Genomic DNA, 55,375 nt, shown 5'->3' on the forward strand with positions numbered 1-55,375 from the left:
CGCCTCGTACGCCACCCCTGCGAACTTGTCGGCCCCGCTCACCGCGAAGCTCCGGCACAGCGCACCCTGGTCCGCGCCCAGGATGTTGACGCAGAAGGCCCCGGCACGGGCGATGCGCGGCCAGGTAGTCGACGTACGGGCGACCATGAAGGTGACCAGCGGCGGGTCGAGCGAGAGCGACGCGAACGACTGGCAGGCGAAGCCCGCCGGACCCTCCGCGTCGTCCGGATCGTGCGCGGTGACGACGGTGACCCCGCTCGCGAAGTGCCCCAGTACGCGGCGGAATTCGGCCGGGTCGACCGGCAGCCGCTCGCCGTCGGCGACGGCCCGAAGATCCGGGCGCGGCAGTGGGTCGACCGGCGCCGTCCCTGCGGTGGTGGCGGCGCCGACGGACCTGAGGTACCGGACGGCGGTGGCGGCCATGCCTGCGTGTCCCATCACGCTCCCCATTGAAACTGACGACACGTCAGATAGGAAGGGCGAGGGAAGAGGGTTCCGGGCGCCAAAGGCCGCGAGTCCCGCCGCTGAGCCGGGCTGAGGCGCACCCCGAACCCGCCCGGGCCGGGGCCGGGGCGAGTCTTCAGGGTCAGCTACCGGCGGCGTACGTCACGAAGTGCGCCCACGCGGCGGGGGCTACGGCGAACCGGGGGCCCTGCGCGTTCTTCGAGTCGCGGACGTGGACGGTGCTGGGGGTGGTGGCGACCTCGACGCAGTCGTTGGGGTTGCTGCTGTCGCTGTAGCTGCTCTTGAACCACGCCAACTCGGAGCCGTCCCCAGCGGAGGTCTTCCGGATCATGTCTCTCCCAGCGCTCGCTCGATGAAGGCCAGCGACTCCCGTGCGCTGAGAGCCTCCGCCCGGATGATGCCATAGCGGAGTTCAAGGATCCGTAGCTGCTTCGGGCTGGAGACGGGACGACCGCCGAACTCGTCATCAGAGCGCCCGACTGCCGTGCCGTCCTCGAACTTCAGCATCTGGATCCGCCCACCTGTCCCAGGATGATCCCAATAGGCGGTCGGCATCACCTGAATTTCGACGTTGCGCAACTGTCCTACCTCCAGGAGGTGTTCCAGCTGCCTGCGCAGCACCATCTTGCCTCCAGTGGGGCGGCTGAGCGTCGCCTCTTCCTGGACGAAGCTCAGCTCGGGGGCCGGCGAGCGGTCGAAGATGGAGCGCCGGGCCATGCGGGCTGCGACACCACGCTCCACTTCGTCGTCCGACAGGGCTGGACGTCTCGTCCTCAGCAACGCCCGAGCGTGCTCCTCCGTCTGTAGGAGACCGTGCAGGTTGTGTTCGCCGTACGACAGCAGCTCGACCGCCCGCGCCTCCATCCGCGCCAGATCCCGAATCTTCTTCGGGTACCGGACCTCCGCCACGTCCTTCTTCATTGCGGCGATCAGCCCACCCGCTCCCAGCACCTCGTCCGCCCTGTCCAGATACTCCTGGCGCGGAATCCGTTTCCCGGCCTCGACCTTGTAGACCTGGTCCTCCCCGTACCCGATCGCCACACCGAACTCGGCGGCCCGCATCCCGGCCATCTCCCGGCGCAGCCTCAACTGCCGCCCCACCGTGGCGACGACGGCCGCACCCGACTCGTCGTCGGGGTCGACCTCCCAACCGGGCTCGTCCGCCTCGCCCCCGGACTGCTCCGTACCGTTCGCATCCACCCGCATCCGCGCCACCTCCGACGTGCCGTCACACCTCGACGCCCTCTACCCGCACGCCCCCTCCGGACAGCCCGGACAGCTCCGGACAACCACCGGACAGTCACCGTACGCATCCAGTCGATCACTGGTCAGCGTATGCGTGCCCGACCACGCTGAGTGACGTGAAACAAGAAATCACCCTCCCTCAACCCCCCGCCCACAGCCGCACGTTCACCGTGTTGCTCTCGCCCACCCGCCGGGGGGCCAGGTTGGCCCGGCTGCTCACCGTCGCGTATCTGGGCGAGTGGGGGATCCCGTCGGAGTCGGCCGCGCAGATCGTCGCCGAACTGGCCGCCAATGCCATGGTGCACGGCCGCGTACCGGGCAGGGACTTCCGGCTCGACCTCACGATCCACGACGGCGGCGCGCTCCTGCGGATCGAGGTGAGTGACGCCCGTGGCGAGCGACTTCCACCCGGTCCGGGCGGCACGGCCGTCCCGGACGGCGACAGCGAATCCGGGCGCGGTCTGCTCATCGTCGAGGCGCTCGCCGACCGTTGGGGTGTCAGTCCAGGGCCCTTCCCCCGTAAGGCCATCTGGGTCGAACTCGACCTCGTACCGTGACCGCCGCCACCGGGTCGCGGATATCCACGATCCGGTGGTCCGCGACGCGGCGCCGTGGGACATCAAAAGCCTTGAATACCTTGGGCAATGAACCTTCCCGAACCCACCCCACCTGCCGTCACCCACACGGGTGAGATTGTCCAACTGATCTGGATTCCGGGCTGGGTTGCTGACATATGCTCGCCGCGACAATCAACCCCAGACATGCGACGGCCCTCGGCCGGGACGGGCATCCCGATCGAGGGCCTGACCAACGAGGAAGAGATCGCTTCCCGATGGATACCCAGCAGATTAGCGTGCCCTCGCACGCCTCGTCCGGTGTCGTGCACGACAACTCCCGGCACAGCAGCCGTTTTACGGTCGTGGGCAACCACCTCACCCAGCACCGCGAGCTCTCCCTCACCGCGATCGGGCTCGCCGCGCACATCCAGTCCTTGCCTGCCGGGGCGGGGATCGGCATCAAGGATCTCGTCGGCCGCTTCCCGGAGAGCGAGGCCCGGATCGCCGCAGCGTTACGCGAACTCGAAGCCCACGGCTATCTGCGACGCACCCGGACGCGCCTGTCCAACGGCCGGATCGTCACCCGCACGGTCTCCTGCAACCAGCCTTCGGACCAGCGGCGCACGGACGCTTTGCCGGGCCGCGACTGCCCGCAGCGGACGATCCGTCCGCCCGCGCCCGTCCGGCCCTGTAGCGAGCCCGAGGCCGGCGACGCGCATCCGGCCAGGTCCCGGACCCACGCCAAGCCTGCGCCCCGTCGTGAGCCCGCGCCCTTGCTCGTACCGAAGCCGGCCTTCCCCGCCGTGTCCCTCCTCCGGACCGCCACCGACCTGCTCGCCGGGCTGCACCATCAGGACCCGCGCCTGCTGCTCTCCGCGCAGGACGTGGACGCCCTGGCCCCGGGGGTTGCCGCATGGCTGGAGCGCGAGGCCGGTCCCGCCGCCGTACAGCACGCCCTGACCACCGACCTTCCACCCGAGGGGATGCGCCGCCCCGCCGGTCTCCTCGCTCACCGGCTCACCGCCCGGCTTCCGTCACCGCCGCCATTCCGGGCCCCGGCCGATACCCCGCCCCGGCCGATCCCGCTGCAGAACTGCGAGGGCTGCGACCGGGCATTCCGTGCGGCGGAGCCAGGAGAGTGCTCCGACTGCCAGACCGACAACTCCCCTCCGACCGCTCAACAACTCTAGGAAACCCACATGGTCAGCTCGTCCCACGAGGCGATGCACCGCATCTTCCAGGAGTACCCGGGCCTGTTCTCCCGCGTCTCCGAGGTGCTGGGGGTCGAGATCGGCCCACCCGCCTCAGCCACCGTCATGCCCACCGACCTCACCGAGAACCGGCCTCTCGAACGCCGTGTCGACACCCTGCTGCGCATCGACATGGAGGACGACCGGTCCTACCTCCTGGCGATCGAGGCGCAGGGCAAGAAGGACCCGGATAAACCGGCGAGCTGGATGTACTACCTGTCCTACCTACAGGCGAAGTACAAACTGCCGCCCATGCTGCTGGTCGTCTGCCAGGACCGAGCCACCGCCGAATGGGCGACGCGCCCGTTCACCGTCGGCCACCCGCAATTACCCGTGCTCACCCTGCAAGCCCTCGTTGCGGGCCCGCACAACATGCCGGTGATCACGGATGTGGCCGAGGCCCGCAAGGACCTGGCGCTGGCCACGCTGGCCGCGATCACACACGCAGGCGATCCGGACATCGGTGCCATACTGAAAACGCTGTCGACCGCTCTGCGCGACGTACCGGAAACCATCGCCGACCCCATCGTCGAACTCACCGCACAGGGCCTGGGCAATCGCCCGGCCGCACAACAGTGGAGGAACCTGGTGGCCGTGGACCTTTCTTTCTACAAGTCATCCCTCTCGGAGGAGATCCGGGACGAGGGACGCGCGGATGGCATCGCGAGGAGCATCCTGCTCCTCCTCGCACAGGCCGGTATCGACGTACCCGACGAGGCGCGCGAACGCATCACAGGCTGCACGGACCTTGACGCTCTGAGCCGCTGGCTCCTGCGTGCTCCCACTGCCACATCGGTCGAGGACGTCTTCTCCGAGAAGTAGGTGGACTGCGGCCGGGACCCGCCGACCAGCGGGTCCCGGCCGCACAGATTGCAGGAGCCTCTCCGTAGCGGTGGGGGATGACGTGAACGCCCCCGGAGTCCTCAAAGCCCCCGGTACTTCGGCGTACGCCGTTCCACGAAGCTTGTTATGCCCTCGTTGGCGTCCTGTGTCGTCATATTGATCTCCTGGGCCATTGCTTCCGCCGCGAACGCCGTCGCGCGGTCGGAGTCCAGGGAGGCGTTCACCAACTGCTTGGTGAGGGCGATCGCGCGAGTCGGGCCGGCGGCCAGGCGCTGGGCCCACGCGTGGGCCGTCGCCGTCAGTTCCTCGTCCGGGACCACCCGGTTGACCAGACCCAGACGCTCCGCCTCCCGCGCCGGGAGCGAGTCGCCGAAGAACATCAGCTCCTTGGCGCGCTGCGGGCCGATCAGGCGCGGCAGCAGATACGCGCCGCCGCCGTCCGGTACGAGCCCGCGGCGCACGAACACCTCGATGAACTTCGCCGACTCGGCGGCCAGCACCAGATCGCAGGCGAACGCGAGGTGGGCGCCGATGCCCGCCGCCGTGCCGTTGACGGCCGCAACGACCGGCTTCTCGCAGTCCAGGACCGCGGCGATCAGCCGCTGCGCGCCGAGCCGGATCGTACGGGCCACATCCCCCGGCACCCGGTCGCCGGTCACGGGGGCCCCGCGCAGGTCGGCGCCCGCGCAGAAACCGCGGCCGGTGGCGGTGAGGACGACGGCCCGGACCGCCGGGTCGGCGGAGGCCTCGGAGAGCAGGCCGATGACGCGTTCGCGCTGGTCCCAGGTGAGGGCGTTCATCGCTTCGGGGCGGTTCAGCGTGATCCGGGAGACGCCGTTGTCAGTGGTGTGGAGTATCAATGATTCAGGCGACCCGGACGGGTCGGCGGTGTCTTCGGGGGAGGACGGCATGAGGCAACTCCTGGGTGGGTGGCCGGGGAAACGGCGGGACAGGTCAGCGGCAGACGGCGAGCGCGTCCAGCGCCACCGCGCCCTGCCCCCGCCCGAGCACCATCAGCGGGTTGATGTCGAGTTCGGCGAGGTCGTCGCCCAGTTCCAGGGCCATCCGCTGCACCCGCAGCACGACCTCGACGAGCGCGTCCACGTCCACCGGCGGACCGCCGCGTACGCCCTCCAGCAGGGCCCGGCCGCGCAGTTCGCCGAGCATCGAGCGCGCCTGGTCCTCGCCGAACGGCGGCACCCGTACCGCCGCGTCGTGCAGCACCTCGACCAGTACGCCACCGAGCCCGACCGTCACCGTCGGTCCGAACAACGCGTCCTGCGTGACACCGACCATCATCTCGACGCCCCGCTCGACCATCTGGCAGACCAGGATCCCGTCCAGCTCGACACCCTCGTACCGCGCGATGTCGGTCAGTTCGCGGTACGTGTCCCGCACCTGGCTGGCGGAGGTGAGCCCGACCTTGACCAGGCCGAGCTCGGTCTTGTGGGCGAGCCGGGCGCCCGAGGCCTTCATGACGACCGGGTAGCCGACCTGCCCCGCGGCCCGGACGGCCGCCGCCGCGCTGGTCACCAACTGCTCGCGCGGAACGCGGATTCCGTACGCCCGCAGCAGCTGCTTCGCCGCGTGCTCACTCAGCTGTCGGCCCGGGCGCATCAGTGCCTGCGCCTTGCGGAACGAGGGCGACGGCGTGCGCGGCGCCTCGTCGAAGGGCGAGCGGTACGAGGCGGCGAACCGGTGGTGGTCCAGATAGGCCTTCACGGCGGTGATGCAGTTGCCGAAGGTACGGAAGGTGGCGACGCGCGACGAGCCGAGCAGCGTCGTGCGGTACGCGTCCTCCGTACCGACGGGCGAGCCCCACACCACGCACACCAGCTTGTCCGTGGTCTCCGCCGCGTCCACCAGGTCCTGCGCGAGCTTGTCGCTCATCGGGGGGAAGGGGCCGGTGATCGGGCAGATCAGCACGCCGACGGCGGGGTCGGCGAGGATCGCGTCGATGATCTTCCGGCCGCGCCAGTCGCCGACCGGATGGCCGCCGTTGTCGACCGGGTTCGCCACGTTCAGATAGCCGGGAATCCACTCGTGCAGCTCGCGCTGCTTCTCCTGGGACAGAGTGGGAAGCCTCAGCCCCGCGCCGGTCGCCAGGTCCGAGAAGTGCGCGCCCGTGCCGCCCGAGATCGAATACACGACGACGCCGTCGGCCTGCGGCTTTCGGGCCCGGGCCAGCAGGGCCGCGGTGTCCTGGAGTTCGTCGAGCCCGTCCACCCGGATCACGCCGAACTGCCGCATCGCCGCGTCCACCACCTGGTCGGCGCCGGTCAGCTTGCCGGTGTGTGACGCGGCCGTCCTGGCGCCCGCCTCCGTACGCCCCACCTTGACCGCCACCACCGGAACGCCGGCCCGCGCCGCCCGGTCGGCGGCCAGCAGAAAGGAACGCCCGTCCTTGAGCCCCTCCACGTAACAGGCGATGGCCCCGACCTCGGGACGCTGCGAGAAGTACGAGATGAAGTCGGCGGTCTCCAGATCCGCCTCGTTGCCCGTGGGCGCCCAGTGCGAGAGCCGCACGCCCAGCTCCTGAAGGGCGTAGACGGGGCGACCCTGGTGACCGGACTGGGTGATCAGCGCGATCGCCGGCCCGTCCAGATCGTCGCGGAACTTCTCGAAGGCGTTGAGGTTGGTGTTCGGCCCGAGCAGCCGCAGCCCGGACCGCTCCACCGCCGCGGCCAGCCGCTCCTGGGCGGCAGCGCCCTCCTCGCCGGTCTCGGCGAACCCGGAGGCGAAGGCGACGGCGAACTTCACCTTGGCCTGAGCGAGTTCCTCGACCACCGGGAGCGGATCGCCGACCAGCAGCACCGCCAGATCGACCTGCTCCGGCAGGTCCGCGACAGAAGGAGAACAGGCCCGCCCGAACACGGACTTCCGGCTGGGATGCACCGGATGCAGCCGCGCCCCGACCCGCTCGGCCCAGCCGATCAGCTGCCGGGTGATCCCGGTATTGGGCCGCCCCTCGGTGTCGGAGGCGCCGATGACAGCCACGGACTCGGGCCGGAAGAACCGGTCCAGATCCGGCACGGACGCGTGCAGCGGGCGGCCGCTGACATCGAGATCGCCCTCCGCGGCGGCGGCCGCCATGCTGTGGACGATGGCATACGGCTCCTCGCCGCAGGCCACCACCCTGGCGCGGAAGTCGGTGGTGAGGGTGCCGTGAGTCGATCCAAGCATCGTTCCGCCCACTCCTGCTCGGGGTCCGTCGGGTGATCGTGCCCGGCCAGCCTGAAGCTGACACTCTGTCAGGTTACTGAACTGACGGCCCGTCAGGAATGGGTGTGCAGGCAAAGCCTGAACCGGACGCACTGATGTCCCGGGTGCTCGGGTGTTTCGGCATCTGGGTGCCTGGGCGCCTGGGTGCCTGGGCGCCTGGACGCCTGGGTGCCTGGACGCCCGGGTGTCCAGAGGTCCGGGTGTCCGGATACCCACTCCGGATTCCGGGCATGGCCCGGGCGCTCCTCTCCGCGCGGCAATGGCCCCTGCTCCTTCGCCCCCTGCGCGCGGACGTGACATCGCAGGGGGTGTCTGTCACGTTTGCACGCGAGGGGTGCCGGGCGCGGCGACCGCAGCGAGGGCTTCAGCATCGGCGAGTGGGCGATCTCGGCCGGCGCCCGCCCGGAATGCGCCACCTGGAACGCGCCACCCGGAATGCGCCACCCGGAATGCGCCACCCGGAAATGGGCCTGACGACCGTGCGGAGGTCCGATCCCGGAGTGGCCGGTCAGCGGATGCGTGAAAGTCTCTTGGCGATCTTCCGTGCGTCCAGGGCCAGTTCGCGGAGCATGCCGCTGATCGGGTTGGTGAACCCGGTGAAGTACAGGCCGGGGGCCTGCTTGGGCGTGCGGGCGCCGTGCGCCACCGGCCGGCCCCGGGTGTCCAGGACGCCGAGGTGGCCGACCAGGCTCTCCAGGGCCCGGTGGTAGCCCGTCGCCGCGATGACCGCGTCCGGGGTGATCCGGTCCCCGTCGGCCAGCACCACCGCGTCCCCGTCGAACGACTCGACGGCTGCCACCGGTACCACCCGGCCACCCTTCACCGCGTCGATCAGTCCCACGTCCTGCACCGGGATGGCACCGTCCCGGACCCGTGAGTACAGGCCGGTGTCGGGGCGCGGGAGCCCCTGTGCGGCGAGGTCGGGCACGGCGATCCGGGCCATCAGGCGCCCGGCCCGGTCGACGAGAGGGACCGGCAGCCTGCGTACCAGGATGCCGGTCGCCTGGGCGGGCCAGCCCGCGGTCGAGCGGCGCACGATGTGCGGCACGGTGCGCACGGCGATCCGAACCCGGGACGCCCCGCCCTTCACCAGGTCGGCGGCGATCTCGGCGCCCGTGTTGCCGATGCCGACGACGAGGACGTCCCGGCCCGTGTACGGGGCCGGATCGCGGTAGTCGGAGGCGTGCAGGAGGTCGCCGGTGAAGGTGTCGCGCCCGGGCCAGTCGGGGATGCGCGGGGTGTGGTTGTAGCCGGTGGCGACGACGACGGCCCGGCCGGTCAGCATCCGGCCACCGCTCGCGGTCAGCTGCCAGCCGGCTCCGTCCGGGGCCCGGTCGATTCGGGACACCTCGACGCCCGTCACCACTTCCAGCTCGTGGTGCTCGACGTACTTCTCCAGATAGCGCACCACGTCGTCCCTGGCCACCCAGCGACCGAACCGGCGCGGCATCGCCAGCCCCGGCAGCGCGGACCGGCGCCGGGTCGTGTGGAGGTGGAGCCGGTCGTAATGGCGGCGCCAGGACGCGCCCACGTTCCCGGACTTCTCCAGCACCACCGCCCGTACACCCTGCTCGCGCAGGGCCGCCGCGGCGGCGAGACCGCCCGGGCCGCCGCCGATGACGTACACGGGCCGGTCCTCGGTGAGGTCGGTCGGGGCAGGGGCGGGGCTACCGGCGGTAGGTGCTCTGTCGGGCATGGTTCGGAGCGTAATCGCGCAGTTACTTGATGGGTCTCGGTCAAGAGGGGAATCGATTGCGAATTGATCACGCGTGCGCGTTCCTGAACGCTTCCGTGGGCCGGTTGATTGTGCACGCCTCTTGCGGCAGGCCTCGCCATCAGGTGAACTGACGTACCGTCAGATTCTGGTTCCAGTGAGCGGGAGACCCATGCAGACGATCTGGCTCGGTGGCGCCGAGTGGCTCGCCGTCCTCCGGATAGGCCTCGGCCTGTGGTGGCTGGAGAGCTGGCGGCACAAGGACAAGAAGGGGTGGTTCGAGCGCGGTACGGGCATTGCCTGGGCCGCCGACGTCGCGGGCAAGCACCGGTGGGCGGCCGTACGCACGGGCTTCCGGCAGGTCGTTGCCCCGCGCCCCAAGGCCATGGCCTACCTCGTCGTGTACGCCGAACTCGCCCTGGGCCTCGGCCTGATCACCGGATTCCTCACACCCGTCGCGCTCGTCGCCGGCCTCCTGCTCAACCTCCTCTACCTGGTGCTGATGATCCACGACTGGGCCGAGCAGGGGCAGAACGCGATGATGGCGCTCATCTCGCTCGTCGCGCTGTTCGCGATGTCCTGGCAGACCTGGTCCCTCGACGACGCGATCGGACTTTTCCTGTGACCCCGGCAGCCGTACGTTTCGACCTTCCCGAGCCTGACGCCTTCACCCGCCCTTACTGGGACGCCGCCGCCCAGGGGCAGTTGCTGCTGCGCCGCTGCCGCGCCTGCGGGCGCGCCCACCACTACCCCCGCGAGTTCTGCCCGCACTGCTGGAGCGAGGACGTCGGCTGGGAACGGGCGACCGGGGGCGCGACGCTCTACACCTGGTCCGTCGTCCACCGCAACGACCTGCCGCCGTTCGGCGCCCGCGTGCCGTACACCGCCGCCGTCGTCGACCTGGCCGAGGGCCCGCGGATGATGACGGAGATCGTGGAGTGCGAGGAGCCGGACCTGGCGATCGGCATGGCGCTGCGGGTGGCCTTCCGGCGGGACGAGGGGCGCGAGACGGTGCCGGTCTTCCGGCCTCTGCGCTGACCCGTCACAGCCCCGGCGCCCCCCACACCGGGAACCACCGGGCCAGATCCTTCTCCATGCGGAGGTCGTCCCCCAGTACCGCCCTCGCCTGCAACTCCAGCTGGTTGTCGCGCTTCTCGACACTGCCGGGCAAGGGCGCGAACGGGTAGAACGTGCCGCGCTTGTAGAGATAGACCAGCGCCAGCGGACAGTCCCGCGTGTCCCGGAAGGCGATCAGTGAGCAGAGCAGCTGGGGCCCGAAGCCGCCGTCCTGGAGCAGGGTGTTGACCGCGTGCAGGTCGTTGACCAGAGAGGCCACGTCGTCGGGGGACTGGCGGGCGAGCAGCCAGGTGTACCCGTAGCTGTCCTGACTGAACTCCACCGGGATGCCGCCCTTGTCGGTGTCGGCGTCCAAGAGCTCCTGTACGTCCTGCTGGATACGGGCGAAGGTGCCGCCCTCGACGCCCGCGAAGCAGACCGAGCCGAGGCCGGTGGGGGTGAAGCCGGCGCCCGCCTGGAGGGTGAGGGCGGCGGAGGGCACGGCGAAGAGCTGGTCGAGGTCGGGGCGGACCGGTTTGCTGCGGCCCAGGATGGTGTCGAGAAGACCCATGGACGCTCCTTACGGGCGGGCGAGGTCGGCGGAGATGCGGGCCAGCTGGTCGAGGCGCTGTTCGAGAGTCGGGTGGGAGGAGAGCAGCCGGCTCAGGCTCTCCTTGGAGGAGAACGCGGGGACGAAGTAGAAGGCGTTGTACGGCTCCGCCTTGCGCAGGTCCTCGGTCGGGATGCGGGACATCTGACCGGTCACCTTCGTGAGGGCGGAGGCGAGCGCCGAGGGACGGCCGGTGAGCAGGGCGGCGGCGCGGTCGGCGGACAGCTCGCGGTAGCGCGAGAGCAGCCGGGTGAGCAGGAAGCTCAGGGCGTACACGACCGCGCTGATCAGCGGGATCAGCATGACCACGATGCCGACGGGGTCATTGCTCCGGCTGCTGCGGGAGAGGCCGCCCCACAGGGCTACGCGGGTGATGATCCCGGCGAGCACGCCGAGGAACGAGGCGATCGTCATGACGGCCACGTCCCGGTGCGCGACGTGCGACATCTCGTGCGCGAGCACGCCTTCCAGCTCCGGGGGGTCCAGTCTGCGCAGGAGCCCCGTGGTGGCGCAGACGAGAGAGGACTTCTCGTTGCGGCCGGTCGCGAAGGCGTTCGGTACGTCGCTCTGGGCGATGGCCACGCGCGGTTTCGGCATGTCGGCCAGGGCACAGATCCGGTCGATGGTGCCGTGCAGCTCGGGAGCCTCCTCCGGAGTGACCTCGCGGGCTCCCATGCTGAATGCCGCGATGCGGTCACTGAACCAGAACTGCGCGATGAACATGCCGCCGACGAGGATCAGAATGATCGGCCAGGCGCCGCGCAGCACCGCGAGCAGCACGCCGACCAGGACCACGTACAGCAAGCCGATCAGGAACATGGTGCTCACCATGCGTGTGGTCAGCCCGCGGTCCGGGGCGTAGCGGGAACGGATTCGGCTCATCGTTGCCTCCCAGTCGCCCTAGTGCTTTCCATCTTGCCCCTTTCCCGTGGAATGCGGAGATATGAGAGGCGAGGAGGGTAAGGAAGGTGAGGAGACTGGAGAGACCTGAGTGGGTTTGGAGCGGCGCAGTCGAGCAGCCCCGCGTTTGCTGACGGCGACCTGGGAACGACCCTTGCGACGGCCTGGGGACGCACCCGCTAGGGCCAGAGCAGCTCCCGCTCCCAGACGGCGGCCTGCCGGCGGTATCGCAGCCGGAGGTGCCGGCGCCTCGCGTCACCCTGGAAGAATTCGACCTCGTGCGGATCGACCACGTACCGCGTCCAGCTCGTTACATCCGCCTCCGGTTCCGTCCGCGCCCGCTCCCAGGCCGCGTCGGAGGCGCGGTTCAGTTCCTCGCACGAGCCGAGTACCTCGCTCTGCCGTCCGACCAGCGCCGACGCGAGCGCGCCGGTCGAGCGGGCGTGCAGATCGGCTCGGCTCTCGGCGGGCGTGCAAGCGGTGACCGGGCCTCGTACCCGTACCTGCCGTCCCTGGGCCGGCCAGTAGAAGCCGAGCGCCGCGTACGGGTGGGCGGCGAGCTGGCGGCCCTTCGCGCTGGTGCGGTGCGTGGCGAAGTGCCAGCCGCGCTCGTCCGCGTCGTGCAGCATCAGTGTCCGTACGTCGGGGTGACCCTCGGCGTCGACGGTGGCCAGCGTCATGGTGTGCGGCTCCACCTGCCCCGCGTCCACGGCTTCGGTGAACCACAGGTGGAAGAGGGGGAGCGGGGCGGGCGGCGCGGTGGCCGGGACGAAGACCGGCAGGTCGACATCCCAGACGCGCTGGGCGTGAAGGACGTCACGGAAGGTCTTCTGCGCATCACTCATGGCCCTATTGGACACGACCTCTTGGGCACGACCTCTCTTGGGCACGACGTCCCGGGCACGACGTCTCGGACAGGACGTCCGAAGGATCGCCCCCGCGCATGCCGGGGTCCCTCACCCCCGTCCCAGCACCACCGTCCCCGACGAGCAGAACCAGCCGCCCGTCCCCGACGCCACGGCCAGCTCCGGCAGTCGGCCGCCGGCCCTGCGCACCTGGCGATCGCCCGCCTCGCCGCGCAGCTGCCGTACCGCCTCCACCAGCAGGAACAGCCCGCGCATCCCGGGATGGCAGGCGGACAGCCCGCCGCCGTCCGTGTTGACCGGCAGCTCGCCCGTCAGGCCGGTCCGGCCCTTCTCCACGAACGCGCCGCCCTCGCCCTTCGCGCAGAAACCGAGGTCCTCCAGCGTCACCAGCGTCATATAGGTGAACGCGTCGTAGATTTCGGCGAGGTCGATGTCGCCCGGCCGTACCCCGGCTCGTTCGAACGCCAGCCGGCCGGAGACCGCCGCGGGAGAGACCGTGAAGTCGTCCCACTCGGACATCGTGGAGTGCGAGACGTGCTCGCCGGCACCGAGGATCCACACCGGTTCCTTCGCCGTGTCCGGTACGTACTCCTCGGCGGCCAGCAGCACCGCGCAGCCACCGTCGCTGCGGATGCAGCAGTGCAGCTTGGTGAACGGGTCCGCGATCACCGGCCCCGACAGCACATCGTCCACGGTGATCGGGTCACGGAACATCGCGTCCGGGTTGGCCGCGGCGTTCGTCCGTGCCTGGACCGCCACCTCGGCGAGCTGCTCCAAGGTCGTCCCGTACTCGTGCATATGGCGGCGGGCGGCCATCGCGTACTTGGCGATCAGCGAGTGCCCGTACGGCACCTCGAACTGGAGCGGGCCGCGCGCCCCGAAGGAGAGGTTCGAAGTCCGACGGCCCGCCTTGATGTCCGCCCGGGCCGTCGACCCGTACACCAGCAGTACGGCATTGGCGTGCCCGGCGGCGACGGCGTCCGCCGCATGGGCCGCCATCACCTCCCAGGTCGAGCCGCCGACCGCGGTGGAATCCACCCAGGTGGGTTTCAGCCCCAGATACTCGGCGACCTCGACCGGGGCGAGCGTACCGAGCCCGGCGGAGGCGAAACCGTCGACGACGGACCGGTCAAGCCCCGAATCGGCCAGGGCCCGGCGGGCGGCCTGGGCGTGCAGGGCGTACGGCGTGGCCTCGTCGACGCGTCCGCAGTCGGCGAGGGATATGCCGACGACAGCGACCTTGCGGTGGGAAGAAGGCATGAATCTGACGGTACATCAGATGCGCGCTCGGTGGGCCGTCGAGTGGGTGACGGAGTGAGGTGCGGGGCCGGGCGGTGAGGTGCCGGGCGGGGCGCCGGGTGGGCTGCCGGTGTGCGCGGCTCTGGGCATCTCGAAGATTCACCCCTAGCATGACGGGCCGTCAGATCAGAGGCCGAACGCCCTGATGAGAAGGAGCCCGACGATGGATGCCGCCTTCACCGCGGAACAGGACGAGATCCGCCGCGCCCTGCGCGAACTGCTCGCCGAACACGACGGACCCGACGACGTCCGGAGCGCCGTGCGGACCGCCGACGGGTACGACGCGGCCCTGTGGCGGCAGCTCGCCCAGGACCTCGGGCTGCCCGGACTCGCCCTCCCGGAGGAGTACGGAGGCGTAGGCCGCGGCCTCGCCGACCTCGCAGTCGCCTGCGAGGAGACCGGCCACGGACTGCTGCCGTCACCCCTGATCGCCACCGCCGCACTCGCCGCGCCCCTGATCGCCGCACTCGGCACCGGGGCCCAGCGCGCCGCCCTGCTGCCGCGCATCGCCGCCGGGGAACTGACCGCGACGCCGGCCGTCCCCGGCGGCTCGCTCGGCACCGCGCTCGGCCTCACCGGTGACCCGACCGGCGGCGCCTGGGCGGGTGGCGGCCGGGCGGGCGGCGTCCAGGCGAGGCCGGTCGGCGGCGGGGCGGGCTGGCGGCTGTACGGGGAGGCGGACCAGGTCCTCGACGGACACAGCGCGGCGCTCCTCCTGGTCGCGGCCCATGCCGGCGGCTTCCCGCGCAGCCGTACGCTCCTCTTCCTGGTCCGCCCGGACGCGGCGGCCGGAGTCGTCCGCACCCGCCGGACCTCGTTGGACGAGACCCGCCCGCTGGCCCGTGTGGAACTCCGCGACACGGAGGCCGAACTACTCGGCGCGGACGACACCGCGGACGTGACCGGCGCCCTCGCCGCGGTCGGACAGGGGGCCGCCGCCGTGCTCGCGGCGGAGGCGGTGGGGACGGCGGCGGGTGCACTGGAGCGGGCCGTCGCACACGTCGAGGCGCGCGAGCGGTTCGGCCGGGCGGTCGGCTCCTTCCAGGCCGTGAAGCACCGCCTCGCGGATCTGTACGTACGGGTGCAGGCGGCCCGTTCCGCCGCGTACTACGCGGCCTGGGATCCGGCCACGGCCGGGGGGCTCGCTCTCGCCCAGGCCCTGGAGGCGCTGCGGATCACCACCGCCGAGGCCGTCCAGCTGCACGGCGGGAACGGCTTCACCTGGGAACACGAGGCGCATCTCTACTTCAAGCGGGCCGCCGCCGACGAACTGCTCTTCGGCCCCGTCCACCGGCTCCGCGACCATGCGGCCCAGCGGGCCGGGCTCTTCACCGCACCCGAACCGGCCGCCCCGAAACCGTTCACCCCGGGCTCGGCCGGGCAGGTGGCGGTCTGATGGCGCCCGGCGTCCGGCTGATCCAGAAGGTCTCCTCGACCCGCACGTTCGCGAGGATCGCCCCGTATGTCGTGCCCGCCATGGACCGTACGGTGCACCGGCTCACGCGCGGCAAGGTGCTGCTCAGCGCCCGGATGCTGCCGGGGCTGATCCTGACGGTGCCGGGCGCGCGGAGCGGGCAGCTCAGGACCACTCCGCTGGCCTGCATGCCGGAGCGAGGACCGGGGCCCGGAAAGGGCAACGCGGCGGAGCAGAGCTGGATCCTGGTCGGCAGCAACTTCGGCCGTACGGGGCACCCGGCCTGGACCGCGAATCTGCTGGCCGGTCCCGACGCGGCCGTCGTCAACTGGAAGGGCCGGGAGATTCCGGTGCGCGCCACGCTGCTGAAGGGTGCGGAACGGGACGCGGTGTGGCAGACGGCGCTGAAGTTCTGGCCGCCGTACGCGGCATACCAGGCACGGATCGAGCGGGAGATCCGGCTCTTCCGGCTGGAACGGCGGGACGACGACACGACCTGAGACGGCCGGAGGCAGCGGCCCGGGGCGGCCGGAGGCGGAATCGGTGCGTCGGATTCGCAGCTCGGAAACGGCGCACGAACACCGCGTGCACGAACACCGCGTGCACGAACACCGTGTGCGTCAACGCAGCGTGCGCGAACACCGTGTGGAGGAAAGGCTGTTGGGGCGATCGCCGGAAAGGTCCGGGCGCGCCGACGGCGGACCACCTGCGTGGTCCGCCGTCGGTGAGACAGGACCTGGGGCGCCCGGAATCACCGCGCGGTGCCCAGTACGGGAAGGGCCCGGCGCGGCGCTACTTCGTCGGCTTCTTGCCGGTGATGCCCAGATGCACCAACAGTGCGAGATTCGGCTTGAGTTCGGCCTGCTTGACGCCCCAGGTCGTGAAGCCCTTCTGGTGCGAGGCGACCGCGGCCAGCATTGCGACCAGCGCACCCGCCATCGCGGCGGCGCTCACGTCCTTGTCGACCTTGCCCCTGGCCTGGAGCTCCTTCACCGAATCCGTGAGGGAGTTGGTGACCGAGTTCAGAATCTTCATGCGGATCTTGTAGAAACGCTTGTCGCCCTCGGCCGCCCCGAGGTCGACCACGCGCAGGATCGCGTCGTGATGTCGCCAGAAGTCGAGGAATCCCTCGACGAGTTCTTCGGCGGTCTGCCAGCCGGCCTTGCCGACCCAGGAGCGGCCTGCGACCAGTTCGGTCAACCCGGCTCCCTCCTTGGCCATTTCTTCGGCGATTTCGAGGACGGCGCCCTCGACGTCGGGGAAGTACTGGTAGAACGTCGCGGGTGAAGTCCCCGCCTTCCGGGCCACGTCGATGACTTTGACGTCCCGGTACGGCGAGGAACTGAGCATCTCGCTGAGGCAGTCGAGCAGCTTCTGCCGCGTCGCCTGTCCGCGTCGACCGGCCACGCGGCCGTCGACGGTGCGTACTTGTCCTGTCATGCCGTCAGCTTACCGAGGGGGGATCGGAGCGCGATTCGGCCGACTGCAAATGGGGAGCGCCGCAGGCGGGGTGGGGGGAGTGGCCGGATATCGACGGATGCGACCCGCGGGGTAGGTAAGTCTTATCAACACCCTGTGGATAACTTCCGTGGATAACTTTCGGTGACGCCGTGAGCAAGGAAGTCCTCTGTCGAAAATTAGTTCGATGTGAACGGGTTGGGGCGCGGTGCGTGCCGCCGCCGGTTACGTTTGCTGTGACGAGCGTCACTCGCCGCGTACGACTGTGACGGAAGGACCCGGGCCCATGGCCGCATTCGCGCGATCCGCGCCGTGCTGGGTGGATGTGCAGCTCCCCGACCTCGAAGCGGGCAAACGCTTCTACGGTGAGCTGTTCGGCTGGACCTTCCGGGCCGGCGACGGCCCGTACGCGGACGCCTTCAGCGACGGGAGGCTCGTCGCCGCGCTCGCCGCCAAGCAGGACGGCCGGATGCCCACCGCGTGGGGCGTCTACTTCGCCACCGACGACATCGTCGCGACCGTCGCCCGGATCAGGGAGGCCGGCGGGCAGGTGATCACCGACCCCGTGCGGGCCGGCCGGGCCGGAGCGCTCGCCCAGGCGGCCGACCCCGGCGGAGCGGTCTTCGGGCTCTGGCAGGCCGGTGAACGCGAAGGCTTCCAGAAGCAGAACGAACCGGTTTCCTTCTGCTGGACCGAGGTCTACACCCGCGAGAAGGACCGCGTCGACGCCTTCTACGAGGAGGTCTTCGGCTTCCAGGGCACCGACCTCGACGCCGCGGGTGCCGCCGAGCCCGGCGCCCCCGAACCCGGCGTCGATTTCCGCATGTGGTCCCCGGCGGGCACCGAACCGGGACCGGACACCGCGATCGGAGGGCGCAGCGTCATCACCGATGCCTTCCCGGCCGAGATGCCCAGCTACTTCCTGAGCTACTTCGCCGTGCAGGACTGCAACGCCACCGCCGGACACGCCGTACGCCTCGGCGGCCGCATCTCCGCGCCGCCCTTCGACATCCCGTACGGACGGACGGCGGTCCTCCAGGACGACCAGGGTGCCGTATTCGCCGTACTTCAGCCCCCTGTGTCCGGGAACAGGGCAGAGTGAGCTAGGACACCCCGGTCGGCCCCCGGGTTCGCAACCAGGGACTCAGCCAGGAACAATCGGGGTGCGCACCGCCGGGTGGTGCCCAGTGGTGAGACGCCGTACAGGGCGGGTTTTCGCGGGCTTCTGTTCCTGAGGCCCGTACGGGGAGGTGGCAGGGCAAGTGGTGGAGCAGCTGACGCAGCACGACCCGAGACGGATCGGCCCGTTCGAGGTGCTGGGACGGCTCGGGGCCGGTGGCATGGGGCTGGTCTATCTAGCCCGCTCGGCTTCGGGCCGACGGGTGGCGATCAAGACGGTACGTACGGAGCTCGCCGAGGACCAGCTGTTCCGGGTCCGCTTCACGCGTGAGGTGGAGGCCGCCCGGGCCGTCAGCGGCTTCTACACGGCCGCGGTGGTGGACGCCGATCCGCGGGCCGCCGTGCCGTGGCTTGCCACCGCCTATGTGCCCGCACCGTCGCTCGAAGAGATAGCGCATGAGTGCGGGCCCATGCCGGTCCAGGCGGTGCGCTGGCTGGCCGCCGGTATCGCCGAGGCGCTCCAGTCGATCCACGGTGCGGGTCTAGTCCACCGCGACATGAAGCCGTCGAACGTGCTCGTCGTCGAGGACGGCCCGCGGGTGATCGACTTCGGGATCGCGTCCGGGGTCTCCAACACCCGGCTGACCATGACGAACGTCGCCGTCGGCACGCCCGCGTACATGTCGCCCGAGCAGGCGCGGGACTCGCGCAGCGTCACCGGCGCCAGCGATGTCTTCTCGCTCGGGTCGACGCTGGTCTTCGCCGCCACCGGCCATGCGCCCTTCCACGGCGCCAATCCCGTCGAGACGGTCTTCATGCTGCTGCGCGAGGGCCCCGACCTGGAGGGTCTGCCCGACGAACTGCGGCCGCTGATCGATTCCTGCATGCAGATGGACGCCGGGCTGCGGCCCACCCCCGCCGACCTGCAGGCCCAGCTCGCCCCGCATCTCTTCGCCTCCGGCGGCGACGACAGCGGTACGGCCTCGGCCTGGCTGCCCACCTCCGCGACCGCGATGATCGAGCTGCGCCGCGGCGGCGGCCGCAGAGCCGCGGCTCCGGCTCCCCCGCCCGCGCCCGCTCAGGCACCCGCTCCCGCCCCGGCTCCCATGCCGCCGCCCCAGCAGCCGCCCGGCGCCGACCGGCACACCGCCTGGCGCAGCGGCGCCGACCTGCGCTCCCCGGCCGCCGCCGCGGCCCGGCTGCCCGAGGGGGCGGTCCGGTGCGGCTGCCCGGGGCGAAGGTGCCGATCGGCCCCGGCCCGCGCGCCCAGGACGTCCGGGCCGCCGCCACGGCCGCCGCGGACGCCGGCCCCGCGACCGGCTGGGTGCGCCCGCCCGCCGGGGTGAACGGCGCGGCCCCCGCGGCCCCCGCCGCCCCGCCCGCCCCCCTGCCCGGGCCCGCGCACGCCCCCGAGTCCGCACCCCCGGGCCCCGACCGCTGGCGGCCCTGGCGGTTCCGGATGTCCAACGACGTCTGGGGGACCCCCGTCGTCGCCGGGGACCTCCTCTACGTCACGTCGTTCGAGGTGCACGCCCTGGACGTCGGCAACGGAAGGCGCCAGTTCAAGACCCGGGACGTGGCCTGGGTGATGGCCGTCGAGGGCGGCCGTATCCACGCCTCCGACGGGCCGTCGCTGTACGCCCTGGACGCGGCGACCGGCGCCGAACGGTGGCGGTTGCAGACCGACGCCTGGGTGTACTCCCTCAAGGCCGACCGCGGCACCGTCGTCACCGGCACCCGGGGCGGTGGCGTCCAGGCGTGGGAGGCGTCCACGGGCGAGAAGCTGTGGGAGAACGGCGGCGTACAGACCGACTTCGAGACGCCGGAGGCCGGGCCCGTGATCCACGACGGCACGGTCTACCTCTGGCAGGACGCCCGGCTGCGCGCCGTCGACGCCCGTACCGGCATCGAGCGCTGGTCGTACCCCATCGGCGACGCCGCCTCCTGCGGTGGAGTGCCGGTCCGGGTGACCTCGGCGGCGGACGGCTTCGTGTACGTCAGCGCCGGGGCCCGGGTCCTGGCCGTGGACACGGTGTCCGGTCATGTCCGCTGGCACTTCGAGTCGCCCGCGGTCTTCCTCTCCCCGCCCGCGTTCGCGCCGGGGCCCGCCGTCACCGGCGGCGGCGTGTACCTGGCCGACTACCTCGGCACGGTGTACGCGCTCGACGCCGCGACCGGCAAGGACCGCTGGCGCATCGCCACGGAGGCCCGGCAGTCGATCGAACCGGTCCTGGTGGTGGCCGGGAACGTCCACGTCGGCAGTGGCAGCGCCCTGTACACGCTCGACGCGGTCACCGGCACCCCGAAGTGGCGGTTCGCGGCGGGCGGCGAGGTGGTGGGGGCCCCGGTGGTCGCCGACGGCCGGGTCCACTTCGGCTCCGCCGACCACGTCCTGTACACCCTGGACGCGGCGGGCGGCCAGCTCCGCTGGAAGCTCGCGACGGGCGGCGAGATCACCGGCTCGCCGGTCGCCCGGGGCGGTGTCGTGTACGCGTGCAGCAAGGACCGCTGCGTGTACGCGCTGGACGCGCTGAAGGGCACGGGCACGGGCAACCGGGCCCGGGCGTAGCGCGTCGGGGCGTCGTACGCCTCAGGGGCGCGGGGGCCGGTGGGTGTCAGGGCCCTCGTCCGGCACGGAGGGGTACTCAGCCGTGTCCTGGTCCTCCGGACCAGGGCGGCGGTCCTCCGGAGGCGGCCCCGTGTACAGGTCCGGCTCGGGCTCCGGCAACGGACTCGTCTGTACGGAAGGCCCCGGCTCCTGTGTCGGCGGCCAGGTGTCCGGGTTCTTGGAATCGGGGGCGGAGTACGGCTGGTCATGGCTCCCGCGGGCAGGCCGCCGCCCGCCACCGCGCCGTCCCGGCATCACCCATGCGCCCAGCAGCATCAGCACCGCGCCCACCGTCGCCTCGGCCGCCCCCCACCGCAGCCCGGAACCGTCGCCCGAGACCGTCAGGCCGCCCACCGCCTCCCCCTGGCGCACCATCCACAGCACGGTGAACCCGAGCGTCACCACACCCGCGGCCGCCACCAGCAGCCGCGACCGCAGCACCACGCCGACCACCGTCAGCAGAGCGGCGAAGAGGAAGACGACCAGGATCGAACTCAGTGGTCCGGGCCGACTGCCGGTGATACCGGTGAACAGCTCGTCGACCCGGTAGTGACGCCCGAGACGGCCGGCGTACCACTGACGGAAGGGGCTCAGCACGGCGGCCGCCGCTCCCAGGAGAGCGAGGAAGGAGCCGAGGACGTTGCGGATCATCATCGGCCTCCTGCGTGTGCGCGGACCGGCGTCACGAGTCTGTACCGCTACCGCCCCCGACGCTACGCCTGGCCTCTGACGCCCGCATCCTTGCGCTACGGTGTCGCGCGGTCGTTCGACATACGGTGTCGCGCGGTCGTTCGACAGCAGCAGAGACGGACAACAACTCAAGGGGGGCTGCATCGATGATGCGGCAGCACATAAGGCTTTCCGCGGTACTGGTCGTGGTGGTACTCGCGCTCACCGGCTTCTCGACCTCCAGTCACGGCGGCCGAAGCGGCAAGAGCAAGGGATCGAGCGGCAGCGGCGGCGGCTGCTCCAACTCCAAGAAGAGCAACGGCGGCTACCACCGCAGCGACTACGACAACGACGACAGCTACGACTCGTCGAGCGGCTCCTCCGGCAACGCCGGCTACGAGACACCGGCCCCGAGCGCCTCGGACGCGCCCCAGGCGTACGTCGTCCGCTGCGCCCAGCCCCGCAAGGGCAAGCGCAAGGCCGTCACGGCCTCCACCGTCAAACTCACGGCGGAGGCCCTCGGCTCACACGTGTACGACGTCGACGTGGCCTTCCTCGACGCGCGGGGCAACACCATCGACCGCGGTGAGGCGAGCGTGGAGGCCGAGGGCGGCGAGACGAAGACCGTCTCCGTACGGATGGACAGCCCGGGCAAGGTCTCCAAGGTGAAGACGTGCCGGGTGGAGGCCGAGCTCAGTTACTGACCTGCTGAGTTACTGGCCTCAGCGCAGCCGGAAGCCGTTGCCGCCCCGCCCCCGGAACAGCTCGGCCTGCCGCTCCGGCGCCAGGTTCCCGAGCGCGATCAGGTGCGGGGCGTGCGCCATGGCCTGCGCCCTGGCTGCCTCCCTCGCGGACCACACCGCCCGGACCGTCCCCTGCACACCCTCCGTCGGATACGAGGCGATCACCGCCGCCGCCCGCAGCGCCGCCGCCACGGCGCCGCCGGGCGCCGTCACCTCACTGACCAGCCCGGTCTCGTACGCCCGCCGGGCCGTGACCCGTTCGGCTGTACCCATCAGGGACATCCGGGCCACCTCGCCGAACGGCATCCGCTGGGCCATGGAGATCGCCTCGTACGCGCTGACCATGCCGTACGTGGTGTGCGGGTCGAAGAACGTCGCCTCCTCGGACGCGATGACGAACTCCGCCTCGCCCAGCAGATAGAACGCCCCGCCGCAGGCCATCCCCTCCACAGCCGCGATCACCGGCTTCCACAGGTCGTTCGCCTTCGGCCCGATCGCGATCAGCGGATCGTCGATCGTGTACGGGGACGAGGGCTGCGGCACGGCCACGCCCCGGTCGATCCCCGTACAGAAGGCCCGGCCGCCCGCACCGGTGACGACGACGGCCCGCACCCCGTCGTCGAATCGGAACGCCCGCCAGGCGGCGGTCAGTTCGGCGGCCGTCGCCAGGTCGATCGCGTTGTGCCTATCGGGCCGGTCCAGGGTGACGAGCGCGACCCCGGTCTCCTTGTCCGTCTCCGTCCGCAGTGTCATCGCGGGTCACCGCTCCAGCAGCCAGCGCACCAGCGTCACCCCGGACCCGGACGGGCAGAACACCGCCCGTACCGGCGCCCCGATCCGCAGCCGCCCCGGATCGACCGAGTCCAGCGGGGTGTTCGGACCGCTCACCACGTTCCCGACCAGCCGGATCCCCGGGGCGTCGGCCAGCTCGACCACGACGGCGTTGTACGGGGCCTGCGCGGCGTACGCGGGCAGCAGCGGCGGATGCGGCAGCACGTACGACCAGATACGGCCGCGTCCGCTCATCGGCCGCCACTCGCTCGCGAAGGACTGGCAGTGCGGACAGCACGGCCGCGGCGGGAAGCGGAGCCGTCCGCACTCCGGGGCGGCGCACGCCTGGACGCGGAGTTCGCCGCGGGCCGCGTACTCCCAGAAGGGGGCGCCGTCCTCGTCCACGACGGGCATCAGCAGAGCATCCATGTCGGCTCCTCAACTCCTCAGCAGTACGGCGGAGGTGGGCACACCCTCCCCGGCGGTGACCAGGCACGTACCGGCGTCCGGGACCTGGGCGGTGGAGACGCCGCGCAACTGCTTCACGCCCTCGTTGATGAGGTTGAAGCCGTGCACGTACCCCTCGCTGAGCCCGCCGCCCCCGGTGTTGATGGGCAGCCGGCCGCCGCTCTCCAGCGCCCCGCCCTCGGTGAACGCGGCGCCCTCGCCACGCCCGCAGAAGCCGTAACCCTCCAGCGAGAGCGGAATGAGCGGGGTGAACGCGTCATAGATCTGCGCGACATCCACGTCGTCGGGGCCGAAGTCGGCCTGCTTCCACAGCTGCCGGGCGGCCGTCCAGGCCGGTCCGGTGAGCGGGTCGTCGTTCCAGTAATTGACCATGCCGTGGTGCTGGGCGGGCAGCCCCTGGGCGACGGAGTGGATGTAGACGGGCTTCTGCCGGCAGTCGCGGGCCCGCTCCGCCGAGACGATGACACAGGCCAGCGCGCCGTCCGTCTCCAGGCAGTTGTCGAAGAGGCAGAGCGGCTCGCTGATCCAGCGCGAGGTCATATACATGTCGCGGGTCAGCGGCCGTTCGTACATCACCGCGTCCGGGTTCTGGTTGGCACGGTTGCGGCAGGCGAGGGCGACGTTGAAGAGATGGTCGCGGGTCGCCCCGTACTCGTGCATGTACCGCCGAGCCAGCATCCCGATCTCGTCGGCCGGCCGCAGCAGTCCATACGGCCGGGTCCACTGGGCGGGGGTGGGCAGTTGCACGGCGGTGTTCTTCCAGGGCCGCGGCCCCGATCCCCGCTTCCGCGAGCGCCAGGCGACACCGACACTCGCCTGCCCGGTCGCCACGGCCGCGGCGAGATGCGCGATCGTCGCGCACGAACCGCCGCCCCCGTACCCCACCTTGCTGAAGAAGGTGACGTCGCCCGCACCGATGGACTTGGCGATCTCGACCTCGTCGGTCTCCTCCATCGTGTACGAGGCGAAGGCGTCCACCTCCGAGGCGTCGATGCCCGCGTCGTCGAGCGCCGCGACGATGGCCCGGCAGGCCAAGGTCTTCTCCGATTCCGGAAGTTGTTTCGCGAAGGCCGTCTGCCCTATGCCGGCTATCGCTGTCACGTCCTTGAGTGCCGCCACCGCCACCTCCGAGACCGTCATGACTGCTGACAGCGGCTGAGGCTACAGCTAATCTGACGGATAGTCAGCTACTGGGTCGGCTACTGCGTCAGAGAGGGCGAACGATGCGCGGCGACGAGGAGTGGGGCAGCATCCCGGAGCTGGTACGGGCGGCGGCGCGACGGTACGGGGACCGGGAGGCGGTCGTCGAGGGCCGGACCCGGATCTCGTACGCCGAACTCGGCGATCGCGTCGATCGGGCCGCCGCCGCCTGTATCGCCTCGGGCGTCGAGCCGGGGGACCGGGTCGCGGTCTGGGCCCCGAACACCCTGGACTGGATCGTCTCCGCGCTCGGTGCCGTCACGGCCGGGGCCGTCCTGGTCCCCCTCAACACCCGCTTCAAGGGCGCGGAGGCGGCGTACATCCTGCAGCGCAGCCGGGCGAAACTGCTGTTCGTCACGGGCACCTTCCTCGGCACGTCGTACGTGGCGTCCCTGCGCCGGGCCGACGTACCGCTCCCGCACCTGGAACGGGTGGTGGTACTGGCGGACAGCGCCCCGGACGACTACGTCACCTGGAAGGATTTCCTGGCCGCGGGGGAGGGGGTGGCGCCGGAGGCGGTACGGGCCCGGGCTGCCGCCATCGCCCCCTCGGCCCCCTCCGACATCATCTACACCTCGGGCACCACCGGCCGGCCCAAGGGCGCGGTCATCACCCATGCCCAGACCCTGCGCTGCTACGCGATCTGGAGCGAGCTGGCGGATCTGCGCGAGGGGGACCGCTATCTGATCGTGAACCCCTTCTTCCACACCTTCGGCTACAAGGCGGGCATCATCGCGTGCCTGATGCGGGGCGCGACGATGGTCCCGCAACCGGTGTTCAACGTCGACACGGTCCTGGCCAACATCGCCGCCGAACGCATCTCGGTCCTGCCAGGCCCGCCCACCCTCCACCAGTCCCTCCTGGACCACCCGGCCCGGGACGCCCACGACCTCTCCGCCCTCCGCCTGGTCGTGACGGGCGCGGCGGTCGTTCCGCTCCAACTGGTGGAACGCCTGCGCGCGGAACTCGGCATAGCGACGGTCCTCACCGCGTACGGCCTCTCCGAGGCGAGCGGCATCGTCACGATGTGCCGCCGCGGCGACCCGGCGCGGACGATCGCCTCGACGTCGGGCCGGGCGATCCCCGGCACGGAGATCCGCGTCCTGGCCGACGCCCCCGGCACCCCCGGCGAGGTCCTGGTCCGCGGCTTCAACGTGATGCGCGGTTACTTCGAGGCCCCGGAGGCCACGGCCGCCACGATCACCCCCGACGGCTGGCTCCACACGGGCGACGTGGGGGTCCTCGACGAGGACGGAAACCTCCGGATCACCGACCGGATCAAGGACATGTTCATCGTCGGCGGCTTCAACGCGTACCCCGCCGAGATAGAGCAGCTCCTCGGCCTGCACCCGGATGTGGCCGACGTGGCGGTCATCGGCATCCCCGATTCCCGCCTGGGCGAGGTCGGCAAGGCCTACGCGGTACGCAGACCGGGCGCGACGGTCACGGCCGACGACCTGATCGCCTGGTCGAGGCGGGAGATGGCGAACTACAAGGTCCCGAGAGCGGTGGAGTTCGTGGACGAGCTGCCGCGCAACGCGAGCGGCAAGGTGGTGAAGGGGGAGCTGCGGGGGCGGGGGGCCTGACGGGTCGGGCCCCCCGTGCTGTCGACGGGGCAGCCCGGCGACCGTACGGATTCGACGACCCGCTCGTCGTGCACGACGAAGGCGCGCGTGGACATGCAGCGGCCGCGACGGCTCCCCCTCCGCGCCGCCGCGGCCGCTCCCCGTCGAATGCAGTCCTAGTTGGCCGGCTCGCTCGTCGCGTGGGCGTCAGTCGGCTTGGCCGGCTCGGAGGTCGCGTGAGCGTCCAGCGGCTTCAGGGGCTCGCTCGTGGCGTGAGCGTCCAGAGTGGTGATCTCCTCGCCGGTGGCGTGCGCATCCGTGGGCTTGAGGTTGTCCTTGTTGACGGCCATGAACGTCAGCTCCTGAAGGTGGATGTAGAGGTCGGGCAGGCCCGTCCGGCTGTTCCCCCGTGGACTGCCGGACGGGCTTTCCGGGGCCGTTCACCATAGTGGTGAGACCGCACGCCGATCCGTCTGCCCCCCGACGCGGCGGATCGATGAGTAAAGAGTGCCGTGCGGCGATAAACGATTGATGAACGCTGCACGAGGGGTCAGGCGATAGCCGCCGGGTCGAGCAGTTCACGCACCGCTCCTGCCTCCGGGGAACCCAGTTCCTCGAAGATCGCCAATGCCTCGCCCCAGCAGACCTGTGCCCGGTCGGTCTGGCCGATGGCTGTCAGGGCCTGGCCGAGCACGGTCAGGACGTTGGCGCGGCGCCAGTCCCCTCCGATGCCGCGGAGCACCGCCAGAGCCTGCTCCGCGTGGGCCGCTGCCTGCGCCCCCTCCTGTTCGGTCAGGTGCAGCTCGGCCAGCCGGAAGAGAGTCATCCCGTGCCACAGCCGCTGACGGCTCTCCTGGAAGATCCTCAGCGCTTCCAGCAGGACGTTCCGGGCCCAGGACGTCTGCCCACTGCCGATGAGTGCCAGTCCTAGCGCGTACTTGCCATTGGCGAGGCGGAGAGCCAGGTCAGTGGTGTCGCTCTCATAGATGGAGACACCCTGCTGGGCCAGGTGCACGGCGCTGGTGGTTCGGCCGGTCGCCAGGTGCACGCGCGAGAGGTTGCACAGCGCAGCAGCCTCTCCGGGCTTGTTGCCGTCAGCGCGGAACGCGGCCATCGCCTGGGTCAGATGAGACTCCGCGTCCTCGTGCCGGTTTTCGTAGAGAGCGATGATGCCTCGCTGGTTGGGCGCTTGTCCCTGCGAAACCGCGTCCTGCGCCAGGCGCCCCAGGTCCAGTGCCCGAATGGCCTGGGCTTCGGCCTCGGCGAATCGGCCCGAGATGCTGTGCACATGGGACAGCATGGTGCGCGCCCTCGCCTCCGCGCGAGCTTCACCGGCGATCTGGGCCGCGTCGCTGACAGCTTTGGCCGCAGTGGCGAACTGGTGCGAGTTCGCGCCTGATTCACCCAGGTCGACCACTGCCATCAGCAGGTCGGAAGCGCGCCGCGGCATGCCGATGGCGGCCGACTGGCGTGCGCACGCGAGCAATCCGCTGGACTCCGTGAACAGCCAGTCCAGCGCTGTTTCACGGTCGCCGAAAGTGAGACCGGGGTACTCGGTACGTGAGAAATGGTCGAGCACGCGCTCCCCCGGCCGCTCCAGCGCATACACCCCCGCCGCCGTCGCCAGATAGAAGTCCAGCAGCCGCGACAGCGCCAACTCGCGCTCCTCGGGCGGCTGTTCGTCGCGTTCGGCGCAGGAGCGGGCGTAGAGGCGTACCAGGTCGTGGTAGCGGTAGCGGCCCGGGGCGGCCGATTCCAAGAGGCTGGTGTCGACCAGGGCCTCCAGCAGGTCCTCCGCCGCGTGGGACTCCAGGTTGAGCAGGGCCGCCGCCGCGGCCAGGGAGATGTCCGGGCCGTCCGCCAGGCCCAGGAGGCGGAAGGCGTGGGCCTGGGCGGGTTCCAGCTGGCCGTAGCCGAGTTCGAAGGTGGCCTTCACCGCGAGGTCGCCGGCCTGGAGCTCGTCCAGGCGGCGGCGTTCGTCGGCGAGTTTGGCGGCCAGGACCGAGACCGTCCAGGTGCGGCGGGAGGCCAGACGGGAGGCGGCGATACGGATGGCCAGGGGAAGGAAGCCGCAGGCGGCGACCACGTCGAGGGCGGCCTCCCGCTCGGAGTTGATGCGCTCCTCGCCCACGATGCGGGTGAAGAGCAGGAGCGCCTCTTCCGGCGACATCACGTCCAGGTCGACCAGATGGGCGCCGGCCAGGTCGACCATGCGGACGCGGCTGGTGACCACGGCCGCGCAGCCCGCGGTGCCGGGGAGGAGAGGGCGGATCTGGGCCGCGTCGTGGGCGTTGTCGAGGAGGACCAGGACGCGGCGGCCGTCGAGCGTGGAGCGGTAGAGCGCGGCACGCTCGTCCAGCGAGTCGGGGATCGCCGAGTCCGCCGTGCCCAGGGCGCGCAGGAACGCGCCGAGGACCGTCTCCGGTTCGGCGGCCCGTGCGCCGGCGCCCTGGAGGTCGACGTACAGCTGGCCGTCCGGGAAGTGCTGGCGTGCCTGGTGGGCGACATGCACGGCGAGGGTCGTCTTGCCGACACCGCCGATGCCGGCCAGCGCCGAGACGGCCATGACCGAACCCTCGGCGGTCGCCAGCCGGTCGCCCAGTTCGCGTACGAAGGAGGCGCGGCCGGTGAAGTCCGGGACCGTGGCCGGGAGCTGGGCGGGGCGGACGGGTGCGGGGGCCGGAGCCGGTTCGTCGGCCGGACGGGCCAGCTCCTCGTCGGCCCGCAGGATGCGCTGCTGGAGCTGGGAGAGCTCGGGGCGCGGGTCGACGCCCAGTTCGTCGGCGAGCAGCCGGCGGGTGTCGGCGTACACCGCGAGCGCCTCCGCCTGGCGGCCGCTGCGGTACAGGGCGATCATGAGGAGTTCGCGCAGCCGTTCACGCAGCGGGTGCGCGGCGGTCAGCGCGGTCAGTTCGGAGACCGCCTCCGCGTGGCAGCCGACCTCCAGGTCCAGGTCCAGGCGGGTCTCGGCGAGCTGGAGTCGCCACTCCTCCAGCCGGCTGCGCTGATACTCGGCGTACGGGCCGGGCACGGAGGCCAGAGTTTCGCCGTCCCACAGGCCGAGCGCCTTGTTGAGCAGGGTGCGGGCCTGGGCGCGGTCGCAGGCCGCACGGGCCTTGTCCGCCTCTGCCACCAGTTCCTGGGCCACCGTCAGGTCGAGGGCGTCGCGCCTGGTCCGGATCGCGTATCCACCGGCGTCGCTGACCAGCGTCCGCGGGTGGAGGACCTTCCGGAGCCGGGAGGCATACGTGCGTACCGCGGCGAGCGCCTGCGAGGGCGGGTCCTCGCCCCAGATGGCGTCGATGAGCTCGGAGGCGGTGGCGGTACGGCCGCCGCGCAGGAGCAGTGCCGTCAGCAGGGCGCGCTGCTGCGGTGAACCGGACGGCAGCGCCTTGCCGCCCCGCCATGCCCGTACCGGGCCGAGCACGGCGAAGCGCAGATCGGCGCCGTCGGCCGCCTCCTGTTGTGGAGCTCGCTGCTCCGGAACATGCATGCGCGGCCCGTGGTCACGGTCCATTGCTGCCCCCTGCCCTGCTCGCCCCGCCGGTCCTACCGATCACGCTGGTGCTGTCCGTTCCGGATCTGCCGCCCATGTACCGGTCGGGACGGACGGATCCGGATTGCTCCGTACCGCTGGTATCGCGCTCAACAGTCTGCCTTGTCAGGGGCGGACACGTCAGCAGCAGGTGACTCTCTGCACAAGCCCTCGACAACGATTGTGGAACGAGGAACGGCACAGAGAGCTGACGGTACGTCAGATCAGCGCTACCGTGGTGGGCATGGAGACCTTCCCGAAGATCATCTCGGTGGACGACCACACGGTGGAGCCCGCTCATGTCTGGCGGGACCGGCTCCCGTCCAAGTACCTCGACCGCGGCCCGCGCATCGTCCGCGCACCGCTCAAGGAAATGACCTTCATGGGCGGAAAGTTCGCGCCCGTGATGGGTGCGAAGGGGGACGACGGGCCGATCGGCGACTGGTGGGTGTACGAGGATCTGCACCGCCCGCTGACCCGGCTCGACACCTCGGTCGGCTACGACCGGGACGAGATCAAGCTCGAGGTCATCACGTACGAGCAGATGCGTCCGGGGTCGTTCTCGGTCCCCGACCGGCTCGCCGACATGGACGTCAACCACGTCCAGTCCGCCCTGTGCTTCCCCACTTTCCCCCGCTTCTGCGGCCAGACCTTCACCGAAGCGAAGGACCGCGAACTGGGGCTGCTCGGGGTGCGCGCGTACAACGACTGGATGGTGGAGGAGTGGTGCGGGCCCGAGGCGCGCGGCCGGCTCATCCCGCTCACCCTGATCCCTCTGTGGGACGCGCAGTTGGCCGCGGACGAGGTCCGGCGCAACGCGGCGCGCGGTGTGCGCGCGGTGGCGTTCTCCGAGATACCCCCGCATCTGGGGCTGCCGTCGATTCACACGGACGAGTGGGATCCGTTCCTGCGGGCCTGCGACGAGACGGGCACGGTGATCGCGATGCATATCGGCTCGTCCTCGAAGATGCCGTCCACCTCGGCCGACGCGCCACCCGCCGTCGGATCCACCATCACCTTCGCCAACTGCTGCTTCTCGATGGTCGACTGGCTGATGAGCGGCAAGTTCGAACGGTTCCCGAACCTCCGGATCATGTACGCGGAAGGCCAGATCGGCTGGATTCCGTACATCCTGGAACGCGCCGATGTGGTCTGGGACGAGAACCGGGCCTGGGGCGGCGTCGCCGACAAGGTCCACCGTCCGCCGTCGGAGCTGTTCGCCGAGCACGTCTACGGCTGCTTCTTCGACGATGCCTTCGGCCTGAAGAACCTGGACGCGATCGGCGTCGGGAACGTCCTGTACGAGACGGACTACCCGCACTCCGACTCCACCTGGCCCAAGTCGCGCGAGGTCGGCGAGGCGCAGATGGGGCATCTGGACGCCGATGTCGTGGACCGGATCGTGCGCCGCAACGCGATCGACCTGCTGGGGCTGACGGACGACGGACTGTGGGCGGGGCCCGGCACGGGCGCGTGACACGGGGGAGGGTGCCGGGGCGGCCCGGGGAAGGGCCGCCCCGGCACCCTCCCGCTCGCGGGTCGGGTCCGGATGGTCGGCACCCTCCCGCTCGCGGTCAGGCCCGGGCGACCGGCTCCTGGAGCTCCGTCACCCACTTCTCCGTGTCCTGCGGGCACTCCAGATTGACCTCGCGCGCATATCCCGCCGATCGGTAGCCACTGGCGTCGATCCAGCGGGCCAGGGCCTGGGCCGTCGGCAGGATCCCGTCCATCGGGCCCCGGTGGACGATGGTCGCCGCCTCGAACGGGGGCAGCTCCACCACCGCCACCCCGGTGTCACCCAGCGGCCCCACCGGCGCCGAGACCGTCACCCCGGCGTGGACGACGACCGCGCCGCAGCCCTCCGGGGCGTCCTCGTACCGGGCGATCCCGGGGCCCGCCGGGCGCACCCCGGCCTCGTCCAGCAGCGGGAACAGCCGGTCGTACAGCGGGCCGATCACCGGAGTGATGTCCTCCGGCTCGTAGCTGCCGGCCACCCCGGTCAGCTCTGCGACCCTCACCGCCGGAACGCTCTTGATCACGACATCGTCCACGGACATGTGTCCCTCGCTCTCGATCGACCGGAGCCTCGCCTCGACCTGGGCCAGCCGGGCGGCCGCCGCCGCCATCGCCGCCTCCAGCTCCGCCCGCCGCAGCCGCAGCATCCCGCGCAACTCCTCCGGGTCCACCTCGTCGTCGAGGACGGCACGCACCTGCTGGAGCGTGAAGCCGAGGTCCTTGAGGGCGATGATCCGGTTGAGCCGGGCGAGCTGGGCGGCGCCGTAGTGGCGGTAGCCGGTGGCCGGGTCGGTACGGTCGGGGTGCAGCAGCCCGACCGCGTCGTAGTGACGCAGCATCCGGGCCGACACCCGCCCGTACCGGGCGAAGTCTCCGATGGTGAACATGATGTCTCCCAGTGCAGGGCCTCACACGGCGTCAAGGTCAAGCATCGCAGTGCCCCGACGCAGGTGTGATCCACCTCACGGGAACTCCCTGTCCGCTGCGGACAGGACCTGATGTGGAGCATTCCTTGATAGCCCGGATACGGGCAGGTGACCCGGACGCGTTCGGCGGCCTCTTCGACGACTACGCACAGACGGTGTTCCGGTACGCGGTCCGCTCGACCGGCGACTGGGCCGGCGCGGAGGACGTCGTATCGCTGACCTTCCTGGAGGCGTGGCGGCTGCGCGGGACCCTGCGGGACTCGGACGAGGAGCTGAAGCCCTGGCTGCTCGGCATCGCGACCAACGTCCTGCGCAACGTCCGCCGCGCCGCCAAACGGCATGACGCGGCACTGACCCGGATGCCGGCCGGACCGGCCGTGCCGGACTTCGCCGACGAGCTGGTGGGCCGCATTCATGACGCGGAACAGCTCGTCGCCGCGCAGGCCGCGCTGGGACGGCTGAGATCCAAGGAGCGGGAGGTGTTCCTGCTCTGCGTCTGGGACGGCCTGGACTACCGGGGCGCCGCACGGGCGCTCGGTGTCCCCGTCGGGACCATCCGTTCGCGGCTCTCCCGGGCCAGGAAGCGGCTGAGGGACCTCACCGAGGACGAAATAAAGAAAATCGCAAGAAACATGGAACTACCCGGAGCGGCCGGACAGTACCGGAGTGACCGCGCCACTGCGGTCCGGTCGAACGGATGGGAGGGTAACCGATGAGTGCCGATGCGAAGAAGGTTGCGGGCGAGCTCAGGGCGCTACTGCCCGAGCCGCACGGACCGGCCCTGCCGGACGACCGTCACCGGCTGCTCAAGGAGCACTTGATGAACGAGATCCACCAGGCCCGGGTCCAGGCCGGGAAGGCGCCGCAGGACGCGCGGCCGCGCCGCCGCCGCGCGTGGTACGTCGTGCCCGTCGGTATGGCCGCCGCAGGAGCGCTCGCCTTCACCTTCCTGGCCGGTCCCGGCCGGAGCGGCGGCGACGACGGGTTCCACCTCAGCGCGGCCCCGGTGGTCAAGGTCGAGGTCGGCTCGGCGAACGGCGTCGGAGCGCTGATGGAGAACGTCGCCGAGCGCGCCTCACAGGCGCCCGCGAACCGCGTCGGCCCGAACCAGTTCGTATACGTACGCTCGCACTACTCCAACATGCAGGCGGTCGACGGCAGTCCCTTCAAGCTGAAGACGTACTACCGGGAGTCGTGGACGTCCCAGAACCCCGACAAGGTGCAGAGCCGGCTCAAGCAGCCGGGCGACGACATCATCTGGTCGGCTCCACGCTCCGAGGATCATGCGCAGGACAACCGTAATCACACCTACGCCGCGCTCCAGAAGCTGCCAACCGAACCCGGTGCGCTGCTGAAGAAGCTCCGTGCGGACGCCGCGTACTCCGGCTCGTCCGACCAGAACCTCTTCGACTACGTGGGCGGCCTGATCAGCGAGTCGATCCTGCCGCCGGAGACGGGTGCCGCCCTCTACCGTGCCGCAGCGCGGATCCCCGGCGTCGTCGCGCTGGACAAGGCGCAGGACGGCGACGGCCGGCCCGGTGTGGCACTGGCCCGTACGGATGAGCGGACGCACGAGCGGAGGGAGCTGGTGTTCGATGCCAACAGCTACGACTACCTGGGGATGCGCGCCTACCTGGTCCAGAACACCGAGCTGGGCAAGAAGGGCACCGTCACCGAGATGCAGGCCGTGCTCGACCGCGACGTCGTGAACAGCCGGGACGAGACGCCGAAGAAGTAGGGAAGCAGCGGAGTGGCCACCCACAGGGCGGCCACTCACAGGCAGGAGCCCCGCTCCTCCGCCGAAGCGGAGGAGCGGGGCTCCTTGGGTGATGCTGACCGGCCGCGATCGGCCGACCCGGGCAACTAGGCCGGGGTGACGTTCTCAGCCTGCGGACCCTTGGGTCCCTGAGTGACGTCGAAGTTCACGACCTGGTTCTCCTCGAGGGAGCGGAACCCGGACGCGTTGATCGCGGAGTAGTGAACGAAGACATCCGGGCCGCCGCCGTCCTGGGCGATGAAGCCGAAGCCCTTTTCAGCGTTGAACCACTTGACGGTTCCGGTAGCCATAAGCCCTCCTTGGGCCAAAGGGTTGCCCTGCTCCAGAACCTGCAAAGAAGTCTGAAAACTACAAAAGCCTGCGGGTTACATGCTCCGCAGGCTCTGTACTGCAAGGGAAACCAAACTGCAACTTGCGTCGAGCCTAGCACGCAGCTTGTAGGGAAGGGTAGAGGAAAAGATCACTTCACCCGGATGTTTGATTGCCGTGCCGATGACCTGACGAAGTGGGTGTCCCGGAGGGTGTCGTGAAGGTGTCGTGAACGGCTCACGAAGGCGCCTTCAAGGGGTACGGCAAAGGTACGGACAGGGGTACGGGCAGGGCTTCGGCGCGTTGCCGGGGTGGGATCGGGTGACGCCCCGCGTACCCGGTGCCGCCCGGGCGGCACCACGGGTCTAGCCTCGCGATGTGGACAATTCAATCGTCTCAACCGTCGCAGGCGACGACCGTCGCAGCAGGCCGCGCGTCGGCCACATCCAGTTCTTGAACTGCCTCCCCCTGTACTGGGGACTGGCGAGAACCGGAACCCTGCTCGACCTGGAGCTCTCGAAGGACACCCCGGAGAAGCTCAGTGAGCAGCTGGTCAGGGGCGATCTGGACATCGGCCCCATCACGCTGGTCGAGTTCCTCCGCAACGCCGACGACCTGGTCGCCTTCCCGGACATCGCGGTGGGCTGTGACGGGCCCGTCATGTCGTGCGTGATCGTGTCGCAGGTGCCGCTGGACCAGCTGGACCGGGCCCGGGTGGCACTCGGTTCCACCTCGCGCACCTCCGTGCGCCTGGCCCAGCTGCTGCTCGCCGAGCGGTACGGCGTCGACCCGGACTACTACACCTGCCCGCCGGACCTCGGCCTGATGATGCAGGAGGCGGACGCCGCCGTGCTGATCGGCGACGCCGCGCTGCGCGCCAACCTGCACGACGCGCCCCGGCTCGGCCTCCAGGTCCACGACCTGGGTCAGATGTGGAAGGAGTGGACCGGGCTCCCCTTCGTCTTCGCGGTCTGGGCGGCCCGCAAGGACTACCTGGCGGCCGAACCCCACCACGTGGGCAAGGTGCACGAGGCCTTCCTGGCCTCGCGGGACGTCTCCCTGGAGGAGGTCACCAAGGTCGCGGAGCAGGCGGCGCGCTGGGAGGCCTTCGACGCGGAGGTGCTGGAGCGGTACTTCACGACCCTGGACTTCCGCTTCGGCCCGGACCAGCTGGCCGGCGTACAGGAGTTCGCACGCCGGGTCGGTCCGACGACCGGCTTCCCGGCGGACGTGAAGGTCGATCTGCTCGGCGGCTGACCGGACGACGGGGCAGGGCCCTGCACATGCCGGCTGATCCACGCGATCGAGCCGTACTCCCTCCCTCTGCCCCGCACACAACTCGTGGCCTTGGACCCGCCGCCCCGGATGACCAGGAGGCGGGTCTTCGCCGTGCCCGTGGTGTGGTTCTCGGGACTTGAAGCTCTGGGAATTCGCCGGACCGAATCCGGCATGGTCCCGGTCGCCCGGATGCCCATTGTTTGTTAGTGCCCGTAGTCCGGTTGGGAACGGGCAGCATGATGAACGGAAGGCATTTCCCTCTGCCGGACACGTGCAGATGCTCGACCGGAGATTGAAGTCAGTACCCATTCGGCAATTCGTCGGACAACCGATTCTTCCGGGTCGAAATATCGCCTCAAATCCCAAACATGCACCTTGACCGTGAAACCGGACTACACGCCGAAACCGGACTACGCGCCCTGGAGAGCGGTGATACCGATCTTGGTGCTGTCTTCGAGGGTGTTGGCGGTAGTGAAGCTCGTCGTGGGGGCGACGGGGCAGAGGTTTCCGAACCGTCGTGATCCGGCCCACGCACTTGAGACGGCCATACGAGCGGTACGCCGGACAACTACGGTATGAAAACCGAGCGAAGGCAAGCACTGTAAGGGTGGGGAGCATGAGCGGGAACGAGACAGCCATGGAGCCCGGCGGCACGTTCGGGGCTCCGGTGCCTGACCCGTGGCGGCCGATATCGGGGGCCCGGAAGCTCTTCAGCTCCCTGATGTGGGCCGTGCTCCTGCCCGGCCTCATGATCCTGGGTGCCGGGATCGCCCAGTGGGTGATGTGGGCCGGCGTGGTCGTCATGCTGGCGGCCGTCGCGGTTGCCGCCTGCCTGATCGGTGGCGTCTGGGACCGCGCCGGCGCCGCAGCCCTGGCCTCGGTCAGTGGCTTCGCGCTGATGCTCTTCGCGGGGCCCGCGATGTACGAGGTCTATATGAAGACCGCGGGTGATCCGGTCGCGGCTGTGGTGACGGAGGTGACCGACGAGGACAACCGGCAGGGCGCGGACTGGTTCTGCACCGTCGAGGAGGTCGGGGGCGATCACAAGGAATACGAGGTGTCCGAGCAGCAGAACTGCTTCGGTCAGGCCAAAGTGGGCGACCGCGTCGAGATCCGCAAGGACCCGCTCGGCCTGCTCGCCCCGCGGCTGCCCGACAGCCCGGACCAGCGGAACAGCACTGAGAGCACCGTCGACATCACCGCGGGCCTCCTCCTGCTGACCGCTGTCAGCGTCTTTTACGGGGGGCAGCGCCGCCGGGGCATATGACACCCGCGGGCAGACGATCGGCACACCGGTCTCGCCCGGCCGCCTCGCCAGCCGCAGCATCAACCTGTGGCAACTCGCTCGTCAGCGCCTCACCGAGGCGGTAGGGGCATTCGCCCCGGCCCTACCTGCGCGTGAACTGCCCCGCCGCGTGTCATGACAAGGGTTGGCCTCGGAGAACAGCAGGTCCGGAACACAACTGGTAGCGCCCGAGGGGCAGGGGGCACGTACTGATGCGAGTGTGCGGGACTGCAGTCCATCCTCAGACGGTTCTCCTCGCCTGCGCCTGGACCCGGCGGGCCGCCTCACGCTCGCTGTCTCCGTCGTCTCCGACCTGGACGTGCTGCGCTCGCTTCACCATGAAGCGACCCAGGGCAGAGGGGCTCGGAACGCGGCCGTGCGGGAGCGGCTGCTCACCGACGCGCTCGGGCTCGTCCGCGGCCCGCTGCTGGTGGACCGGCCGGAGGGACGGTACGGCTGGCTCTCCCACGAGATCGTCGACGCCCAGCTGCCCCTGCTCGTCGCGGACGTGGCCCTCGCCCTGTCGGAACACCACCTCGAACAGGGTCGGCCCGAGCAGGCCGTCGCCGCGCTCACCGTCGCACTGTCCTCGTCGCCGAACGATGAGCGGCTGTGGAACGAGTTGCTGCGCGCGACCCACGCCACGGGCGATACCGAGCGCCTGGCAGTGCTCGCCGCGTCCCTCGTGGCCCGGGCCAACGAGCCGGGCGCCGCCGGTCGGGGGCTGCCGCCGCGTACGGAAGCGCTGCTGGACGAGCTGCTGCCGACCTGGCGTGACGCCGATGCGGCGGCCGGCTGAGCCATGAGCGTGCCGGTGATCGTCGCGGCCGCGCTGTGGGGCGCCGGTATGCGCGCGGTGCGCGAGGCGTCAGCCGGCCGGTGCGGGGGCGGCGGTCGGCTGCGGGCCGGAGGAGGCCGGTGCTCTTCGCCGGCGCCGCCGTGGCTTTCGTCGTCGGCGCGGGCCGTGGCCTCGGCCTGATCCTGCTGCGCCGGGCGAACCGGAAGGCTGCGTTGCCGTTCGGCCCCTTCATGTTCTGTGGGGCCCTGGCAGGCGTGTTCGGCGCGCTGGTGTGAGCGGGGCGGGCTCCGGGGCGCCGCTTCGCAGCGAGGGTGCGGCGAGAGGCGCGCATGGGCGCTGGCGTAGGGTGAACCGGTCCGTAGATCCGTTGAAAAACCGCCGAAAGGTGACAGCCCGGTGACCGAGAAGGCCGACCTCCAGCCCATCCTCGACCGAGCCGCCGAGGGCGGTCGGATCACTCCGGAGGAGGCGCTCGACCTCTACCGTTCGGCGCCGCTGCACGCACTGGGCGCGGCCGCCGACGCCGTACGCCGTCGCCGTTACGCCGGTACGGAGCACATCGCGACGTACATCATCGAGCGCAACATCAACTACACGAACGTCTGTGTCACGGCCTGCAAGTTCTGTGCCTTCTACGCCGCGCCCAAGGACACCGCCAAGGGCTGGTCCCGCGATCTCGACGACATCCTGCGCCGCTGCGCGGAGACCGTCGAACTCGGCGGTACACAGATCATGTTCCAGGGCGGACACCACCCGGACTACGGCGTCGAGTACTACGAGGAGCACTTCTCCGCCATCAAGAAGGCGTTCCCGCAGCTGGTCATCCACTCGCTGGGCGCCTCCGAGATCGAACACATGGCCCGGATCTCCAAGGTCTCCGTGGAGGAGGCCATCCAGCGCATCCACGCCGCCGGGCTCGACTCCTTCGCGGGTGCGGGCGCCGAGCTGCTGCCGGCCCGGCCGCGTACCGCGATCGCCCCGCTCAAGGAGTCCGGTGAGCGCTGGCTGGAGATCATGGAGATCGCCCACCGGCTCGGTGTCGAGTCCACCTCCACCATGCTGATGGGTACCGGCGAGACCAACGCCGAGCGCATCGAGCACCTGCGGATGATCCGTGACGTGCAGGACCGCACCGGCGGCTTCCGCGCCTTCATCCCGTACACGTACCAGCCCGAGAACAACAAGCTGAAGGGCCGGACGCAGGCGACGCTCTTCGAGTACCTGCGGATGATCGCCATCGCCCGGATCTTCCTGGACAACGTCGCGCACATCCAGGGTTCCTGGCTGACCACCGGCAAGGAGGTCGGCCAGCTGTCGCTGCACTACGGTGCCGACGACCTCGGTTCGATCATGCTGGAGGAGAACGTGGTCTCCTCGGCCGGTGCCAAGCACCGCTCCAACCGGCTCGAAATCATCGACCTCATCCGCAAGGCGGGCCGCGTACCGGCCCAGCGCGCCACGACGTACGAGCACCTCGTCGTGCACGACGACCCGGCGAACGACCCGGTCGACGAGCGGGTGGTCTCGCACATCTCGTCCACGGCGATCGAGGGCGGCACGGCCCATCCGGAGCTGAAGCTCCTGAACGCCAACTGAGGTAGTTTTGCTGACCGTTCACGCCGCGTCGCTGGTTCTTCCGGTTGGCGCGGCTGCCGTTACGCAGGGTGCGGTGGCCGTGGAGGGCGACCGGATCGTCGCCCTCGGACCGTACGACGAGGTCGTGGCCGCCCGCCCCACGGCCCGGGTCCGCACCTGGCCGGGCGTCATCACGCCGGGACTGCGGCAGTGGCACGGGCTGTGGTTGCTCACCCGCTGTTACCACCCCGACCCGCGCGAGGCGGACGCGCTCGGCGACCAGCCGCTGTGGGGCGAGGCGTTCGAGCGGCTGGTCGGTGAAATGGACGCGGCGCGGCGGGCGGGCAGTGTACGGCGCGGGCTGCAGCAGATGCTGCGGTACGGCACGACGCACCTCGCGGGCCGCTTTCACGACCCGGCCGTCCGCACCGCTGTCGCCCGCTCGGGTATGACGGAGGTCTCGGTCGTCGGCGCTCCCGGCATCCTGGTCGGCGAACCGAGCCTGGACCCGTTCGTGGAGGGGGACGACCTGCCCGGTTCCGTGCACGGCCCGCTCACCGTCGGGGGCCGCGCCGACCTCGCCGTCTTCGACGTACCCGATGAGGCGGCGCTGTGCGCGGCGGGGGCGGGGCGGTGCGTGGCCACGGTGCTGGGCGGGCGGCTGGTGTACCGGCGGCGCTAGTTGTACTGACCCGTGGTTGGGGACAGCTGAGCCTGTGTGCGCCGCTTGCTGTACTGCGCGGCAGATCAGGGCCGGCCTGCGGGGACTGGGCACACTCTCTCCCCGAAGAGCAGGCCGTGGTGAGGTTTCTCGGATGTGGCCGCAACCTCGGGGGGTGTCGCACGTCTGGTGGGTTGAAGGCGCCCTTCAGCTGTTGTTCCAGACCGTGTTTCCGTCACTTCCTCGGGAGAATCTCATGTCGCACGCCAAGTGGAACCCCCGTCTCAGCCCCCGGGCCCTGGGTGCCGTCACCGGTGCCGCGCTGCTGCTGGGCGGCGGTTTCGCCGTGCAGGCCGTTGCCGACTCCGGCGTGAAGCCGGCCCCCGCCGCGCCGAAGGCCGTCACGGCCGGGGACGCAGCCCCGCTGACCGCGTCGAAGTCCGTCGCCTCGAAGCCCGCTGGTACCCCGAAGGCTGTCGAGGCGGGCAGGTCGGCCGACGCGGGCAAGCCCGGCACCGTGCCCGTCCCGTCCGATGCGTCCCTGGTGATCCAGCCGGGCAGCGCGGTCCGGAAATAGCAACAGCGGCAGCACCACGGGGCGGGCCGGCCTTTCCGCAGGCCCGCCCGCCCCTCCCGCGACGGATCGAGGTCCATGCAGTACGCCATTCCCGCAGCGCCGCCCTGGTGGTCCCGTCTGCTCTCCCGCATGCCCCGGACCGAGGACGTGCCGAAACAGGGACATCATCTGCGGGCACTTGGTTCGCCGTACGACGACGGGCCGCCGCCCACGCTGACCGAGCTGTACCAGGCACGGCGACTCGACATGGTGCGGCTCGCGCTCTTCCTGGTGGACGATCTGCACACCGCCGAGGATGTCGTCCAGGACGCCTTCGCCGCTGTCTGCCGCACGTACGGCACCTCGCTGGACGGGCTCCAGGACCCCGGGGCCTACCTGTACACCGCCGTGGTCAACGCGGCCCGCTCCGTGCTGCGCAGACGTCGCACCGCCCGTGCCTACAACCCGCCCCACCAGGGTTATGGGCCGCCCGTCGACGAGGGGCTGCTACTCGCCGAAGAGCACCGTCAAGTTCTCGACGCACTAGCACAGTTGACGAGGAGGCAGCGCGAGGTGTTGGTGCTGCGCTACTGGTCGGAGCTCACCGAGGCGCAGATCGCGCAGACGCTCGGGCTGTCCCGCGGCACGGTGAAGTCCACTGCGAGCCGCGCGCTGGATGTCCTGGAAAAGAAGCTGAAGGCGGGCCGATGAAGCCGAGTGCCGAAGACCGCCGACTTGCGACCGAGGACCGGCTGCGCGCCGCTCTGGCCGCCCGCGCCGTGCTCGTCACGCACCGCGACCTGCGCCGCGACGCACCTCCGCAGGGGCGCAGTTGGGGAGTGCGCCGAGTGCGCAGGGTTGCCTTTGCCGCGCTCGGTGTGGCTGCTGCCGTGGTGGCCGTGTGCCTGCTGGTGCTGCTGCCCGGCAGCCTGTTGGACCCAGCTCCGGCGCCACCCGCTCGCGCCCCGGGCATCGGTGAACCAGTACCGGCCACACCTGCGCGCCCGGCAGGCCCGTCCGGTGCGGACTCCCGTGTGATCAGCCCGCCATAGATCATGTCCCGATCGCGGCCGGTACGGCATACTCGCCTGCCCGTCGGCACCTTTGGCGCCGTACCCCGGAACAGCTCCCACGGACCGCCGGCAACCTGCTGTTTTACGCTCCATGTGACGAGGGCGACGAACCTGAATATCACAGCCACCTTCGCGACCGTGATCACCGGCTTCGCCCGTGATCGCAGAGACAGCCCCTGGGCCGTCCGACGGACGGGCCCGTCACGGTACCGACGGGCCGCCCAGGTAATGCCCCTCGGCGTCGTACGGCCAGGCGTTGGAGACGCACCCCTTCAGGCCGTAGATCTGCTGCATCATCGCGGGGGCGGGGCGGCCCTTGCCCGGGCAGGTCTCGTGGCCGTGGCCCAGCCAGTGTCCGACCTCGTGGTTGATGATGAGGGCCCGGTAGTCGGCGAGCGGGCCGTGGAATTCGGGCGATCCCTGCTGCCAGCGCTTGAGGTTGACCATGACGTCGGTGCCGACCCGGCAGTTGACCTCGCCGTGGGTGTCGAGGCCGCTCTGCCCGCAGACGGCGTCGGTGGTTCCGGGCGTGGCGATCCGGATGACCAGTCCCGCCGGACCGTCGGCGACCTGTCGGAAGGTGCGCTCGCCGTGGTGCGACCAGCCCCGTGGCGAGGCCAGGACGCGGGCGATCTCGGCGGCGGCCCGGTCGGGGTCGACGCCCGAACCGTCCTCCACCTCTACCCGGTAGGCCTTGCCCGTGCGGGTGTCGCCCTTGCGGGCGTCCGAGGAGTCGGAGGCGCCCGCGCGGGCGACGGTGAAGGAGCCGGAGGCGGACGGAGTATCCGGACCGGCCGCACCCTCGCTGTTCCACCGGACACCCACGACGGCGGCCGCGACCAGCACGGCCGGAACGACAGCTATGACGAACGGCCGGTTCCGGCCGCGTTCCTGCTGCCCCCGCCGACGCACATGCCATCCGGCCATTCGCGCCCCTCCCCAGTACTCGGTGGCTCCGTACCCCTGTTATGACCGTTGCCGGAGCCGATTGGTTCAGTCCACTCGGTCACGGGGCGGGTACGGGCAGGACGCATGCCCGGCGGGGCGTCACGTACCGATGGGCTGCTCAGGTACTGCCCGTTCGCGTCGTACGGCCAGGCGCTGGGCACGCATCCCTTCAGGCCGTAGATCTGCCGCACCATCGCGGGGAAGGCGCAGCCCTTGCCGGGGCAGGTCTCGTGGGTCTCGTGGCAGTGGGCCGGCCAGTGTCCGAGACTCATTCCGCGCGTGCTTGTGCCGGAAAGGCCGCAATGGATGTGGAGCCGCCCGGCAGTTTCGTGAACAAGAGCGCGCAGTCGCCGCAGAGGGACAAAAGGCCCCTGTGGTGCAAGGCGGACAACAGGCGGAGCCGGAGTCTTGTCACGCCGCCGAGTTTCGACCGGATATTGGCAATGTGAAACTTCGCCGTTCGCGGAGTGACGTGCGGACGAGCCGCGACTTCCTCATGAGGAACGCCTCACGCGGCCCGATCGGCCCGATCGGCCCGGTCACCGGCGTACCGGCCGGGCTGTATCCGGCGTGGCGGGCGTCCCGTATCCAGCCCGCCGAGGCACTGCGTCGCTGATCGGCGCCACCGCGTTCCCGGACAGTGGGCCTGTCCCGCCGCTCCCGGACCGGGCTGCTTGAATGGGGGGGTGACCCGAGCTTCCCTGGACAAGCAGCCGCACGAAGTCGCCACGATGTTCGACGGCGTGGCGGCGAACTACGACCTCACCAACGACGTGCTGTCGCTCGGCCAGGCCCGGCTGTGGCGCAAGGAGGTCGCGAAGGCGGTGCACGCCCGGCCCGCGGAGAAGGTCCTCGACCTGGCGGCCGGCACGGCGACATCGTCGCTGCCGTTCGCCGCGACGGGCGCGTACGTCGTGCCCTGCGACTTCTCCCTCGGCATGCTGCAGGAGGGAAAGAAGCGCAACTCCTGGCTGCCCTTCACCGCGGGCGACGCCACCCGGCTGCCGTTTCGCGACGAGACCTTCGACGCGGTGACGATCTCCTTCGGGCTGCGCAACGTCCAGGACACGGACGCGGCGCTGCGCGAGCTGTACCGGGTGACCAAGCCGGGCGGCCGGGTGGTGATCTGCGAGTTCTCGCAGCCGACCTGGGCGCCGTTCCGCACGGTGTACACCGAGTACCTGATGCGGGCGCTGCCGCCGGTCGCGCGCGCGGTGTCGTCCAATCCCGACGCGTACGTCTATCTCGCCGAGTCCATCCGGGCCTGGCCCGACCAGGCCGGGCTCGCGGCGAAGCTCCAGCAGGCCGGCTGGTCGAAGGTCGCCTGGCGCAATCTCACCGGCGGTGTGGTGGCGCTGCACCGGGGTGTACGTCCCTGAAGTAACGGGCCGGTGTGCCACGTTGACGGGAATCCGGGAGGTGGCGCCGGCCGGTTCCGCGCTCGGGCCCGCAGCTGTACGGAGGGCCAGGCCGACATCGGGGAGCCCTTCGGAAGGCTGCCCGGCGGGCACCCATAGACTGCATGGGACAGGTGCCGCGCGGCACGCGATTTCGAGTCCTCGGGAGATCCGACCGTGACCGAGCCCCTCTCCGGACACAGCGCGGACGTGATCGTCGTCGGGGCTGGCCCGGCCGGTTCCACGACCGCGTACTACCTCGCCAAGGCCGGACTGGACGTCCTGCTCCTGGAGAAGACGGCCTTCCCCCGGGAGAAGGTCTGCGGCGACGGCCTCACCCCGCGCGCCACCAAGCAGCTCGTCTCCATGGGCATCGACATCTCCGAAGAGGCCGGCTGGCTGCGCAACAAGGGCCTGCGCATCATCGGCGGCGGCGTCCGCCTCCAGCTGGACTGGCCGGATCTCGCCTCGTACCCGGACTACGGACTGGTCCGCAAGCGCGACGACTTCGACGAGCAGCTGGCCCGCCAGGCGCAGAAGGCGGGCGCGCGGCTGTACGAGCGCTGCAACGTCGGCGCCCCGATCGTCGACGACCGCACGGGCCGCATCACCGGCGTCAACGCGAAGCTCGGCGAGGAGAAGACCCCGGTCACCTTCCACGCCCCGCTCGTCGTCGCCGCCGACGGCAACTCCACCCGGCTGTCGCTCGCGATGGGCCTGCACCGCCGCGAGGACCGTCCGATGGGCGTGGCCGTGCGTACGTACTTCACCTCGCCCCGCCACGACGACGACTACCTGGAGTCCTGGCTGGAGCTGTGGGACCGACGCGGCCCCCAGGACCGGCTCCTGCCCGGCTACGGCTGGATCTTCGGCATGGGTGACGGCACGTCCAACGTCGGTCTCGGCATCCTCAACTCCTCTTCCGCCTTCAGGGAGTTGGACTGGCGCGAGGTTCTCAAGGCGTGGTGCGCGTCCATGCCGCAGGACTGGGGCTACACCCCGGAGAACATGACGACGCCGATCCGCGGCGCCGCCCTCCCGATGGCCTTCAACCGTCAGCCGCACTACACCAAGGGCCTGTTGCTCGTCGGTGACGCGGGCGGCATGGTCAACCCGTTCAACGGCGAAGGCATCGCGTACGCCATGGAGTCGGGCCAGATCGCCGCGGACGTCATCGTCCAGGCCCACGCCCGCGCGACCCCGGCCCAGCGCGAACTGGCGCTCACCAACTACCCGAAGGTGCTCAAGGAGACCTACGGCGGCTACTACACGATGGGCCGCGCCTTCGTGAAGCTGATCGGCAACCCGAAGGTCATGAAGGTCGCCACCCAGCGCGGGCTGACGCATCCGCTGCTGATGAAGTTCACGCTGAAGATGCTTGCCAACCTGACCGACCCTACGGGCGGCGACGCGATGGACCGGATCATCAACGGTCTGTCGAAGGTGGCCCCGAAGGCCTGAGCCGCCCCCGGGACCGGCCGTCGCCTCGCTCAGTCCATGAGCGCGGCGACGGCGATCCGCTGTATGTACGCGATTCCGGAGTCGGCTCCGGTGGGGTTCAGCGAATAGACCACCCGGTGTCCGAGATCCCGGGTGGCGAAGAACCCGTTGTCCCAGCCGGGCCGCGACCCCGTCTTTCCCCAGACGGACCGTCCGTTCGGCAGCTTGTACCGCATCGGTCCGCCGACACTGAAGCAGGCTTTCCTGCCGGCGCAGCTGGTGTTGGTGGTGGCACTGGACGCGTGGAGGACCGCGAACACCAGCTTCTGCTGGGCGGTTCCTGCCGGCCCGTCGCGGCGACCGGGTCGCCGCGTGTCCTATGCCCGTTGCCCGGCGTCCGCGCGCGGGCGCCGGGCGTCCGCGTCCGCCTCGGCGCGCCGGCCGCCGACGGCGACCACACGCCCCCCGGTCCGGGGCCGCATCAGCCGCATCCGGGCCAGCAGGTCGGTGATGGCGAAGTCGTAGCGGGGCTGGAGCAGCAGAAGCAGGCCCAGTCCGCAGATGAACGCGACGGCGAACAGCATCCAGGACTTGGCGCCCCGCGCCGAGTAGGCCACGATCCCGAACGAGAACAGCGCCGACCAGAAGTACATGAGCAGTACGGCCCGGCGGTGCGAGTGTCCGAGTTGGAGCAGCCGGTGGTGGAGGTGCCCCTTGTCGGCGGAGAAGGGGGACCGTCCGTTCCACGTACGCCTGACGACGGCGAGCACGAGGTCCGCGACCGGCAGCGCGATGACGGACAGCGGAAGCAGCAGCGGAATGTAGACCGGCACCATCGCGGCCGACCCGGACGTACCGTCGACGGTCTGCTTGAGGAGGATCGGATCGACCTCGCCCGTGACGGAGATGGCGCACCCGGCGATGAGCAGCCCGAGCAGCATGGACCCGGAGTCCCCCATGAAGATCCGGGCCGGGTGCGTGTTGTGGACCAGGAAGCCGAGGCACATGCCCACCAGGATCGCGGAGATCAGCGTGGTGGCCGCGGCGGACTCGATCCCGTAGCCGTACCAGAGCCGGTAGGCGTACAGGAAGAACGCCGTCGCCGCGATGCCCACCGTCCCGGCGGCCAGCCCGTCGAGCCCGTCGACGAAGTTGACCGCGTTGATGGTGAAGACGATCAGTCCCACGGTCAGCAGGGTGCCCTGCCAGTCGGCGAGGTAGATCCCGTCGGTGCCCGGAACCGGAAGATAGAGGATCGTCAGCCCCTGGAACGCCATCACCCCGGCGGCGAGCACCTGACCGCCGAGCTTGACCAGCGAATCCAGCTCCCACTTGTCGTCGAGCACCCCCAGCAGCCAGATCAGTGCGGCACCGGACAGCACCGCCCGGGGTGTCGAGCTCTGCGTGAAGATCTCTTTCAGGTGCGGCATGTGGGAGGCCACGACGTATCCGGCGAGCAGCCCGCCGAACATGGCAATGCCGCCCAGGCGCGGAGTCGGTTCGCGATGGACGTCGCGGGCCCGGATTTCCGGCATCGCTCCGATCGAGATGGCGAACTTCCGCACAGGAGCGGTCAGGAGATGGGTCACCGCCGCCGCGATGAACAGCATGAGCAAGTAGTCCCGCACGGGCGGCCCTCACATCCCGGCCCAGCAGCAGGCCGATACCTGAACAGTTTCTTCCGGTTCCTCCGGCGCCGCTGCTCAGGGTTGGACGGGGCCGGTGGCGAGTCCGGCGCGGCGGTATTTGAAGGCCGGGCCCCGGTCGAGGCCCCTCACTGCGCCCCGGCGAGCCTAACTCATGCGGATTTCCGTACGGCGAGGTGCTGCGGTGCGGAGACGCTGATGAGCGTGGGTGTCGAGCGATACGTACGTCACCGGGCGGACATGCCACTCGATGTGCCGGCCACCGCGCAGGCTGAGCGTGAACCCGCAGGACTCGCCGCGGCCGCGGATGGCGCGGATGGCCTCCTGGGGCGTGGCCATGATGCGCAGATCGATCGGCTCGGGGACGAAGCGGGTGGCGGGGCCGTAGCGGAGGGCTTCGAACCGGTAGCCGTGTTCGAGGACCGGCTGTAAGGGGGTGGGGGTGGGCATGGGGGTGTGCGGAGTTGTACGCATGGCCGACCGTCCGATCGCAGCGTCGTGGTGCGCGCACGCCAAATGGCGTGGGGGCAGGGGGAACTACGGCGCAAGTTGACCGCGAACGGGATCGGCCGATGCCACGGACCGCGCCCACCGCGCGACGCCCCGGAGGCCGCTTCACGCAGGGAGACCGCGCCATGACCTCCGTAACCGCTCCTTCGTCACCAGTCCCCTACCTCCCCCAACGCGGCGAGCGCTACCGGCTTGTCGTGCCGAACACCTCCACCGCACCCAAGGTCGTGCGGGACTTCGTGGCCACGGTGCTGTGGGTGACCGGCCACCCCCGCCTCGTCGACGACGCCCGGCTCTGCGTGAGCGAGGTCGTCTCCAACGCGTACTGCCACACGCGCTCACCGCAGGTCCGCGTGGAAGTCACCGTCAACCACCGGCAGGTAACGGTGTACGTGACGGACGACGAGAGGCGGCGTCCTCGCCGTACGCCGCGACGAGCCCGTTCCCCGCCGTTCCCCGTCGTTCCTCTCCGTGACGAAACGTGACGGCGTGTCCTCGGTGGACCGGCGGGTGGAGTGCGGGTCGCGACCCCGCAGGGTGGGATTCAGGGCGCTCGCCAGCGTTAAGTACTGCAAACGAAAATAAAATCGATTGCCATGGCGTGACGGAGTGTAGGGTCTGGCTTTGACCGGTTGGCAGTCAACTGGAAGGGCGCAAGAGGCATGCCGTGTATGGGAATTACTGGTTCCGCGTCGGACCTGTCCACGGGCAGGGAGGGGGGCGGCTTGTGCGGTTCGTGCGGCCTTGACTTAGGTTCGCTAACCAGAAGAGAGCTGGAAGTGCTCGCAGGCGTCGTCGCGGGGGCGACGAATCGGGCCATTGCTCGCCAATTCGGACTTGCGGAACGAACCGTGAAGGCGCATCTGACCAGTGCGATGCGGAAGCTCAGGGTGGGGTCGCGACTCGAAGCGGCCCTGGTGGTCATCGGACATCGGCGCATGATGCCCTTCAGGGCATTGCTCGAAGGTGCAATGGTGGAGTCGGAACCCCAACAGGCATGATTCTCGTGCAGCCGGGAATTCCGGCCGTGATTCCCTCTCGATCCACTCGATCGTGAGCGGAACGGGGAAAATCGTAGACGAGCGGGGGCGGAACAATAGCCCCCGTGCGCACGGGGAGAAAATCGTTGAGCTTCCGTAACAGCAAGAGGATTTTCGGTGCCGGAGTATCGGCGCTGGCCGCTGCGGCCCTCATGGGTCTGGCCACGCCGGCGTCGGCCACCAGTGACTCCAGCACCTGGAACCTTCCGGGTGGGGACAAGTTCCAGGTGAACGCCTGGCACTGCGGCACGTATGTGAAGGCGTGCAACTGGACGGCGTCCACGAAGCTGAAGGGCACGCACCCCTCCAAGGCCAAGTGGATCAAGAACCGGGCGCTGCTCCAGGCGCACGGCATCAGCGTGTCGATCAAGATATCCAAGAACCCTGAGGCGACGCTCACCATGAAGAGCCGTTCCCTCGGGCAGGTCAGCCTGAAGAACACGAACGCGAAGATCGCGGACACCAGCGGTCAGATGCGCCCGAGCTGGACGACGACCTTCGTCTCGACCAAGAGTTGCGGTTCGGCTCAGGTGACCTCGAAGATCAAGGTCAGCGAGAAGTGCGTGTACGCGGGCGCCGCCTGACGGCACCGGCTCGGCTCAGTCTGTGTGGCGGTCGCGCGGAATCCACTCCGCGCGACCGTCCCGTCATGCGTTGTCACTGAATACCGGGGGACGAGAAGGGGGCGGCGGAAATGCGTACGGGGGATTTCTTCCGGGGGCGGATGAAGAGAACCAGGAGTGCGGCGGCAATCCTGAGCGGTGTACTCGCCCTGTTATTGACCGTGACGTCGTGCGCCAAGAGGCAAACGGGGAGCGACGGCGAATTCCCGGTGGGCCAGGCACTGAGAGAGGAATTCTCTTCCCTCGTCAGCGGACAGAACGGCCTCTATTACCACCCATTCCTCCGTGAGGAACCAGCCGGCCCCGAAGCGCAGTCCTACGCGCTGCGTACACTCACGCTCCTCGGCACCGAGGCGCGGGCCACGAACGACAGCGCGGATATCGACGCGCTGCGCCGCGAGGCGCTGAGCTCCTCCCCGCTGTGGGGGCGCTACTGGCTGGTCCCGGTGGCCCGGTACGGAGATCCGGACGCCTTGCCGCGCGCGGACGCCGACGAGGTTGCCCAGCACCGTACAAGCGGAGGCTGGTACGAGGATCCAGCGCTCGGCGATACGAACGCGGCCCACGCGGGCGGCACCTGGGCGGCGCTGGAAGTGCTCGCCGCGCTGGGGCGGATACCCGCAGGCGACCTTCGGACGAGCACGGTGGACTGGCTCACCCGGGCCTCCCGCGCGAAGCCGGACATACAGGTGGCGGGGGCTCTGGCACGGAGCCTGTCGTTGCTGAAGGCCGACGTCCCTGCCTCGCTGACCCGGTTGAGGCCGCCCGCCACCGATGGATTCGCGGGCCTGGCCGCCGAGCGGAAACAACAACTGCTCGAAGAGACCTACAGCTATGTGCTCGTTCAACGTGCCGCCGACAGGCGGCCGGTGATCGACACGGCTACCTGGAAGAACGTGCTCGCGCACAATGCCGACACCCTCGACTACGAGCATCTGTACTACCTGGCCGAAGTGCTCCGGGCGGCGGACCTGCCGGTCCGTGAGCTGCAACCGATTCAGCGACGGCTTGAGAAGAACCAATTGGCCGACGGAGACATCACCGACCCCGACTCCTACGCGGGCAGCCTCGACGCCTCCTCCTATGTCCAGCGACTGCGGACGCTGGCCGACCTTCCCACCGATGACCCGGACCTGCTGACGGCACTGAACGCCGTCGAGAAGGAGGCGGGGACGGACTGGGACAACGGGGACCGGCTCATGGCCGCGGCACTGCGCCGCAAGGCGGGCGAAGGTTCGGGTGGCGACGCCGACGTGAGGAAGAGCACGTCGTGGTGCGCGGGTCCCGACATCCTTCCCCGTACCCTCACGCTCCACCTCGCCGCCGCATGGCGGCGCAACGCCGTCATCTGCGCGGAGGCGGGAGTCGAAGTTCCCGAACCGCAGGTGAAGCCGTGGAACACGGACACGGCCGAAGGGCTGGTCGCGGCGGCCGAACTCGTGGTGGGACTCTCCGACGCCGGCCTGTCGGACGAACCCCCGTCCTGGCTCGCGGCCGAGGACCTGCTGCCCTGGGTACTGCATCCGGCCCGGATGTCCAATCTCTACAACTACGCTGTGGTGGCCCGTGCTTACATACTGCTCGGCGGTGCGGCTGACATCCCGGTGAGACGGGCGCTGCGCAGCGAGACCACCGCTCGGCGCGGCTGTCCGGGGTATCCGGACCTGTACCGGACCGACAGCCGCGATCCCGGGTGCGACCTCAGGACCACCTGGGCCGTATGGACCCTGGATCAGCAGCTTGACGGAGCGCTGCATGCCGTACCTGCCAGGGCAGTTGAATCATCGAGAGAGTGAGAACAACGGAGTGGACACGAGGACACTGTTACGCACCACCGGCGTGCGGAAGTCATACACGCTGCGCGGTCGGAGAGTGGATGTGCTGCAGGACGTGTGCCTGTCGGTGAACGCGGGTGAGGTGACCGCGCTGGTGGGGCATTCCGGGTCCGGCAAATCCACGCTGATGCATGTCCTCGGGCTGCTCACCGAACCCGACAGCGGACAGGTGCTGATCGAGGGCAAGGACACGGCGGGACTGAGCGACGGCGAACGCGCCGATCTGCGCCGCGACCGGATCGGCTTCGTCTTCCAGTCATACAACCTGCTGCCGCAACACTCCGCGCTGCGCAATGTCGCGCTGCCCTGGAGCGGGCGCCTGCGCGAAGGCAACGCCAGGGCAGCAGAGTTGCTCGGACGCGTCGGTCTGGCCGAACGCGCGGGGCACCGGCCGGGCGAGTTGTCCGGGGGCGAGCAGCAGCGGGTGGCGCTGGCCCGCGCACTGATCAACGACCCGCGGGTGATCCTGGCGGACGAACCGACCGGCAATCTCGACACCGACAGCGAACAGCTGCTGCTGGGACTGTTCCGGGAGCTGGCCGATGAGGGCCGTGCTGTCCTGCTCGTCACCCACAACTCCGTGGTGAGCGACTTCGCGGACACGGTCCACCGGCTGGCCGACGGCAAGCTCGAACCGGCCTTGGAGGCCGGGGCACACCACGACGTACCGGAGAGCCCGGAAGCCCGGACGAGCAGCGAAGGCGAGGTCACCCGATGAATCCGTTCCGGATGGCAGCCGCGAACGTGATGGCTCTGCGCAGGCGACTGGTGGGGCTCACGGTGCTGGTCGCGCTGGCCGTGGCCATCTGCATGGGGGCCCTGTCCATCGCCGACCGGGCCCAGGCAGCGGCGACCGGCGGCGTCGAGCAGAGCGACGCGAACCGCAGCATCACCGTGGAGCGTGCGGGGGACGACCACCCCGGCGCCCCCAAACTCACCGAGCGGACCGAGCGGACGCTGGCGGCCCTGCCGCACGCGCAGTCCGTTCAGCACCGCGCTCAGGTCTCCTTCGGCTACTCGACCGCCGACAACACCTTGCTCCTGTACGCGACGACGTACCGGTCCGCGCTCGCTCCGCCCGTCACCAAGTCCGTACGCAAGCAGCTCTTCCCGCTGCACGCGGGTGAAGTGGTGCTTCCGGCGTCCTCGCAGGGCAGCACGCTGGACAGCGTGCTCGGCAAGAGGATCACGGTCGAGACGACGCGCTTCGTCCGGGCCGGAGAGGGCACCGGACAGGAGGACCACCTCACGGTCGTCGGCCTGTTCGACCCGAGCTGGCAGATGGACAACCCCGACGCCGCGTACGTGGACGACGCGACCGTGGTGCGGTGGGCCGCGGCGAAGAGCGGCCTTCAGGTCAAGAACTACCTCGGCGAGGAAGGCTACGACCAGCTCACCGTCGTCGCGGACTCGGCCGGCAACGTTCCGGCGCTCATGAAGCGGATCCAGGGAATGGGACTGCCGGCGGTCACGCTCCAGCAGCAGCTGAGCGCACTGCCCGCGGTGCTGGACCTGATCCGCACGGTGGGCAAGGTACTGCTGGTGATTCTCGCCGTGCTGGCCTTCGCGGGGGCGGTCACCAGCACGGGCGCCCTCGCGCGCCAGCGGTCCCGTGAGATCGGCATCCTCAAGGCGGTCGGCTTCCGTACCCGCGCCGTGCTCACGTTGCTGGTCACGGAGATGGCGCTGGTCGGCGCCGTCGCGGCCGTCGTCGGTGCGCTGCTGGGCATGGTGCTCGGCAGCGTTGCCGCCGTGGGCCTGCGCTCCAGCGCCGAGCTGGCCCCGTATCTGAAGGACCGGGTGCTGTTGCCCACGGCCGGTACGACCACGCTGTTGCTGTCGCTGGCGGTCGTCGTGGTGGCCGCCGGTGCGCTGATGCCGGCCCGCCGCGCAGCCCGGATGTCCCCGACCGAAGCCATCAAGGACTGGTGACCATGTTCCGCACGACCTTCGGCCCCCGCCCCACACGTCTGCGGCTGCTGGCGGCGGTGACCGCCGCCCTGGGCTGCGCCGTCACGGTGTCCTCCTGCGCGGGCCCGGACGGTGTCGATCTCGGTACGGACTGGAAGGGCGCCCAGGTCTTCGTCCTGGCGAAGGTGAACGGCGAGGTCACGGTCGTCGGCATCAATCCGGTCAAGGGCACGGCGGAGAGCCTGGCCGTCGTCCCGCAGCAGTCCGACGACGACAGCGTGCTCGCTCCGCAGATCCTCCAGCAGGCCGACGGCAACTGGCTGGTCTCCGTCCCGCGCAAGGGCGGCAAGGCGAGCCGGCTGTACGCGATCGACCGGAAGGAGAAGACCCTGGCGAAGGTCGGAGAGGCCGAGGAGCTCCGCGAGCTGGTCCCGGGCAAGAGCCTCATGGGCCAGGTCGACGGACTGGCGACGGTCAGGAAGTCCGGCCAGGACAAGGGCAGGCAGACGACCAGCGTCCTGGTCACCCGGTCCGCTTCGGGAGCGGTCGTACGTGAGGCCCATGTGCCCGGGACCGTCACCCTGGCCGCCTCCGGTGCCGCCACGGACCGCGTCTGTCTCGTCGCGGACTCGGCGGGGCACGACGTCGTCTCCACGCTCGACTTGTCGTCCGGCAACGTCGAGGGCGTGGGGGAGACGGGACTCGCCAATGTCTCGGCCCTGGCCTGCGCCGACGGACGGCCCGTTGTCGCGGGCGCTCCGGAGGCGAAGACGTCGCTCAAGGGCGTCTCCGTGCGACAGACGGCGCAGAGCATGGTGCTGACGTCCGGCGACGGCGAGATCTCGCGCGTTGCCGCGGACGGCCCGTCGGTGGTCGCCGTACAGGCCGCGGGTGACGCGGGCGTGCTCTTCGTACGGCTGGGCAGCGACGGCAAGGTCCAGCAGCAGGTGAAGGTGAGCGGTCTGTCGTCGGCGGAGGGCCTGCACGTGGTGGACCGGGGCTGGGTGCTGACCGAGGGCGACCGGGCCGCGGTGGTCGATGTCCGCACGGGCAAGTCGACCTCGTTCGCTCTGCCGGGGGATCTGCTCGCCGCCGACTAGGCCGGATCACGGTCGAGGGGCCGTGATCCGCCGGACAGCCCCCTCGTCACGGACGTGAAGGGCCGTCGCTCCCGAGCGGGGGAGTGACGGCCCTGTGCCGCGCGCCGGGAAGGCGCTTGTGAATCCGAGAACTCGGCGAACTCCGGGACTCAGAGAACGCGGACCGCGCCCGACGGCGGGTCGTAGGACAGCGGACGCTGCACCACACCGGTGCTGGAGTTCTGCGCGCCGACGAACTCGCCGCCGCCCACGTAGATCCCGACGTGGTACGCGCTGCCCGCGCCGCCCCAGTACAGGATGTCGCCCGGCTGGAGGTTGCTCAGGGAGACCTGGGTGCCGGCGGTGGACTGGGCCTGCGAGACGCGCGGCAGGTCGACGCCGACCGAGCGGAACGCGGCCTGGACGAGGCCGGAGCAGTCCCACGAGTTGGGGCCGGTGCCGCCGGAGACGTACGCGTCCCCGACCTGGGCCTTCGCGAAGGCGATGACGGACGCGGCGGAACCGGTCGCGCTCGACGTGTACGAGGAGGCCGAGGCCGAGGCCACGGCGGTGCTCGCGGTGGAGCCGGAGGTCGTGCTGAGCGTCGTACGGGCGGCGGTGCGGGAAGCGCGCTCGGCGGCTTCCGCCTTGGCCTTGGCGGCGGCTTCCGCCTTCTTCTTGGCCTCTGCCTTGCGGACCGCCTCGGCCTTGGCCTTCTTGGCGGCCTTGGCCGCGGTGGCGGCTGCGGCGTCCTCCTGGGCCTGCGTCTGCAGGTCCTGGGCGACCTGCTGCGTGGCCTGGGCGGACGCGGCGACGGCGGTGGAGAGCCCGGAGGTGATGGTGGGCATCTCGATGGTCTGGGTCACCGGCTCGGCCTGGGCCGGACCGGCAGCGCCTGCGACCGCGATGGTGCTGAGGACGCCACCGGCAACTCCGGCCCGCAGTGCCGTCTTCGGCGCGTTTCGGCGGGGCTTCCGGTGGCTGGGTATGTGAGCGGTGTGGGACATGGGTACTAGCGCTATCAGGGCTCCGGGGCTCCCATCAAGAAACGTGTGTTGCGACACAGTTACGTCCGGAATCTGTGAATCCGCTTTCCGGCGGCCTTTATTGACGCCGTAACGGACAAACCAGACAGGCCTGATCAGCGCTGTGATCACGGACTTTCGGCAATACGTCCGAATTGCCCGCCGCTTACCATCCGTTTACACCGATGGCCAAGCCCGCTTTTGTCGAAGTCCGTGCGGGGTGACGCAGGTCACAGCGTGATCAAGGTGCGACCGCGATGCGAGGGGTGTGGGTGTGCCCGGTGCCCGAAGAGCCGCCGGGTGCCGGCCGGGCCGTCCGCCGGCCCTGCGCCGTCACCTCTTTCATTCGCCCCGAAGATCGTGAATGCGTGCACACGTCCACTTCGCTCCTCGGGACCCCTCGTCGGGGTGAGTCCGGAGCGGGTCGATCCTCCTATCACGTTCTCGCCACCCATTGCCAATTTGCTTCCCCGGGTATCTGATTGTTAGAGGAAAACCTTCTTGACCAGCGAAGACAGCAGTGGATGTCACGTCTCGTGATCACTCGGCCGCTTTGCGTACGAAGATCACCGCTCAGGTGGCTTCGCGGC

The 55,375-nt window shown here is 70.3% G+C and carries 55 protein-coding genes and 2 pseudogenes (1 of these 57 cut by a window edge); 33 read left to right on the forward strand and 24 right to left on the reverse strand.

Annotated elements, in window-relative coordinates:
* From OG936_RS20145 to OG936_RS20155, 3 genes are all read right to left on the reverse strand, one after another.
* Positions 1–423, reverse strand: partial view of a flavin reductase family protein gene (locus OG936_RS20145; RefSeq protein WP_406500521.1) — the 5' portion only. The gene continues 192 nt to the left of window position 1, outside the view; 423 of the gene's 615 nt are visible here — the first part of the coding sequence; the start codon lies at positions 421–423; its stop codon lies off the left edge, out of view.
* Positions 424–586: 163 nt separating this feature from the next.
* Positions 587–796 carry a DUF397 domain-containing protein gene (locus tag OG936_RS20150; protein WP_406496420.1) on the reverse strand — a complete coding sequence of 70 codons (210 nt, stop codon included), beginning with the start codon at positions 794–796 and terminating at the stop codon, positions 587–589.
* Complete coding sequence (locus OG936_RS20155; protein ID WP_406496422.1) at positions 793–1,671, reverse strand: helix-turn-helix transcriptional regulator; 879 nt, start codon at positions 1,669–1,671, stop codon at positions 793–795. The genes OG936_RS20150 and OG936_RS20155 overlap by 4 nt, the downstream gene beginning before the upstream one ends.
* 155 nt (positions 1,672–1,826) lie before the next feature.
* Here OG936_RS20155 and OG936_RS20160 point away from each other — a divergent pair, with 155 nt between their 5' ends.
* From OG936_RS20160 to OG936_RS20170, 3 genes are all read left to right on the forward strand, one after another.
* Positions 1,827–2,267, forward strand: a complete 441-nt coding sequence (locus OG936_RS20160) for an ATP-binding protein (protein ID WP_406496424.1) — start codon at positions 1,827–1,829, stop codon at positions 2,265–2,267.
* A gap of 275 nt (positions 2,268–2,542) precedes the next feature.
* Complete coding sequence (locus tag OG936_RS20165) at positions 2,543–3,457, forward strand: helix-turn-helix domain-containing protein (RefSeq protein ID WP_406496426.1); 915 nt, start codon at positions 2,543–2,545, stop codon at positions 3,455–3,457.
* Between the two features lie 9 nt (positions 3,458–3,466).
* Positions 3,467–4,339 carry a hypothetical protein gene (locus tag OG936_RS20170; protein WP_406496427.1) on the forward strand — a complete coding sequence of 291 codons (873 nt, stop codon included), beginning with the start codon at positions 3,467–3,469 and terminating at the stop codon, positions 4,337–4,339.
* 101 nt (positions 4,340–4,440) lie between these two features.
* Here OG936_RS20170 and OG936_RS20175 read toward each other — a convergent pair whose 3' ends face one another.
* The 3 genes from OG936_RS20175 to OG936_RS20185 all read right to left on the reverse strand — a co-directional run bounded on the left by OG936_RS20175 (position 4,441) and on the right by OG936_RS20185 (position 9,278).
* On the reverse strand, positions 4,441–5,271 hold the full coding sequence (locus OG936_RS20175; RefSeq protein ID WP_406496428.1) for an enoyl-CoA hydratase/isomerase family protein: 831 nt from the start codon (positions 5,269–5,271) through the stop codon (positions 4,441–4,443).
* 43 nt (positions 5,272–5,314) lie between these two features.
* A complete protein-coding gene (locus tag OG936_RS20180; protein WP_406496430.1) occupies positions 5,315–7,543 on the reverse strand; it encodes an acetate--CoA ligase family protein in 2,229 nt (742 codons plus the stop codon).
* A gap of 547 nt (positions 7,544–8,090) precedes the next feature.
* Positions 8,091–9,278 (reverse strand): flavin-containing monooxygenase, encoded by a 1,188-nt coding sequence (locus OG936_RS20185; protein ID WP_406496432.1) that lies wholly within the window; start codon positions 9,276–9,278, stop codon positions 8,091–8,093.
* A 190-nt stretch (positions 9,279–9,468) separates the two neighbouring features.
* Here OG936_RS20185 and OG936_RS20190 point away from each other — a divergent pair, with 190 nt between their 5' ends.
* Complete coding sequence (locus tag OG936_RS20190) at positions 9,469–9,921, forward strand: DoxX family membrane protein (RefSeq protein WP_383758636.1); 453 nt, start codon at positions 9,469–9,471, stop codon at positions 9,919–9,921.
* The gene (locus tag OG936_RS20195) at positions 9,918–10,334 is read left to right on the forward strand and encodes a Zn-ribbon domain-containing OB-fold protein (RefSeq protein ID WP_406496434.1); all 417 of its coding nucleotides are present in this window, start codon (positions 9,918–9,920) and stop codon (positions 10,332–10,334) included. The genes OG936_RS20190 and OG936_RS20195 overlap by 4 nt, the downstream gene beginning before the upstream one ends.
* A gap of 4 nt (positions 10,335–10,338) precedes the next feature.
* Here OG936_RS20195 and OG936_RS20200 read toward each other — a convergent pair whose 3' ends face one another.
* The 4 genes from OG936_RS20200 to OG936_RS20215 all read right to left on the reverse strand — a co-directional run bounded on the left by OG936_RS20200 (position 10,339) and on the right by OG936_RS20215 (position 13,988).
* Complete coding sequence (locus OG936_RS20200; protein ID WP_406496435.1) at positions 10,339–10,923, reverse strand: hypothetical protein; 585 nt, start codon at positions 10,921–10,923, stop codon at positions 10,339–10,341.
* Positions 10,924–10,932: 9 nt separating this feature from the next.
* Positions 10,933–11,844, reverse strand: a complete 912-nt coding sequence (gene htpX, locus OG936_RS20205) for a zinc metalloprotease HtpX (RefSeq protein ID WP_406496436.1) — start codon at positions 11,842–11,844, stop codon at positions 10,933–10,935.
* 197 nt (positions 11,845–12,041) lie between these two features.
* The gene (locus tag OG936_RS20210; RefSeq protein WP_406496438.1) at positions 12,042–12,707 is read right to left on the reverse strand and encodes a pyridoxal 5'-phosphate synthase; all 666 of its coding nucleotides are present in this window, start codon (positions 12,705–12,707) and stop codon (positions 12,042–12,044) included.
* 111 nt (positions 12,708–12,818) lie between these two features.
* Entirely contained in the window at positions 12,819–13,988 is a 1,170-nt protein-coding gene (locus OG936_RS20215) for a thiolase C-terminal domain-containing protein (RefSeq protein ID WP_383758645.1), read from the reverse strand.
* Positions 13,989–14,190: 202 nt separating this feature from the next.
* Between OG936_RS20215 and OG936_RS20220 the strand changes: the two genes are divergently transcribed.
* Positions 14,191–15,423, forward strand: a complete 1,233-nt coding sequence (locus OG936_RS20220) for an acyl-CoA dehydrogenase family protein (RefSeq protein ID WP_406496439.1) — start codon at positions 14,191–14,193, stop codon at positions 15,421–15,423.
* Positions 15,423–15,941, forward strand: coding sequence for a nitroreductase family deazaflavin-dependent oxidoreductase (locus tag OG936_RS20225; protein ID WP_406496440.1), 519 nt, complete (start codon positions 15,423–15,425; stop codon positions 15,939–15,941). Before OG936_RS20220 ends, OG936_RS20225 begins: the two co-directional genes overlap by 1 nt.
* 292 nt (positions 15,942–16,233) lie before the next feature.
* On the opposite strand, the gene OG936_RS20230 is transcribed toward OG936_RS20225, so the two are convergent.
* On the reverse strand, positions 16,234–16,881 hold the full coding sequence (locus tag OG936_RS20230; RefSeq protein WP_406496442.1) for a TetR family transcriptional regulator: 648 nt from the start codon (positions 16,879–16,881) through the stop codon (positions 16,234–16,236).
* A gap of 304 nt (positions 16,882–17,185) precedes the next feature.
* Here OG936_RS20230 and OG936_RS20235 point away from each other — a divergent pair, with 304 nt between their 5' ends.
* A complete protein-coding gene (locus OG936_RS20235; RefSeq protein WP_406496444.1) occupies positions 17,186–18,001 on the forward strand; it encodes a VOC family protein in 816 nt (271 codons plus the stop codon).
* Between the two features lie 163 nt (positions 18,002–18,164).
* A pseudogene (locus tag OG936_RS20240) lies at positions 18,165–20,587 on the forward strand (PQQ-binding-like beta-propeller repeat protein).
* A 21-nt stretch (positions 20,588–20,608) separates the two neighbouring features.
* Here the strand turns inward: OG936_RS20240 and OG936_RS20245 are convergent.
* Entirely contained in the window at positions 20,609–21,277 is a 669-nt protein-coding gene (locus tag OG936_RS20245) for a hypothetical protein (RefSeq protein WP_406496445.1), read from the reverse strand.
* A gap of 185 nt (positions 21,278–21,462) precedes the next feature.
* On the opposite strand from OG936_RS20245, the gene OG936_RS20250 reads away from it, so the two are divergent.
* Positions 21,463–21,999, forward strand: coding sequence for a hypothetical protein (locus OG936_RS20250; protein ID WP_406496446.1), 537 nt, complete (start codon positions 21,463–21,465; stop codon positions 21,997–21,999).
* 18 nt (positions 22,000–22,017) lie between these two features.
* Here OG936_RS20250 and OG936_RS20255 read toward each other — a convergent pair whose 3' ends face one another.
* Genes OG936_RS20255 through OG936_RS20265 form a run of 3 tightly spaced genes read right to left on the reverse strand, consistent with a single transcriptional unit; the run spans position 22,018 to position 24,396 of the window.
* A complete protein-coding gene (locus OG936_RS20255; protein WP_406496447.1) occupies positions 22,018–22,791 on the reverse strand; it encodes an enoyl-CoA hydratase/isomerase family protein in 774 nt (257 codons plus the stop codon).
* A 6-nt stretch (positions 22,792–22,797) separates the two neighbouring features.
* Positions 22,798–23,238, reverse strand: a complete 441-nt coding sequence (locus OG936_RS20260) for a Zn-ribbon domain-containing OB-fold protein (protein WP_406496449.1) — start codon at positions 23,236–23,238, stop codon at positions 22,798–22,800.
* A 9-nt stretch (positions 23,239–23,247) separates the two neighbouring features.
* Positions 23,248–24,396, reverse strand: coding sequence for a lipid-transfer protein (locus tag OG936_RS20265; protein ID WP_266752350.1), 1,149 nt, complete (start codon positions 24,394–24,396; stop codon positions 23,248–23,250).
* Positions 24,397–24,500: 104 nt separating this feature from the next.
* Between OG936_RS20265 and OG936_RS20270 the strand changes: the two genes are divergently transcribed.
* On the forward strand, positions 24,501–26,063 hold the full coding sequence (locus OG936_RS20270) for a FadD3 family acyl-CoA ligase (RefSeq protein WP_406496450.1): 1,563 nt from the start codon (positions 24,501–24,503) through the stop codon (positions 26,061–26,063).
* A gap of 155 nt (positions 26,064–26,218) precedes the next feature.
* Here OG936_RS20270 and OG936_RS20275 read toward each other — a convergent pair whose 3' ends face one another.
* The gene (locus OG936_RS20275) at positions 26,219–26,392 is read right to left on the reverse strand and encodes a hypothetical protein (protein ID WP_406496451.1); all 174 of its coding nucleotides are present in this window, start codon (positions 26,390–26,392) and stop codon (positions 26,219–26,221) included.
* 200 nt (positions 26,393–26,592) lie between these two features.
* A complete protein-coding gene (locus tag OG936_RS20280) occupies positions 26,593–29,559 on the reverse strand; it encodes a BTAD domain-containing putative transcriptional regulator (RefSeq protein WP_406496453.1) in 2,967 nt (988 codons plus the stop codon).
* A 262-nt stretch (positions 29,560–29,821) separates the two neighbouring features.
* On the opposite strand from OG936_RS20280, the gene OG936_RS20285 reads away from it, so the two are divergent.
* Positions 29,822–31,054, forward strand: coding sequence for an amidohydrolase family protein (locus OG936_RS20285; RefSeq protein ID WP_406496454.1), 1,233 nt, complete (start codon positions 29,822–29,824; stop codon positions 31,052–31,054).
* A gap of 97 nt (positions 31,055–31,151) precedes the next feature.
* Here OG936_RS20285 and OG936_RS20290 read toward each other — a convergent pair whose 3' ends face one another.
* Positions 31,152–31,979 carry a MerR family transcriptional regulator gene (locus OG936_RS20290; RefSeq protein WP_406496456.1) on the reverse strand — a complete coding sequence of 276 codons (828 nt, stop codon included), beginning with the start codon at positions 31,977–31,979 and terminating at the stop codon, positions 31,152–31,154.
* A 113-nt stretch (positions 31,980–32,092) separates the two neighbouring features.
* Here OG936_RS20290 and OG936_RS20295 point away from each other — a divergent pair, with 113 nt between their 5' ends.
* Positions 32,093–32,734 carry an RNA polymerase sigma factor gene (locus OG936_RS20295; protein WP_406496457.1) on the forward strand — a complete coding sequence of 214 codons (642 nt, stop codon included), beginning with the start codon at positions 32,093–32,095 and terminating at the stop codon, positions 32,732–32,734.
* Positions 32,731–33,756, forward strand: a complete 1,026-nt coding sequence (locus OG936_RS20300) for a CU044_5270 family protein (protein ID WP_406496459.1) — start codon at positions 32,731–32,733, stop codon at positions 33,754–33,756. Before OG936_RS20295 ends, OG936_RS20300 begins: the two co-directional genes overlap by 4 nt.
* Positions 33,757–33,881: 125 nt before the next feature.
* Here OG936_RS20300 and OG936_RS20305 read toward each other — a convergent pair whose 3' ends face one another.
* Complete coding sequence (locus OG936_RS20305) at positions 33,882–34,085, reverse strand: cold-shock protein (protein WP_003967102.1); 204 nt, start codon at positions 34,083–34,085, stop codon at positions 33,882–33,884.
* A gap of 397 nt (positions 34,086–34,482) precedes the next feature.
* Between OG936_RS20305 and OG936_RS20310 the strand changes: the two genes are divergently transcribed.
* The 9 genes and pseudogenes from OG936_RS20310 (at position 34,483) to OG936_RS20350 (ending at position 41,310) form a co-directional block, all read left to right on the forward strand.
* Positions 34,483–35,361: a menaquinone biosynthetic enzyme MqnA/MqnD family protein gene (locus tag OG936_RS20310; protein WP_406496461.1), complete on the forward strand. Its 879-nt coding sequence runs from the start codon at positions 34,483–34,485 to the stop codon at positions 35,359–35,361.
* A gap of 637 nt (positions 35,362–35,998) precedes the next feature.
* A complete protein-coding gene (locus OG936_RS20315; protein ID WP_406496463.1) occupies positions 35,999–36,649 on the forward strand; it encodes a hypothetical protein in 651 nt (216 codons plus the stop codon).
* Positions 36,650–36,911: 262 nt separating this feature from the next.
* Positions 36,912–37,466: pseudogene (locus tag OG936_RS20320) on the forward strand (bacterial transcriptional activator domain-containing protein); the annotation flags it as partial.
* Between the two features lie 119 nt (positions 37,467–37,585).
* On the forward strand, positions 37,586–37,741 hold the full coding sequence (locus OG936_RS20325) for a hypothetical protein (RefSeq protein ID WP_406496465.1): 156 nt from the start codon (positions 37,586–37,588) through the stop codon (positions 37,739–37,741).
* 121 nt (positions 37,742–37,862) lie between these two features.
* Complete coding sequence (mqnC, locus tag OG936_RS20330; RefSeq protein ID WP_406496466.1) at positions 37,863–39,062, forward strand: cyclic dehypoxanthinyl futalosine synthase; 1,200 nt, start codon at positions 37,863–37,865, stop codon at positions 39,060–39,062.
* A 7-nt stretch (positions 39,063–39,069) separates the two neighbouring features.
* On the forward strand, positions 39,070–39,723 hold the full coding sequence (locus OG936_RS20335) for an imidazolonepropionase-like domain-containing protein (RefSeq protein WP_406496467.1): 654 nt from the start codon (positions 39,070–39,072) through the stop codon (positions 39,721–39,723).
* Between the two features lie 235 nt (positions 39,724–39,958).
* Entirely contained in the window at positions 39,959–40,279 is a 321-nt protein-coding gene (locus OG936_RS20340) for a hypothetical protein (protein WP_406496469.1), read from the forward strand.
* A 75-nt stretch (positions 40,280–40,354) separates the two neighbouring features.
* Positions 40,355–40,969: an RNA polymerase sigma factor gene (locus OG936_RS20345; RefSeq protein ID WP_406496471.1), complete on the forward strand. Its 615-nt coding sequence runs from the start codon at positions 40,355–40,357 to the stop codon at positions 40,967–40,969.
* Entirely contained in the window at positions 40,966–41,310 is a 345-nt protein-coding gene (locus OG936_RS20350; RefSeq protein ID WP_406496473.1) for a hypothetical protein, read from the forward strand. The genes OG936_RS20345 and OG936_RS20350 overlap by 4 nt, the downstream gene beginning before the upstream one ends.
* A 222-nt stretch (positions 41,311–41,532) precedes the next feature.
* On the opposite strand, the gene OG936_RS20355 is transcribed toward OG936_RS20350, so the two are convergent.
* Complete coding sequence (locus OG936_RS20355; RefSeq protein WP_406496474.1) at positions 41,533–42,258, reverse strand: DUF3152 domain-containing protein; 726 nt, start codon at positions 42,256–42,258, stop codon at positions 41,533–41,535.
* A gap of 493 nt (positions 42,259–42,751) precedes the next feature.
* Between OG936_RS20355 and OG936_RS20360 the strand changes: the two genes are divergently transcribed.
* The 3 genes from OG936_RS20360 (at position 42,752) to OG936_RS20370 (ending at position 45,137) form a co-directional block, all read left to right on the forward strand.
* Positions 42,752–42,895 (forward strand): hypothetical protein, encoded by a 144-nt coding sequence (locus OG936_RS20360; protein WP_406500784.1) that lies wholly within the window; start codon positions 42,752–42,754, stop codon positions 42,893–42,895.
* A 70-nt stretch (positions 42,896–42,965) separates the two neighbouring features.
* Entirely contained in the window at positions 42,966–43,658 is a 693-nt protein-coding gene (locus OG936_RS20365; protein WP_406496476.1) for a demethylmenaquinone methyltransferase, read from the forward strand.
* 195 nt (positions 43,659–43,853) lie between these two features.
* Positions 43,854–45,137: a geranylgeranyl reductase family protein gene (locus OG936_RS20370; protein ID WP_406496478.1), complete on the forward strand. Its 1,284-nt coding sequence runs from the start codon at positions 43,854–43,856 to the stop codon at positions 45,135–45,137.
* A gap of 29 nt (positions 45,138–45,166) precedes the next feature.
* On the opposite strand, the gene OG936_RS20375 is transcribed toward OG936_RS20370, so the two are convergent.
* The 3 genes from OG936_RS20375 to OG936_RS20385 form a co-directional block, all read right to left on the reverse strand.
* A complete protein-coding gene (locus OG936_RS20375) occupies positions 45,167–45,436 on the reverse strand; it encodes a hypothetical protein (RefSeq protein WP_406496479.1) in 270 nt (89 codons plus the stop codon).
* Between the two features lie 57 nt (positions 45,437–45,493).
* A complete protein-coding gene (locus OG936_RS20380) occupies positions 45,494–46,726 on the reverse strand; it encodes an MraY family glycosyltransferase (protein ID WP_406500522.1) in 1,233 nt (410 codons plus the stop codon).
* A 183-nt stretch (positions 46,727–46,909) separates the two neighbouring features.
* Positions 46,910–47,212, reverse strand: coding sequence for a hypothetical protein (locus tag OG936_RS20385; RefSeq protein WP_406496481.1), 303 nt, complete (start codon positions 47,210–47,212; stop codon positions 46,910–46,912).
* A 185-nt stretch (positions 47,213–47,397) separates the two neighbouring features.
* Between OG936_RS20385 and OG936_RS20390 the strand changes: the two genes are divergently transcribed.
* The 7 genes from OG936_RS20390 to OG936_RS20420 all read left to right on the forward strand — a co-directional run bounded on the left by OG936_RS20390 (position 47,398) and on the right by OG936_RS20420 (position 53,781).
* Positions 47,398–47,757, forward strand: coding sequence for an ATP-binding protein (locus OG936_RS20390; RefSeq protein ID WP_406496483.1), 360 nt, complete (start codon positions 47,398–47,400; stop codon positions 47,755–47,757).
* Between the two features lie 186 nt (positions 47,758–47,943).
* Entirely contained in the window at positions 47,944–48,273 is a 330-nt protein-coding gene (locus OG936_RS20395) for a helix-turn-helix transcriptional regulator (protein ID WP_406496485.1), read from the forward strand.
* 125 nt (positions 48,274–48,398) lie between these two features.
* Positions 48,399–48,896: a hypothetical protein gene (locus OG936_RS20400; RefSeq protein WP_406496486.1), complete on the forward strand. Its 498-nt coding sequence runs from the start codon at positions 48,399–48,401 to the stop codon at positions 48,894–48,896.
* 110 nt (positions 48,897–49,006) lie between these two features.
* Positions 49,007–50,731: a hypothetical protein gene (locus OG936_RS20405; RefSeq protein ID WP_406496488.1), complete on the forward strand. Its 1,725-nt coding sequence runs from the start codon at positions 49,007–49,009 to the stop codon at positions 50,729–50,731.
* A gap of 82 nt (positions 50,732–50,813) precedes the next feature.
* On the forward strand, positions 50,814–51,488 hold the full coding sequence (locus tag OG936_RS20410; protein ID WP_406496490.1) for an ABC transporter ATP-binding protein: 675 nt from the start codon (positions 50,814–50,816) through the stop codon (positions 51,486–51,488).
* A complete protein-coding gene (locus tag OG936_RS20415) occupies positions 51,485–52,702 on the forward strand; it encodes an ABC transporter permease (RefSeq protein ID WP_406496491.1) in 1,218 nt (405 codons plus the stop codon). The genes OG936_RS20410 and OG936_RS20415 overlap by 4 nt, the downstream gene beginning before the upstream one ends.
* Before the next feature lie 2 nt (positions 52,703–52,704).
* Entirely contained in the window at positions 52,705–53,781 is a 1,077-nt protein-coding gene (locus tag OG936_RS20420) for a hypothetical protein (RefSeq protein ID WP_406496493.1), read from the forward strand.
* Between the two features lie 149 nt (positions 53,782–53,930).
* Here OG936_RS20420 and OG936_RS20425 read toward each other — a convergent pair whose 3' ends face one another.
* Entirely contained in the window at positions 53,931–54,767 is an 837-nt protein-coding gene (locus OG936_RS20425; protein WP_383758737.1) for a C40 family peptidase, read from the reverse strand.
* Positions 54,768–55,375 lie beyond the last annotated feature (608 nt).

Source organism: Streptomyces sp. NBC_00846, assembly GCF_045207325.1.
Lineage (GTDB): Bacteria > Actinomycetota > Actinomycetes > Streptomycetales > Streptomycetaceae > Streptomyces.

Excerpts from the sequence above, each read along its gene's own strand:
- htpX (WP_406496436.1), bottom strand. The coding sequence starts at position 11,844 with ATGAGCCGAATCCGTTCCCGCTACGCCCCGGACCGCGGGCTGACCACA.
- OG936_RS20315 (WP_406496463.1), top strand. The coding sequence starts at position 35,999 with ATGAGCGGGAACGAGACAGCCATGGAGCCCGGCGGCACGTTCGGGGCT.
- OG936_RS20175 (WP_406496428.1), bottom strand. The coding sequence starts at position 5,271 with ATGCCGTCCTCCCCCGAAGACACCGCCGACCCGTCCGGGTCGCCTGAA.
- OG936_RS20150 (WP_406496420.1), bottom strand. The coding sequence starts at position 796 with ATGATCCGGAAGACCTCCGCTGGGGACGGCTCCGAGTTGGCGTGGTTC.
- OG936_RS20245 (WP_406496445.1), bottom strand. The coding sequence starts at position 21,277 with ATGATCCGCAACGTCCTCGGCTCCTTCCTCGCTCTCCTGGGAGCGGCG.
- OG936_RS20285 (WP_406496454.1), top strand. The coding sequence starts at position 29,822 with ATGGAGACCTTCCCGAAGATCATCTCGGTGGACGACCACACGGTGGAG.
- OG936_RS20290 (WP_406496456.1), bottom strand. The coding sequence starts at position 31,979 with ATGTTCACCATCGGAGACTTCGCCCGGTACGGGCGGGTGTCGGCCCGG.
- OG936_RS20215 (WP_383758645.1), bottom strand. The coding sequence starts at position 13,988 with ATGCCTTCTTCCCACCGCAAGGTCGCTGTCGTCGGCATATCCCTCGCC.
- OG936_RS20395 (WP_406496485.1), top strand. The coding sequence starts at position 47,944 with ATGGGAATTACTGGTTCCGCGTCGGACCTGTCCACGGGCAGGGAGGGG.
- OG936_RS20345 (WP_406496471.1), top strand. The coding sequence starts at position 40,355 with ATGCAGTACGCCATTCCCGCAGCGCCGCCCTGGTGGTCCCGTCTGCTC.
- OG936_RS20155 (WP_406496422.1), bottom strand. The coding sequence starts at position 1,671 with ATGCGGGTGGATGCGAACGGTACGGAGCAGTCCGGGGGCGAGGCGGAC.
- OG936_RS20230 (WP_406496442.1), bottom strand. The coding sequence starts at position 16,881 with ATGACAGGACAAGTACGCACCGTCGACGGCCGCGTGGCCGGTCGACGC.
- OG936_RS20165 (WP_406496426.1), top strand. The coding sequence starts at position 2,543 with ATGGATACCCAGCAGATTAGCGTGCCCTCGCACGCCTCGTCCGGTGTC.
- OG936_RS20220 (WP_406496439.1), top strand. The coding sequence starts at position 14,191 with ATGGATGCCGCCTTCACCGCGGAACAGGACGAGATCCGCCGCGCCCTG.
- OG936_RS20170 (WP_406496427.1), top strand. The coding sequence starts at position 3,467 with ATGGTCAGCTCGTCCCACGAGGCGATGCACCGCATCTTCCAGGAGTAC.
- OG936_RS20340 (WP_406496469.1), top strand. The coding sequence starts at position 39,959 with ATGTCGCACGCCAAGTGGAACCCCCGTCTCAGCCCCCGGGCCCTGGGT.
- OG936_RS20255 (WP_406496447.1), bottom strand. The coding sequence starts at position 22,791 with ATGACACTGCGGACGGAGACGGACAAGGAGACCGGGGTCGCGCTCGTC.
- OG936_RS20250 (WP_406496446.1), top strand. The coding sequence starts at position 21,463 with ATGATGCGGCAGCACATAAGGCTTTCCGCGGTACTGGTCGTGGTGGTA.
- OG936_RS20405 (WP_406496488.1), top strand. The coding sequence starts at position 49,007 with ATGCGTACGGGGGATTTCTTCCGGGGGCGGATGAAGAGAACCAGGAGT.
- OG936_RS20260 (WP_406496449.1), bottom strand. The coding sequence starts at position 23,238 with ATGGATGCTCTGCTGATGCCCGTCGTGGACGAGGACGGCGCCCCCTTC.
- OG936_RS20210 (WP_406496438.1), bottom strand. The coding sequence starts at position 12,707 with ATGAGTGATGCGCAGAAGACCTTCCGTGACGTCCTTCACGCCCAGCGC.
- OG936_RS20225 (WP_406496440.1), top strand. The coding sequence starts at position 15,423 with ATGGCGCCCGGCGTCCGGCTGATCCAGAAGGTCTCCTCGACCCGCACG.
- OG936_RS20415 (WP_406496491.1), top strand. The coding sequence starts at position 51,485 with ATGAATCCGTTCCGGATGGCAGCCGCGAACGTGATGGCTCTGCGCAGG.
- OG936_RS20300 (WP_406496459.1), top strand. The coding sequence starts at position 32,731 with ATGAGTGCCGATGCGAAGAAGGTTGCGGGCGAGCTCAGGGCGCTACTG.
- OG936_RS20425 (WP_383758737.1), bottom strand. The coding sequence starts at position 54,767 with ATGTCCCACACCGCTCACATACCCAGCCACCGGAAGCCCCGCCGAAAC.
- OG936_RS20190 (WP_383758636.1), top strand. The coding sequence starts at position 9,469 with ATGCAGACGATCTGGCTCGGTGGCGCCGAGTGGCTCGCCGTCCTCCGG.
- OG936_RS20390 (WP_406496483.1), top strand. The coding sequence starts at position 47,398 with ATGACCTCCGTAACCGCTCCTTCGTCACCAGTCCCCTACCTCCCCCAA.
- OG936_RS20355 (WP_406496474.1), bottom strand. The coding sequence starts at position 42,258 with ATGGCCGGATGGCATGTGCGTCGGCGGGGGCAGCAGGAACGCGGCCGG.
- OG936_RS20305 (WP_003967102.1), bottom strand. The coding sequence starts at position 34,085 with ATGGCTACCGGAACCGTCAAGTGGTTCAACGCTGAAAAGGGCTTCGGC.
- OG936_RS20380 (WP_406500522.1), bottom strand. The coding sequence starts at position 46,726 with ATGCTGTTCATCGCGGCGGCGGTGACCCATCTCCTGACCGCTCCTGTG.
- OG936_RS20275 (WP_406496451.1), bottom strand. The coding sequence starts at position 26,392 with ATGGCCGTCAACAAGGACAACCTCAAGCCCACGGATGCGCACGCCACC.
- OG936_RS20420 (WP_406496493.1), top strand. The coding sequence starts at position 52,705 with ATGTTCCGCACGACCTTCGGCCCCCGCCCCACACGTCTGCGGCTGCTG.
- OG936_RS20385 (WP_406496481.1), bottom strand. The coding sequence starts at position 47,212 with ATGCCCACCCCCACCCCCTTACAGCCGGTCCTCGAACACGGCTACCGG.
- OG936_RS20270 (WP_406496450.1), top strand. The coding sequence starts at position 24,501 with ATGCGCGGCGACGAGGAGTGGGGCAGCATCCCGGAGCTGGTACGGGCG.
- OG936_RS20185 (WP_406496432.1), bottom strand. The coding sequence starts at position 9,278 with ATGCCCGACAGAGCACCTACCGCCGGTAGCCCCGCCCCTGCCCCGACC.
- OG936_RS20280 (WP_406496453.1), bottom strand. The coding sequence starts at position 29,559 with ATGGACCGTGACCACGGGCCGCGCATGCATGTTCCGGAGCAGCGAGCT.
- OG936_RS20350 (WP_406496473.1), top strand. The coding sequence starts at position 40,966 with ATGAAGCCGAGTGCCGAAGACCGCCGACTTGCGACCGAGGACCGGCTG.
- OG936_RS20200 (WP_406496435.1), bottom strand. The coding sequence starts at position 10,923 with ATGGGTCTTCTCGACACCATCCTGGGCCGCAGCAAACCGGTCCGCCCC.
- OG936_RS20235 (WP_406496444.1), top strand. The coding sequence starts at position 17,186 with ATGGCCGCATTCGCGCGATCCGCGCCGTGCTGGGTGGATGTGCAGCTC.
- OG936_RS20180 (WP_406496430.1), bottom strand. The coding sequence starts at position 7,543 with ATGCTTGGATCGACTCACGGCACCCTCACCACCGACTTCCGCGCCAGG.